Origin of the sequence: Streptomyces sp. NPDC059355 (assembly GCF_042752335.1) — a bacterium.
Lineage (GTDB): Bacteria > Actinomycetota > Actinomycetes > Streptomycetales > Streptomycetaceae > Streptomyces.
Map to the genome: position 1 here is coordinate 35,834 of NZ_JBHYXN010000042.1, position 41,080 is coordinate 76,913.

Annotated in this window: 30 protein-coding genes and 1 pseudogene; 18 read left to right on the forward strand and 13 right to left on the reverse strand. The window is 73.1% G+C overall.

Features of this window, described 5'->3' with window-relative positions; all coding sequences use genetic code 11:
* Positions 1-117 precede the first annotated feature (117 nt).
* The 4 genes from ACFXGI_RS30495 to cbiE all read right to left on the reverse strand — a co-directional run bounded on the left by ACFXGI_RS30495 (position 118) and on the right by cbiE (position 3,644).
* On the reverse strand, positions 118-786 hold the full coding sequence (locus tag ACFXGI_RS30495; RefSeq protein ID WP_384713508.1) for a hypothetical protein: 669 nt from the start codon (positions 784-786) through the stop codon (positions 118-120).
* A gap of 62 nt (positions 787-848) precedes the next feature.
* A complete protein-coding gene (locus ACFXGI_RS30500; RefSeq protein WP_384713511.1) occupies positions 849-1,616 on the reverse strand; it encodes a cobalt-precorrin-6A reductase in 768 nt (255 codons plus the stop codon).
* Positions 1,606-2,355, reverse strand: coding sequence for a precorrin-4 C(11)-methyltransferase (gene cobM, locus ACFXGI_RS30505; protein ID WP_384713514.1), 750 nt, complete (start codon positions 2,353-2,355; stop codon positions 1,606-1,608). Before cobM ends, ACFXGI_RS30500 begins: the two co-directional genes overlap by 11 nt.
* Entirely contained in the window at positions 2,352-3,644 is a 1,293-nt protein-coding gene (gene cbiE / locus ACFXGI_RS30510) for a precorrin-6y C5,15-methyltransferase (decarboxylating) subunit CbiE (RefSeq protein WP_384713517.1), read from the reverse strand. The genes cobM and cbiE overlap by 4 nt, the downstream gene beginning before the upstream one ends.
* Before the next feature lie 199 nt (positions 3,645-3,843).
* On the opposite strand from cbiE, the gene ACFXGI_RS30515 reads away from it, so the two are divergent.
* Both ACFXGI_RS30515 and ACFXGI_RS30520 read left to right on the forward strand, forming a co-directional pair.
* On the forward strand, positions 3,844-4,776 hold the full coding sequence (locus tag ACFXGI_RS30515; protein ID WP_384713520.1) for an oxidoreductase: 933 nt from the start codon (positions 3,844-3,846) through the stop codon (positions 4,774-4,776).
* 127 nt (positions 4,777-4,903) lie between these two features.
* The gene (locus ACFXGI_RS30520; protein WP_384713523.1) at positions 4,904-6,319 is read left to right on the forward strand and encodes an NAD(P)/FAD-dependent oxidoreductase; all 1,416 of its coding nucleotides are present in this window, start codon (positions 4,904-4,906) and stop codon (positions 6,317-6,319) included.
* A gap of 2 nt (positions 6,320-6,321) precedes the next feature.
* On the opposite strand, the gene ACFXGI_RS30525 is transcribed toward ACFXGI_RS30520, so the two are convergent.
* On the reverse strand, positions 6,322-7,305 hold the full coding sequence (locus ACFXGI_RS30525; protein ID WP_384713526.1) for a trypsin-like serine peptidase: 984 nt from the start codon (positions 7,303-7,305) through the stop codon (positions 6,322-6,324).
* 233 nt (positions 7,306-7,538) lie between these two features.
* Between ACFXGI_RS30525 and ACFXGI_RS30530 the strand changes: the two genes are divergently transcribed.
* The 10 genes from ACFXGI_RS30530 (at position 7,539) to ACFXGI_RS30575 (ending at position 19,294) form a co-directional block, all read left to right on the forward strand.
* Complete coding sequence (locus ACFXGI_RS30530) at positions 7,539-8,600, forward strand: phosphatidylinositol-specific phospholipase C domain-containing protein (protein WP_384713529.1); 1,062 nt, start codon at positions 7,539-7,541, stop codon at positions 8,598-8,600.
* A 48-nt stretch (positions 8,601-8,648) separates the two neighbouring features.
* Positions 8,649-9,713 carry a tRNA (adenosine(37)-N6)-threonylcarbamoyltransferase complex transferase subunit TsaD gene (gene tsaD / locus ACFXGI_RS30535; RefSeq protein ID WP_384713532.1) on the forward strand — a complete coding sequence of 355 codons (1,065 nt, stop codon included), beginning with the start codon at positions 8,649-8,651 and terminating at the stop codon, positions 9,711-9,713.
* A gap of 111 nt (positions 9,714-9,824) precedes the next feature.
* Positions 9,825-10,481, forward strand: coding sequence for an O-methyltransferase (locus ACFXGI_RS30540; RefSeq protein WP_384713598.1), 657 nt, complete (start codon positions 9,825-9,827; stop codon positions 10,479-10,481).
* Positions 10,482-10,530: 49 nt separating this feature from the next.
* Positions 10,531-11,292, forward strand: a complete 762-nt coding sequence (locus tag ACFXGI_RS30545) for a tyrosine-protein phosphatase (RefSeq protein WP_384713535.1) — start codon at positions 10,531-10,533, stop codon at positions 11,290-11,292.
* 129 nt (positions 11,293-11,421) lie between these two features.
* A complete protein-coding gene (locus ACFXGI_RS30550; RefSeq protein ID WP_384713538.1) occupies positions 11,422-12,258 on the forward strand; it encodes a serine protease in 837 nt (278 codons plus the stop codon).
* 106 nt (positions 12,259-12,364) lie between these two features.
* A complete protein-coding gene (locus tag ACFXGI_RS30555) occupies positions 12,365-12,697 on the forward strand; it encodes a DUF6968 family protein (RefSeq protein WP_384713541.1) in 333 nt (110 codons plus the stop codon).
* Positions 12,698-12,731: 34 nt separating this feature from the next.
* Positions 12,732-13,322: a DUF421 domain-containing protein gene (locus ACFXGI_RS30560; RefSeq protein ID WP_384713544.1), complete on the forward strand. Its 591-nt coding sequence runs from the start codon at positions 12,732-12,734 to the stop codon at positions 13,320-13,322.
* Positions 13,323-14,906: 1,584 nt separating this feature from the next.
* Entirely contained in the window at positions 14,907-15,788 is an 882-nt protein-coding gene (locus ACFXGI_RS30565) for a hypothetical protein (RefSeq protein WP_384713547.1), read from the forward strand.
* Positions 15,785-16,867, forward strand: coding sequence for a hypothetical protein (locus tag ACFXGI_RS30570; protein WP_384713550.1), 1,083 nt, complete (start codon positions 15,785-15,787; stop codon positions 16,865-16,867). Before ACFXGI_RS30565 ends, ACFXGI_RS30570 begins: the two co-directional genes overlap by 4 nt.
* Positions 16,868-16,936: 69 nt before the next feature.
* A complete protein-coding gene (locus tag ACFXGI_RS30575) occupies positions 16,937-19,294 on the forward strand; it encodes a hypothetical protein (RefSeq protein WP_384713553.1) in 2,358 nt (785 codons plus the stop codon).
* Here the strand turns inward: ACFXGI_RS30575 and ACFXGI_RS30580 are convergent.
* The 3 genes from ACFXGI_RS30580 to fxsA form a co-directional block, all read right to left on the reverse strand.
* Complete coding sequence (locus ACFXGI_RS30580) at positions 19,275-20,297, reverse strand: hypothetical protein (RefSeq protein WP_384713556.1); 1,023 nt, start codon at positions 20,295-20,297, stop codon at positions 19,275-19,277. The genes ACFXGI_RS30575 and ACFXGI_RS30580 overlap by 20 nt on opposite strands.
* Positions 20,298-20,379: 82 nt before the next feature.
* Positions 20,380-24,066, reverse strand: a complete 3,687-nt coding sequence (gene fxsT / locus ACFXGI_RS30585; RefSeq protein WP_384713560.1) for an FxSxx-COOH system tetratricopeptide repeat protein — start codon at positions 24,064-24,066, stop codon at positions 20,380-20,382.
* Between the two features lie 163 nt (positions 24,067-24,229).
* Positions 24,230-24,424 carry an FxSxx-COOH cyclophane-containing RiPP peptide gene (fxsA, locus tag ACFXGI_RS30590; protein WP_384713563.1) on the reverse strand — a complete coding sequence of 65 codons (195 nt, stop codon included), beginning with the start codon at positions 24,422-24,424 and terminating at the stop codon, positions 24,230-24,232.
* A 240-nt stretch (positions 24,425-24,664) separates the two neighbouring features.
* Between fxsA and ACFXGI_RS30595 the strand changes: the two genes are divergently transcribed.
* The 5 genes from ACFXGI_RS30595 to ACFXGI_RS30615 all read left to right on the forward strand — a co-directional run bounded on the left by ACFXGI_RS30595 (position 24,665) and on the right by ACFXGI_RS30615 (position 33,825).
* Positions 24,665-25,912 (forward strand): FxsB family cyclophane-forming radical SAM/SPASM peptide maturase, encoded by a 1,248-nt coding sequence (locus tag ACFXGI_RS30595; protein ID WP_384713566.1) that lies wholly within the window; start codon positions 24,665-24,667, stop codon positions 25,910-25,912.
* The gene (locus ACFXGI_RS30600; RefSeq protein WP_384713569.1) at positions 25,909-27,099 is read left to right on the forward strand and encodes an aKG-HExxH-type peptide beta-hydroxylase; all 1,191 of its coding nucleotides are present in this window, start codon (positions 25,909-25,911) and stop codon (positions 27,097-27,099) included. The genes ACFXGI_RS30595 and ACFXGI_RS30600 overlap by 4 nt, the downstream gene beginning before the upstream one ends.
* A complete protein-coding gene (locus ACFXGI_RS30605) occupies positions 27,096-27,296 on the forward strand; it encodes a hypothetical protein (protein ID WP_384713572.1) in 201 nt (66 codons plus the stop codon). Before ACFXGI_RS30600 ends, ACFXGI_RS30605 begins: the two co-directional genes overlap by 4 nt.
* 104 nt (positions 27,297-27,400) lie before the next feature.
* Positions 27,401-32,074, forward strand: coding sequence for a HEAT repeat domain-containing protein (locus tag ACFXGI_RS30610; RefSeq protein ID WP_384713575.1), 4,674 nt, complete (start codon positions 27,401-27,403; stop codon positions 32,072-32,074).
* Between the two features lie 107 nt (positions 32,075-32,181).
* On the forward strand, positions 32,182-33,825 hold the full coding sequence (locus ACFXGI_RS30615; protein WP_384713578.1) for a serine/threonine-protein kinase: 1,644 nt from the start codon (positions 32,182-32,184) through the stop codon (positions 33,823-33,825).
* A 233-nt stretch (positions 33,826-34,058) separates the two neighbouring features.
* Here the strand turns inward: ACFXGI_RS30615 and ACFXGI_RS30620 are convergent, their stop codons facing one another.
* The 5 genes and pseudogenes from ACFXGI_RS30620 to ACFXGI_RS30640 form a co-directional block, all read right to left on the reverse strand.
* Positions 34,059-35,147: a hypothetical protein gene (locus tag ACFXGI_RS30620; RefSeq protein ID WP_384713581.1), complete on the reverse strand. Its 1,089-nt coding sequence runs from the start codon at positions 35,145-35,147 to the stop codon at positions 34,059-34,061.
* Between the two features lie 348 nt (positions 35,148-35,495).
* A pseudogene (locus tag ACFXGI_RS30625) lies at positions 35,496-35,681 on the reverse strand (CorA family divalent cation transporter); the annotation flags it as partial.
* Positions 35,682-36,151: 470 nt separating this feature from the next.
* On the reverse strand, positions 36,152-37,345 hold the full coding sequence (locus tag ACFXGI_RS30630) for a type II toxin-antitoxin system HipA family toxin (RefSeq protein ID WP_384713583.1): 1,194 nt from the start codon (positions 37,343-37,345) through the stop codon (positions 36,152-36,154).
* The gene (locus ACFXGI_RS30635; RefSeq protein ID WP_384713586.1) at positions 37,335-38,984 is read right to left on the reverse strand and encodes a DUF262 domain-containing protein; all 1,650 of its coding nucleotides are present in this window, start codon (positions 38,982-38,984) and stop codon (positions 37,335-37,337) included. The genes ACFXGI_RS30630 and ACFXGI_RS30635 overlap by 11 nt, the downstream gene beginning before the upstream one ends.
* Positions 38,985-39,039: 55 nt before the next feature.
* A complete protein-coding gene (locus tag ACFXGI_RS30640) occupies positions 39,040-39,444 on the reverse strand; it encodes a hypothetical protein (protein ID WP_384713589.1) in 405 nt (134 codons plus the stop codon).
* 690 nt (positions 39,445-40,134) lie between these two features.
* Between ACFXGI_RS30640 and ACFXGI_RS30645 the strand changes: the two genes are divergently transcribed.
* A complete protein-coding gene (locus ACFXGI_RS30645; RefSeq protein ID WP_384713592.1) occupies positions 40,135-40,986 on the forward strand; it encodes a Crp/Fnr family transcriptional regulator in 852 nt (283 codons plus the stop codon).
* Positions 40,987-41,080: the final 94 nt, after the last annotated feature.

Genomic DNA, 41,080 nt, shown 5'->3' on the forward strand with positions numbered 1-41,080 from the left:
CCCCCCCCCCCCCCCGGGGGGGCCCCCCGGGGGGGCCCCCCGCCCCCCGGGGGGGCCCCCCCCCCGGGGCGCGACCACGCGCCCGCGGGCGGCGCCCGGCCGGCTTTGGCGGGGGGCTCAGCACTGCCAGAGGAACGCCGCCCGGCCGCAGGGCTCGCAGACGTGCGCATAGGCGCTGCCGGAGCCGAAGTTGGGGGCGGTGAGGGGGTCCGGACCCTCGTCCAGCCGGGCGACGAACTCCATGGGGCGGCCGCAGCCCGTGCAGTCGGGCGTCTCGTCGTGCTGAAGCCAGTCGGCGGTGCCGCCGAGCCGGCCGAGCGCCTCGTTCGCCGGGCGCCCGCTCCGCTCGGACCAGGCCTTGCGCGCGAGCCGGTACTCCGGCTCGGCCACCGTGACGCGCTCGACGGTACGGACCGCCCCCAGCTGCCGAACGTCCTCGTCCTCGTCGTCTTCTTCGTCGTCGTCTTCGTCCCCGTCCTCGGCGGCGGGGAGGGCGGGCAGCGGCATCGGCACGAGCCCGGCCGACGGGAAGAGGTACGCCCTGTTGCCGCCGGACGTCGCGCTCCATTCCCCGCAACTGCCGGGGTCGTTGGCGCACATGAAGACGGCGAGGACCCCGCGCCCGCCGTCGAGGACGATCTGCGCGATGAAGCAGAGCGGCCCGGAGCAGGTCGTACAGGTGGGCCACCGCGTGCCGGAGGGCGCGAGCGGAAGGCCGCCGATGCGGGTGACCGGGGCGTCGGGTGCGGCGGAGCCGTCGTGGATCAGCAGGGTGGTGGTGCTCATGCCGACGAGCGTAGAAGACCCCTCTGACAAGGCCCGGGCCCGGGTGGGCCGGGCCGTCTCCGTCAGGCTCCCGCGAGCCACTCCAGGGCCGCCTCCGGATGCTCCGCCTCCGCGACGCCCTCCGGGACCGGCGGCCGGCGGACCACCAGGACCGGGATGCCGGCCTCGCGGGCCGCGGCGAGCTTGGGGGCGGTCGCCGAGCCGCCGCTGTCCTTGGTCACCAGGACGTCGATCCGGTACCGCGCGAGCAGCTCCCGTTCCTCTTCGAGGGTGAACGGGCCCCGGGCGAGCAGGACTTCGAGCCGCGGCGGCACCGGTGCGTCCGGCGGGTCGACCGAGCGCACCAGGAACCAGGTGTCGGCCAGGTGGGCGAACGTGTGCAGGCCCATCCGGCCGGTGGTCAGGAAGGCCCGGCCGCCGAGTTCCGGCAGCCGTACGGCCGCCTGGGCGAGGGAGTCGGCGAAATGCCAGTCGTCCCCGGGGCCGGGGCGCCAGCCGGGGCGGCGCAGCGCGAGCAGCGGGACACCGGAAAGCGCCGCGCCCGCCGCCGCGTTGAAGCTCATCCGCTCCGCGAAGGGGTGCGTGGCGTCGACCAGGTGCGTGACCCGGTGCGCCGTGATCCAGGCGGCCAGGCCGCCCGGGCCGCCGAAGCCGCCGATCCGCACCTCGCCCGGCGGCAGCACGGGCGCGGACACCCGGCCGGCGAGCGAGGTGGTCACACGGTACGAGGGATCCCCGGCGAGCGCCTCCGCGAGGCGCCGGGCCTCCGTCGTACCGCCCAGGACCAGGACGTGGGCCCGAGCCCGAGCCCGGGTCCCGTCAGCAGACATGCCGGTCGCGCTCGGGGGAGTACAGGTGGCTGTCGCGGAACTGCTCGGCGCCGAGCGTACGGCCCACGATGATCACCGCGGTGCGGACCAGGCCCGCCTCCTTCACCTGGGCGGCGATGTCGGCCAGCGTGCCGCGCAGGATCAGCTCGTCGGGGCGGCTGGCCATCGCCACCACCGCCACCGGGCACTCGGCCCCGTAGTGCGGCAGCAGCTCCGAGACGACCCGGTCCACGTAGCGCGTGGCCAGGTGCAGCACGAGCAGCGCCCCGCTGCGGCCGAGCGTGGCCAGGTCCTCGCCGGGCGGCATCGGCGTGGCCTGCTGGGCGATCCGGGTCAGGATCACGGTCTGGCCGACCGTCGGCACCGTCAGCTCCCGCTTCAGCGCGGCCGCCGCTGCGGCGAACGCCGGGACGCCGGGCACCACCTCGTACGGGATGCCGGCCGCGTCGAGCCGCCGCATCTGCTCCGCGACCGCGCTGAAGACCGAAGGGTCGCCGGAGTGGAGCCGCGCCACGTCCTCGCCCGCCGCGTGGGCCCGTACGCACTCGGCGATGATCTCGTCGAGGTTCAGCTGCGAGGTGTCGACCAGGCGGGCGTCCGGCGGGCACTCGGCCAGCAGTTCGCGCGGGACCAGGCTGCCCGCGTACAGGCAGACCGGGGCGGCGGCGAGCCGCCGGGCACCGCGCACCGTGATCAGGTCGGCGGCGCCGGGGCCCGCGCCGATGAAGTACACGGTCATGTCGTATGGTCCTCTTCCTCGTTCTGGTCCTGCGCCGTGGGGTGGTCCGGCCAGGGCTTCGTCACCGACCACTGGGTGACCGGCATCGCCTGCCGCCAGCCCGTGAAACCGCCGACCGGCACCGCGTGCGCGACGGCCAGCTTGACCAGGTCGCCGCCGTGGCGCCGGTAGCGCTCGGTGAGGACCGCCTCCGACTCCAGCGTCACGGTGTTGACCACCAGCCGGCCGCCGGGGGCCAGCGCCGCCCAGGCCGCGTCCAGCAGGCCCGGCGCGGTCAGCCCGCCGCCGATGAACACCGCGTCGGGGACCGGCAGCCCGGCCAGCGCCTCGGGCGCGGCGCCGGTGACCACGCGCAGCCCCGGGACGCCGAGCGCGGCGGCGTTGCGGGTGATGCGGGCGGCCCGCTCCGGAACGCGCTCCACGGCCACCGCCCGGCAGGAGGGGTGCGTCCGCATCCACTCGATGCCGATGGAGCCGGAGCCGCCGCCGATGTCCCACAGCAGCTCTCCGGGGGCCGGGGCGAGGGCGCACAGGGTGGCGGCCCGGACGTGGCGCTTGGTGAGCTGGCCGTCGTGCTCGTACGCGGTGTCGGGCAGGCCGGGGGTCGCGCCGAGCCGGGGGACGGCGCTGTGCCCGTCCCGGCGGCAGTCCACGGCCACCACGTTGAGGGGGTCGCCGGGCGCGTGGTCCCAGCTCTCGGCCCGTCCCTCGTACGTGTCCTCGCGCTCGGAGCCGAGCTGTTCCAGCACCCGCATCCGGCTCGGCCCGAAGCCGCGCTCCCGAAGCAGAGCGGCGATCTCGCCCGGGGTCACCGCTCCGGCGCTGAGCACCAGCACCCGCCGGCCCTCGTACAGCGCGGCCGCGAGCCGGGCCACCGGGCGGCCGACCACCGTGACCACCTCGGTGTCCTCCACCGGCCAGCCCAGGCGGGCGCAGGCGTACGAGACCGAGGAGGGGTGCGGGTGGACCCGCAGGGCGTCCGGCCCGAGCTCCTCGGCCAGCGCCCGGCCGATCCCGTAGAACATGGGGTCGCCGCTGGCCAGCACCGCGATCCGGCGGCCCGCGTACTCGGCCATCAGCTTCGGCACGGCGGGCCGCAGCGGGCTCGGCCAGGCCACCCGCTCGCCCGGGCAGTCGCCGGCCGGCAGCAGGTCCAGCTGGCGCGGCCCGCCGATCAGCACCTCGGCGCCGGTCAGCGCGGACCGCGCGGCGGCGGTGAGCCCGGCCCAGCCGTCGGCGCCGAGGCCGACGACCGACACGGGTCTGGGGAGCGGCGGTGCGGAGCTCACTGCGCGGTACCTCGGGAACGGGAAGGGGAGCGGGCGGGTGGACCCGCAGCCTACTGGCCGGGGTACCGGCCCCCGGCTCCACCCCCGCGAAGGGGGAGGTCTACCCTCGGTAACCCCACGGTGACCGAGACCGTGGCCCCACGGCTCGACCGTCTTGACCGTCTTGACCGTCTTGACCCCACGTCGCGAGGGAGCTCACATGACTGGCTGGAACGCCGAGAACATCCCCGACCAGAGCGGCCGCACCGCCGTCGTCACGGGTGCCAACAGCGGCATCGGCTACGTGGCCGCCCGCGAGCTCGCCCGGCGCGGCGCCGACGTGGTGCTGGCCTGCCGCAGCTCGGCGCGCGGCCGGGCCGCGGTGGTCCGGCTGCGCTCCGAAGTCCCGGGCGCCGAGGTGGAGTTCATTCCGCTGGATCTGGCCGACCTGGCCTCCGTACGGGAGTTCGCGCACGTCCACGGGCAGCACCGCACCTCCCTCGACCTGCTCGTGAACAACGCCGGCGTGATGGCGCTGCCGTACGGGCGGACCGCCGACGGGTTCGAGACCCAGTTCGGGGTCAACCACCTCGGCCACTTCGCGCTGACCGGACTGCTCCTGCCCCAGCTGCTGGCCGCGGCCCCCGGGGCCCGGATCGTCACCGTCTCCAGCGGCTTCCACGCGCTCGGCGACGTCGACCTCGACGATCCGAACGGCGAGCACGGCTACCGGCGCTGGATCGCGTACGGCCGCTCCAAGACCGCCAACCTCCTCTTCACGCACGAGCTGGCCCGGCGCCTCGAAGCCTGCGGCTCCGAAGTCGTCGCCGCCGCCGCGCACCCCGGCTACGCCTCGACCAACCTGCACGCCGGGGCCTCGCGGCAGGAGGGCCACCGGCCCATGTCGCGGCTGATGGGCCTCGGCGCCGCCGTCCTCGCCCAGTCCGCCGCGTCCGGCGCGCTGCCCACGCTGTACGCGGCCACCGCGCCGGGGGTGCGGCCCGACGACTTCTACGGACCGCGGCTCGGCTGGCGCGGGGCGCCGGCCCGCTCCTGGCGGGCGAAGTGGACCCTGGACGACGCGTCCGGGGAACGGCTCTGGGCGCTCTCGCAGAAGCTGACCTCGGTCCCGTACGGGATCCCCGCGCGCTGAGCGGGCGGCGGTACGGGTCCCCGGCGGGGGCGCCCCGGCGTGAGCCCCCCGTCCGCCCCCGGGGTGCCTCGGGGCGCCCCGGGCGGGACCTGATCCGCCGCGCCGCCGGCGCGGGAGACTCGGCGCCATGGACGACGACACGGACAACCACCCAGAAGCCCACGAAGCCCACGATCACGCGGTGGTCCTCGGCGCAGGCCTGGCGGGGCTGCTGGCGGCGCGGGCGCTCGCCCAGCGGTTCGCGCGCGTGACCGTGGTGGAACGGGACGAACTGCCGGACACCGGACCGGCCTTCCGGCCCGGCGTGCCGCAGTCCCGGCACGTGCACGTGCTGTGGTCGCGCGGCCTGGAGCTGATGGAGGGGCTGCTGCCCGGGGTCACCCGCGAGCTGCTGGCGGCCGGGGCGGCGCTGATGGAGACGCCGCGGGACTTCCTGTGGCTGAGCCCGGCCGACTGGTTCCACCCGGTTCCCGGCTCCCGGATCCTGATCGGCAGCCGGGAGCTGATCGACTGGACGGTCCGCCGCGAGGTGCTGCGGGACGAGCGCATCCGGGTCCGCTCCGGATCGATGGCGACCGGGCTCGTCGCCGGACCCGACGGCCGCTCCGTCGCCGGCGTGCGGCTGCGCGAGGGCGACCCGCTGCCCGCCCGCTTCGTGGTGGACGCGACCGGGCGGACCTCCCGCGCCCCGGCCTGGCTCGCCGCCCTCGGCCACCCGGCCCCCGCGACCACCCGCTACGACTCCCACCTCGGCTACTCCAGCCGCTACTACGAGATTCCGCCGGATCCGGCCCGCCGCTGGCAGGGGATCTACGTCCAGGGCCGCCCCGAGAATCCGCGCGGCGGCGTGCTGGTGCCCCTCGACGACGGCCGCTGGCTCGTGACGCTGACCGGCAACGGCGAACACGCCCCGCCGACCGGGGACGAGGAGTTCCTCGACTTCACCCGGACCCTGCGCACCCCGGTGCTGTACGACGCGCTACGGGACGCCAAACCGCTCTCGACGCCGACCGGCTACCGCAACACCGCGAACGAATGGCGGCATTTCGAGCGCCTCGACCGCTGGCCGGCCGGATTCGTCGTCCTCGGCGACGCCGTCTGCCGGGTCAACCCCGTGTACGGGCAGGGGATGACGGTGGCCGCCCTCGCGGCGGACGCGCTGGCCGGCGCCATCCGGGGGCTGGCGCCCCGGGAGATCGCCGTGGCCTCCCGGCGGATCCAGCGGCGCACGGCCGCCGCCTCCGACGTGGCCTGGCAGATCGCCACCAGCGAGGACATGCGGTACCCGGAGACCGAGGGGCCGCCGCCCGACCGGGCGACCAAGGTCCTGCAGGCCTACATGTCCCGGGTGATCGTGGGCGCCAACGCCGACCCGGAGATCTCCCGGCCCTTCTTCGGCGTGCTGTCGCTGGCGCTCGCGCCGAACGTACTGCTGAGCCCGGGCACGGTGATACGGGTCCTGTCCAAGTGGCGCCTGCCGACGGCCCCGGAGACCGCCGACTACCCGCCGCACCACGACGCCCCGGCGGACGCGGGGCCGTAGCGTCAGCCGATCCGGCGGGCCGCCACCGCGCGCTCGTACACGGCCCGCACCCCGTCGCCGAACAGGCTGCTGTACGAGGTCGTCTCGTCGCCGCCCCCGTCGCGGCCGCCGACCACCCCGATCAGGGTGTGCGCGTCGGTCAGCACCGGACCACCGCTCGTGCCGTCGGGTACGTCCGCGCAATCCAGCCGCAGCTGCGTGGGCCCCTCGGCACGGGCGGTGTTGAAGCACTCCACCGGGTACTCGGTGGCGTTCGGATAGCCCACGACCCGGGCGGGCGCGGGCAGCCGGGGCCCGAACCGGATCGTCTGGGCCCCGGTGGAGTCCTCCAGCCGCTCGCCGGGGTGCCCCGGCCGGCGCATGCGCAGGAAGGCCACGTCGTAGTCGGGGTCCTGGTCCTCGATCCAGCGGGGGTCCACGTCGATCCGCGTGGGTACCCAGACCCCGTACGGAGCGGTGCCGTCCCGGTAGCCGGGGGCGAAGGCCAGGTTCGTACGGAAGCCGAGAATGCCGCGGTACACGCAGTGGGCGGCGGTGGCGACGAGGTCGCCGCCGGGGGAGTGGACCACGCTCGCCGAGCAGTGGTGGTCCTGGTCCGCGTCCTCGCCGGGGGAGAACAGCGCCCCGATCGCGGGCTCCGCCGCGGCGGGCCGTGCGACCAGCGGGTCGGAGGGCTGCCAGCCGCCGGACCGCCAGTGCGCGCCGGCCGAGGGGCCGCCCGTGCCGCCCGTGCCGCCCGTGCCCTGCGCGGCCCGCGGCGCCTGGGGCGGGACCTCCCGCGCCGGGCCGTCCAGTACGGCCGCCGCCGCGCGGTCGGCCTGCTCGGGGTCCTGCGCGTAGCTCCCCTCCGCCGGATCCCCGTCCGCCACGTACGCCGCCATGCCGTGCAGCTTCCACAGGAGTCCGGCGCACCCCATCAGCACGCCGCAGCCGATGCCGACGAGCAGGCAGGCCCGTACGGCCCGCCCGCGAACCTTGGTGAACATGTGGCACTCCCGCCCGGAAACGCTGATCGGCGTCCCGATCGGCGTCCCGACCGGCTCCCTGTTCGACGGACGGCGCGACGGCGGCAGTTCCGGACCGGAACGTGTCCGTCCTCACAGCTTGGGGCGCCCGGCCCTCCCCGTCATCCGGCGTCCTTCCGCCCGTCACCCAACTCGCCTACCCTCCGGGCGGGTTGAACCATGGCGCACCGACTGGGCGGACAGGAGCCGAAAGCATGAGATTGCGGAACCGGATGGCGGGCGCGGTGACGGCGGGCCTGGCGGCACTGGCCTTCGTACTCGGTACGGCCCCGGCGGGGGCGGCCGGGGCCAAGGCGGCCGGGGCCGCCGCCGACCTCCCGTACGCGGGATCGACCGGCGTCGGCGTGCACAACGCGTACGAGAAGGCCAAGTACCCGTACTTCGCGGACGCCCTCGATTCGGGCGCGGCGATGCTGGAACTCGACGTGTGGACCAACTTCTTCGGCAGCTCCTGGCGGGTCTCGCACGACAACCCCTTCGGCAACGACAACAACTGCGAGAACGCCACCAGCCCCGCCCAGCTGCGCACCAAGTCCCGCAACCAGAACCTCGCGGGCTGCCTCTCCGACATCCGCAGCTGGCACGACGCGCACCCCGGCCACCGCCCGGTCGTCCTCAAACTGGAGCTCAAGGACGGCTTCGCCGCCAACCTCGGGCGCGGTCCGGGCGAACTCGACGCGCTGCTGAACTCGAAGCTCGGCGACGCCGTCTACCGCCCCGGCCAGCTCGCCGCCGGCCACCCCGACCTGGACACCGCCGCCCGGGCCGGTGCCTGGCCGAGCCGTGCCGCGATGGCCGGGAAGTTCCTGGTGGAGCTGATCCCCGGCACGCTGGAGGAGGGCAACGCGAACGACACGCTGTGGACCGACCGGGAGTACGGCCAGTACCTGCGCTCCCTCGCCGCCGCGGGCCGGCTCGGCCAGGCTGCCGCCTTCCCCGCCGTGCACCGGGCCGAGGCCGGCGACCCACGCACCCGGTACGCGGACGCGACGCTCCGCCCGTGGTTCGTGGTCTTCGACGGGGACGCGAGCGCGTACGCGGGCGGCTCGATCGACACCGCCTGGTACGACCGCAACCACTACCTGCTGATCGCCACCGACGCCCAGGGCGTGGCGCCCGCCATCGACGGGGTGCACCCGACCGAGGCCCAGGCCCGGGAGCGGGTCGGCCTGATGGCCGCGCACCACGCGTCCATCGCCTCGGCGGACTGGTACCCCCTGCCGTCCGTACTGGCCGCAGTGGTCCCCCGCGGCTAGTACCCTTATTGCGAACTATTCGCAATAAGGGTCGGGTGTGCGGGTCTGATGGCTGCTTCTCCGGTGGTGCTCGGCATCGAGTCCTCCTGCGACGAGACGGGCGCGGGCATCGTGCAGGGCGGCCGGCTCCTCGCGCACGTCGTCGCGTCGAGCATGGACGAGCACGCCCGCTTCGGCGGGGTCGTCCCCGAGATCGCGGCCCGTGCCCACCTGCACTCCTTCAACCCGGTGGTCCGCCAGGCCCTCGACCGGGCCGGACTGCGGGCCGACCAGCTCGACGCGGTGGCCGTCACCACCGGCCCCGGCCTCTCCGGCGCGCTCCAGGTCGGACTGGCCGGGGCCAAGACCCTCGCGTACACGCTGGGCGTACCGCTGTACGGAGTCCACCACCTGGCCGGGCACGTCGCCGCAGACACCCTGGAGCACGGGCCGCTGCCCCGGCCGTGCGTGGTGCTGATCGTCTCCGGCGGCCACACCTCGCTGCTGCTCGTACGGGACCTCGTGCGCGAGCCGATCCTGCACCTCGGGGACACCCTGGACGACGCGGCGGGGGAGTGCTTCGACAAGGTGGCCCGGGTGTTCGGCCTGCCGTACCCGGGCGGGCCGGCCATCGACAGGGCGGCGCGCGGCGGCGACCCGAAGGCGGTCCCGTTCCCGCGTCCGCTGACCGGCGGGCCGCGCGGGGAGGACCCGTACGCGTACTCCTTCTCCTTCTCGGGGCTGAAGACGGCCGCGGCCCGCTGGGCGGAGGGCCACCGGCAGCGCGGGGAGCGGCTGCCGGTCGCCGACGGGGCGGCCTCGCTCCAGGAGGCGGTGGCCGACGTGCTGACCCGCAAGGCGGTCGCGGCCTGCACGGCCCACGACGTGAAGACGCTGGTGGTGGTCGGCGGGGTGGCGGCCAACTCGCGCGTCCGGGCCCTGGCGGAGCGGCGCTGCGCCTCGGCGGGGATCGAACTGAGGGTGCCGCCGATGACGTTGTGCACGGACAACGGCGCGATGATCGCGGCGATCGGCGACCTCCTGGTCCGTGCGGACGCACCGCCCGCCCCGCTCACCCTCACGATCGACCCGTCGGCCCCCCTGGAGTACGCGGCGCTCCACCCGGTGGCCTGACGGCCCGGCCCGGCCCGGGGGCGGCCGTTGCCGCTCCGGGGCGCCGTCGTTGGGCAGTCCCGAAGGCGCGCACACGGGACTCGTGAAGGGACGTACGACGTGGACAGGGACATCGACGAAGTGAAGACGGTGCACCTCACCGACGAGGTGTACGCGTACCTGGTCGCCCAGGCCGAGCCGCGGAGCCGCGTGCAGGAGGAGCTCGTCGAGCGGACCCGCGCGCTCGGCCGCGAGGCGCAGATGCAGGTCCCGCACGAGCAGGGCGTCCTCCTCACCCTGCTGGGCAAGATGCTCGGCGCCCGCCGGATCGTCGAGGTCGGCACCTTCACCGGCTACTCCACGCTGGCCCTGGCGGAGGGTCTGGTCCCGGGTGGGCGGGTCCTGACCTGCGACGTCTCCGAGGAGTGGACGTCGATCGCCCAGGAGGCCTGGAAGGCGGCCGGGGTCGGCGACCGGATCGAGCTCGCGATCGCCCCGGCGGTGGAGACGCTGCGCGCGCTCCCGCACGAGCCGGTGATCGACCTGGTGTTCCTGGACGCCGACAAGACCGGCTACCGCGCGTACTGGGACGAGCTCGTGCCGCGCCTGCGGCCCGGCGGGCTGATCGCCGCCGACAACGTCCTGTACGGGGGAGAGGCGGTGGACGCGGGGGCCCGGGGGAACGCCCTGGCCATCCGGGAGTTCAACGCGCACGTGCGCGCCGACGAGCGCATGGAGTCGGTGATGCTCCCGATCGCGGACGGCCTCACGCTCGCACGCAAGCGCTGAGGCGCGTCGGGCATCCTGGGGCACTCGACCGTACTTCGAGGAGCCCCAGTTGTCCGATCCGAACGTGCCCGCGCACCACCGCCACATCGGCTTCGACCGCCTGCACAACTTCCGCGACCTGGGCGGCTACCGCTCCGCCGACGGCCGTACCGTCGCCTGGGGCGCGCTGTACCGGTCCGACTCGCTCGGAAAGCTGGCGGGGGCCGGAGCCCGGGCCGACCGGGACCGCTTCCTCGGCCTCGGCATACGTACGGTCATCGACCTGCGCTACCCCTGGGAGATCGAGGCCAAGGGCCGGGTCCCCGAGCCCGAGCGGTTCACGTACGCCAACCTCAGCATCGAGCACCGTCCGTACGACCAGGCCGCGATCGACCCCGACACCGACCCCTGGCGGTACCTGGCCGACCGGTTCGCCGAGGTGACCGAGGACGGCGTCGACGAGATCCGCCGGACCGTCGAGCTCATCGCCGCCGGTCCCGGTCCGGCGGTCTTCCACTGCACCTCCGGCAAGGACCGCACCGGCCTGATCGCCGCGTTCGTCCTGACCCTCCTCGACGTGTCCGAGGAGGAGATCCTGGCCGATTTCGCGCTCACCGAGCTGGCCACCGCCCGCCTCACGGCCGACTGGCACGCCGCCAACCCGGGCCGCACGATGCGCTGGCCCTCGTACGGCCGCGCCCCGGCGCAGATCCTGTCCCTCGTCCTCGCCGACCTGACCACGCGCTACGGCTCCCCGGCCGAGTACCTCGCCACGCGCGTCGGGATCACGCCGGCGACGGCGGCCCGGCTCCGCGACCGCCTCCTGCGCTGACGGGCGCCTTCCGAAACCTGGAACCCGCCAACTCTGGCCACATCCTTGCCTGTTGATGCGCACATCCCAACAATGCACATGACAACCGGAGGGTCTTCGGTTGCATCGTCATCAGAGGGGAACCCCCACATGCGCAAGCCTCTCGTCGGCGCCGTGCTGTCGCTGCTCCTGATAGGAGCGGCGGCGGCACCGGCCGTGGCCTCGACACCCCGGGACAAGGCGGCGCCGGCCGTCACCGTGAACTACGCGGGCACGGTCGCGCTCAGCAACTGCTCCGGCTCCGTCGTACGCGCCCCCGGCTCCCAGCCGAACGACCCGGCGCTCGTGCTCTCCAACGGGCACTGCATCGAATCCGGCTTCCCGGGGCCGGGCGAGGTCGTCAAGGACCAGTCGTCCAGCCGCTCGTTCTCGTTGCTCAACGCGTCGGGCTCGCGCGTGGCGACGCTTCGGGCGAGCAAGATCGCGTACGCGACGATGACCGACACGGACATCTCGATCTACCAGCTGACCAAGACGTACGCACAGATCCAGAGCCAGTACGGCATCGCCGCGCTCACCCTGAACGACGCCCGCCCGGTGCAGGGCACGGCGATCAAGGTCGTGTCGGGGTACTGGAAGCGGATCTACAGCTGCAACGTGGACGGCTTCGCGTACCGCCTCAAGGAGGGCGAGTGGACCTGGAAGAACTCGGTCCGCTACACCTCGTCCTGCAACACGATCGGCGGCACCTCGGGCTCACCGGTGATCGACACGACGACGGGCAAGGTCGTCGCGGTCAACAACACGGGCAATGAGGACGGGCAGCGCTGTACGGAGAACAACCCGTGCGAGGTGGACGAGACCGGCAAGGTCACCGTCCGCCAGGGCATCAACTACGCCCAGGAGACGTACATCATCGTCCCGTGCATCGGCGCGGGCAACAAGATCGACCTGACCCGCGCGGGCTGCACCCTGCCGAAGCCGTAGTGCACGAGGCCGCCCGCCCCCCGGCGGGTCGGGCGGCCGCCCATACGCGGAACCGACGCATACCAGGTCAGACTGGCCCCACCGAAGTCGACCGAAGGCCGAACGCATGAAGAACCACCCGGTGATCGCCACCCGCCGCCTGGAAGCAGTGACACCGGACGGCGAGACCTTCCCGGTCACCCTCCAGCTGGGCGCCCCGTACCCCGATCCGGACCCGGCCGGCGACTGGATCTGCCCGTGCCGGCTCGAGGGCCTGTCCGAGAGCACGTACGAGATCCACGGGGTGGACGGGATCCAGGCCCTGGCCCTGGCCGCGGAGGTCCTCGGCAGCGGGCTGGCCGAGGCCGCGCAGGAGCGCGGCCTCACCTTCACCTGGGGCGGGGAGAGCGGACTGACCGCGGCCGAGGTCCTGCTCCACTCGAACACGGCGGGTCGCTGACACCGGCCGCGGCGGATGTGCCAGCGTGGACGGGGTGCAAGCCGCCCAAGACGCCCTCACGCCGTTCCTGCACAGCGACATCCCGTACCTGGAGAAGGCGCTCCGCACCATCGGGGTCTACGTACTGATCCTTCTGCTGCTCCGGATCGTAGGCAAGCGCCAGCTCGCGCAACTCAGCACGTTCGACCTGGTGGTCATGCTGCTGCTGGCCAACGTGGTGCAGAACGCCGTGATCGGCCCGGACAACTCGGTCCTCGGGGCGGCCTTCGGGGCGGCCGTGCTGCTCGCGGCCAACAACGTGGTCGTCCGGGCGGCCGCCCGCTACGAATGGCTGGGGCGCCTCCTGGAGGGCACCCCCACCACCCTGGCCCGCGACGGACACTGGCTCACCCCGGTGATCCGCCGCAACGGCCTGCGCCGGGCGGACCTGGACGCGGCGGTCCGCCACCAGGGCGGCGACGACGTCACGGAGACCACGGAGGTCACCCTGGAACCGGGTGGCGCCCTGGTGGTCCAGCTGGCGGAACCCGAACAGTCGGCGGACAAGGCCGACATCGCGGCCCTCAGAGCCGCCCTGGCCGCCCTTGACGAAAAAGTGGACGCTCTGCGTGCCCGGTCCCGGTAGCCGGTGTTCGGCGGCAGCCCGGACCGGGCATCTTCCTGGCACGACCGCGCAGAAGCGGTCGAGGCGCGCCATTTTGCGTCGTCCATTCGGGTCGAACAGTCAACTCCCGTACAGGAGACGGTAGTCCGGCTTTCGATTCGACGCCCGCGCCCCCTACGATTTACCTGGCTCCGCGGCGCCGACGCATGGGGGTGCAGGGCGACGTCCGCGGGCCGGGAGGGGGAGGGGCTGTGACGAGAGGTGGACGTGTCCGGCCATGGCGGCTGCCGGAATCGATCCCGGCGGTCGTGGCCGGCGGGATCGGCGCACTGCTGGTCGGCGTGACGATCGGGCTGTTCACGGAGCCGGCGGCGCTGCTCGGCAGCGGCGGCTACCTCTACGGCACGGGACTCCTGCTCGCCGTCGGCCTGTACGGGTCCACGTACTCGATCGATCTCGGGGCCCTGCGCTCGGACCTGTCCGCAGTGGTGGCGGCCGTGACGCTCGGCGTCGTCCTGAAGGCGTCCCTCATCGCGGGCGTGATGGTGCTGGCGTTCGACCGGCCCGAGTACCTGGTGCTCGGCATCGCGGTGGCCCAGATCGATCCGCTGTCCGTCGCGGCCCTCGCCAAGGGCGAGCGCATGTCGCCGCGCGCCCGGTCGCTGCTCACGGCGTGGGCCTCGTTCGACGATCCGATGACGGTGCTGCTGACGCTGTACGTCGCGGTCTACGCCTACACGGCCGCGGGCCACGAGGGCGCGCCGGCCGTCGCGGGCGGCGGGGCCGGCGGCTATGTGAGGGGCCTGGGTCTCAACGCCGCGCTGCTCGCCGGAGTGCTGCTGCTGTGGTGGGCCGGGCGCAGGGCGCTGCGGGCGCTCGCGGGTTCGGGGGCGGCGGCCACGGCGCTCGCGGGCACGCCACGGGGCCGGCGCGCCGGGGCGGTCCTCACGGGAGCTCTGGTGGTCGCGATGCTCGCGGTCGCCGCGTCCGGCATGCTGATGCCCGCGGTGGCGCTGGCCGGTCTGGTCGTCCGTACGGGGGCGTTCGACAAGGTCGTCGACCGGGCCGTCGCCGTGGCCTATCCGGCCGCCTTCCTGGCACTCGGTCTGTTCCTGGCCCAAGGTGTGGCGCTCCTGCCCGGACTGCTCCTCGGCGTGGCCGCGTTCGGCGCGCAAGCGGTGGTCGCCCTGGGCGTGATGCCCCTGTTCGTACGGGGACTGGAGCGGCGGGACCGGATCGGGCTCGGGCTGGGGCAGCAGAACGGCATCACGGCCGTCCTCATCGCCCTCGCCCTGGAGCGCGACTTCCCCGGCACGGTCTCGATCGTCGGCCCCGCCGTACTGGTCGTCAACCTGCTCCACGGCACGTCACAGGCGCTGCTGGCCCATCCGCCGTGGCCGTTGCGGCGGCGGGGCGGGCCGGAACCCGACGCGGATGAGGAGCGTCCCCCCCGAGTGGGCGGCGCGGGAGCCGCTGGCCAAGGGGAGGTCGCCCGCCTGACGGCCGCCGAGGCGGTGGCGGCGACCCTGCGGGGCCCGGGGGAACGAGCCCGGGGGAACGAGTCGATGAACCGGCACGGGGCGTGGCCGGAGGGGGAGGGTGCGCATGAGGCGGAGAACGCGTCACGGCCGGACGGTGCTCGGGACGGCCGCCGTGCTCCTCGTGCTGCCGGCGGCCGCCCCGGCGTTCGCCGCGCCCGCCGGATCCAAGGAGCGCGACGTCCAGCTCGTGTACTGCCTCGACGCCTCGCACCGGGCGGAGCTCTTCGCGGCCGCCGCACGCCTGGGCCTCCTGCGGCCCGCGGCGTCGGCCCCGGTTTCCGTCATGGCCACGGACTCCGTGATGCCCACGGCCTCCGTCGGGCGCATGACGCCGCAGGTGTGGTCCGTGCGCCGTCAGGACGACTTCGCCCGGGCCTGTTCGGCGCTGATGGGGGCCGCGTCCGATGCGCCGGGGGCCGCAGCCGAGGAGAAGAAGGTGGAGGACGGCTGGTTCAAGACTTTCCTGACCTCGCTCCCCCTCCTCGCGGTGGGCGCCCTGCTCACGCTCGGCGGACAGTCCTGGGAGCGTGTCTCCGCCGAACACCGGCTGCTGCAAAAGCAGTTGGAGAGCGGGAGAACGTCCTTCCGGGCGGCGGCCCGGGAGTACCTCAGGAACTACGAGGACGATCCGGCGGCGGACCACACGGCGGTGCTGACCGCGCGCGAGGCGCTGGGCGCGGCTCTCGCCCAGGTCTCCGCGCCCGGCGCGCGGCGGGCGCGGGCCCATCGGCTGGCGGACGAACTGCCGCTGGCCCGGCCGCTGCCCGAGTTCGACGGCGACCGGCGGCTCGGAACCGACGCGCGCGCCCGGCGGGCGCAGGAGGTACGGCAGTCGGTGGACCATGAGCTGGGCGCCGTGTCGGACATCAACAGGCGCAGGCTCCACTGGAGATGGCGTACCGCACGCGAGCGCCTGGCTCGCACGACCCCGGGAGCGGCCGCATGACGGTGCCTCCGCAGCACAATCCGTACAGCGTGCGCGTACCGAAGAAGAGGCAGGCCCTGCGCAACGCCGAGTCCCCGCCCCGGGTCGACTACCCGCTGGTGCCCTGGAGCGAGACGAGCCACTGCGAGCAGTGGGTGGACGTCGATCATGCCAAGGCGCAGGTGGACACCTTCCGGACGTGGCTGGAGAGGCTTCCGGACGTGGTCGACGGCGGGGTGGACTACGGCTCTCTGGTGGTGGTGACCGGCCCGATCGGCATGGGCAAGACGACCCTCATCCACCGGTGCGTCCACGAGGCGCAGAAGCACATCGAACGGATGGACCCGGATCCGCCCCTGAAGCAGGTCGTCGCGATGACGGCCGGCTACGACAACATCGGCGACGTCATCAGCCTCGACGACAACGGCCGGTTCGCCACCGCTCCGGCCATCAACGCCGGCATCGTGAAGCAGGTCGTCGGCGAACTGCGCACGAAGCTCGCCCATGTCGACACGGGCATCTCCAAATGGCCCCCGGGCGAAGCGTTCGAAGCCATCAGCGAGCTCCTGGAACAGCAGGACGCGCTGCTCTTCGTCATCGTGCCGCACATCGCCTGGAAGGACCCGGGCGTGCGCAGCGAGTTCCTCCTGACCTGTCTGAAGCATGCGCGGAGCCGGATCGTCCTCTTCGTCGAGATCAGCCACGGAGCGACCGACCGGGCCAAGGAGGTGGTCAAGGAGGTGGGCAGGCATCCCGCGGTCACGCACCTGGAACTCGGCCACCTGAAGGGGGAGGACAGGGTGGCGTTCGGCCAGGCCGCCCGTTCCGGCCACCCCGACCCGGACGCGACGCTCCTGACCGGGTGGGAGCCCGCCGACGTGAGGGAGTTGCGGCTGGTCTACCACGCCGCGGCCGAACACCAGATACGCGCGGGCGAACCGGTCCGGATCACGGCGCAGGAGCTGAGCCACCACGCGGAGCGCCTCAGACGCGAGGCCAGGGAGAGCCTGCTCGGTGCGCTCGCCCACGACTCTCCGCCCCACGACTCCCCGCCCGACGATGCGCCGCCAGGCGGCTCCGCCCCGCCGGCGAGCCCCTGACTCCGCTCCCACGCCCCCGTCCGCCCGCCGCTCGGATCGCCGTCACCGGAAACACGAGGAGTGCCCGCCGTGGCCCCAGACAGTGGAGACATCTGGCACAGCAACCCCTTCCCCCTGAGTCCGGTCGTGCGCCTCGGCCCGGCGGCCGACCTCGGAAACGTGCCGGTCGAGGCGGCGGACTCGGGCAACGCGACGATCGGGACGCCGACCACCGTCGAGCTCACCCGGCTGGTCGACGACTACCTCGGCAGCCGGCCGACCGGCGGCCGGCGCGGCAGGGTGATCGCCCTGGTGGGTGAGTTCGGTCTCGGCAAGAGCCATGCACTGCGCAAGGTGTACGCCGATCTGAGCCGGCTGCCGGACCCCCTGGCCATGTGGATCATGGACGAGCCGGTGCAGGACATGGGGCGGATGTACCGGGACCGGTTGCGCGGCCCCGGTGACACCCCCCAGGGGAAGCGCGCCTTCGAGGAACTGGTCCGCAACTACTACGCGTACGCGACGGCCAACCGCGTCGACACACAGGGCAGCGACGCGCGACTGGGCGCGCTCGGCGAGATCGCGGCGGGGCTGCGGGGCGGCAGTCTCGACCCGGACAAGGTGGTGTCGGCACTGCGCTACGACCCCGAGGTGATCCACGCGGACCTGCGCCGCACACTGGGCGAGGTCACCGAGCACCGCCGCTTCGCCACCGCGCTGGCACTGCTCCAGGATCCGTCGTTCAACAGGATGGTGTGGGAGTGGCTGAACGGCGGCGAGCCCGCCGAGCCGCTGCGGGAGCGCGGCATCACCGAGGCCATCGGGCCCGCGGCGGGGCAGGGCGGCCACGAGGACCCCGCGGGCATCGACCGGGTGTTCGACACGCTGGCGGTGCAGGCCGTCCTGCACGGCCGGGTCGGCAAGCCGTACGCGCTCCTGATCGACTCCCTGGAGAAGGTGCTCGAGTGGCGCGACGAGCACCGGCGCACGTTCATGGACGCCTTCGAACGGCTCGTCAACATCTACGCGAGCCGCGGCGGCCTGCTGGTCTTCTGCGTCTCTCCGAGCGGGCTGGCGGAGCTGCGGCAGAGCGTGCACGAGCGGCTGGTGCAGCTGTGGCCGAGCGGATTCGACGAAAGGCTCACCGGCGAGCTGGTCGCCGCATACGTCCACGCCGGCCGGGGCGACAGCGGCGCGCCCCGCGGCGTGGCGCCCGACGGGTCGGCAGGCCCGTTCGACGCGGAGGCCCTGCGGCTGCTGCACGAGCTGACGGACGGGGTGCCCCGCGAGGTCCTCAAGACCTGCCGACAGGCCTGGCAGCTCGTCGAGGACAAGGACCGGCTCGGGGGCGGCGGGGGTGCGGTACGGGACGTGCCGGCCGCCAGGGTGCTGCAGGCGGTGCGCGATCTGCACGAGGGGGTCGCCCGGCGCCAGGTCGAGACGGACGTGCGCAAGGCCCTGGACATCGGCCAGTGGCGGATCGCCTCGCGCGATCCGGTCCCGGCCCGGCTGTCGGCCCCGCCGGGAGGCCGTGAGGAGGTGCTGCACTGGCTCTCTCCCGTGCCGAACGCCTACCTGGCGGTGATCCTCACCCGCTCCGTCCTCGTCGCCGACGACGCCGAACGGATCGCCGCCCAGGTGCACAGCCTGCGCAGTGCGGTGCGTCCGGGGCGGTGCGAGGTGCTGCTCGTGGTCAACGGCCATGTCTCGCAGGCCATGCAGGACCGTCTGGGGCGCTCTATCGGGTCCCGGCCGCTGGTGTACCGGCAGGGCGGCTTCGCGGAGAGGGCGGACAAGGCGCTGCGGAAGCTGGACGGGCGGCTCGCGGACGGGCGCCGCGAGGAGGGCCTGGTCCAGCTCGGCGAGCGGATGCGCCGCGACCTGGAGCAGCAGACCGCCGAGCTCGCCGAGCTGCGCCGGACGATGGCCTCGTGGGCGCCGGAGCCCCGGCCGCGTGCCGTTCCGGCCCCCGCCGACGAGCGGCGCGCCCCGTCGCCGGGAGCGGCGGCGTCGGCGCTCGCCGAGAGCCCGCCCGAGCCGCGGCCGGCCGCCCCGGATCTGCCGGGACCGGTACGGCGCCGGTTCCAGGAGGTGCTCACGGTCCTCGACACGGTCACCCGGCGCGTCGCCGGCACGGCCGTGAAACGCCGTACCACGGCGACGTCGGCGGAGCTCGGCGTGCTCGGCTGCGCCACGCTGGTCCGCGCGCTGACCGAGAACTTCCGCGGCTCGGTGGCCGCCTGGCACCGGGCCGCCGTGCCCGGTGCGCCGACCGAGCGCCAGTGGGGCGAACTGCGCAGGATCTGCCGGGAGTACGAGAGCGCGGTCGAGATCCTTCCCGTGCACCTGCTGGGCAACCCCGGCCCCCCTCACCCGCTGACGGCGGCCCGTACGGTCGAGGTGCTCGCGGAGGAGGTGTGGGGCACGCTCAGCGGGGCGGCGACGTGACCCCCCGTACCGCGCCCGCGAGCCGCTGCAGCTGTGCGTCGGCGTTGGCGACCTGGGTCTGGTCGAGGGTGACACCGACGAGGAACTCGCGCGACGAGGTCCAGACGAGGTAGATCGCGCCCTCCTGCACGTCCAGGACCAGCCGCTCCACGGCCGGACGGCCCGCCTGCACCGGGGTGACGAGCCTCAGCGCGTCGGCGAGGCGTATCAGGTGGCCGGGCAGGCTCCTGGAGAGCTCGCGGTAGGCGGTGCGCCGCGTGCGGACGCTGACGCTCAGGAACTTCGGTCCGAGGTCGTCCGATTCGAAGACGTCGCCCGCGCACACCAGGGTCCAGTCGCGGTAGTAGGCGGCGTACTGCAGGTCGGTGGTGTTCACATGGCCGAGCCACAGGGCGCGCAGCCGCTCCTCGTAGGCGGGCTCGGGCGTGGCGGCCGTACCGAAGTCGACGCGCAGCGGCATGCGTCCGCCGTCGACGGCGGAGAGCCCGGGCTTGGCCGTCGGGTCTCCGCCGGGCAGTTCGTCGGAGAGCCGGTGCACCTCCGTACGGATCCGGGTGACCAGGGCGTTCATGGACGTGTCCATGGCGTCGGCGCCGTCGGCCGTGTCGGTGACCGCGGCCAGGTACTCGCCGGGCTTGACGCGCCCGCCCCACAGGCAACCCTCCCTGTTGGCGACGACGGTGCGCCTCAGCTCTCCGGTGCCGAGCGGCTGCAGGAGCACGCCGATGTCCTGGGTGGAGAGCAGCAGGCGGCTTCCGGGCAGCGACTCCTCGTCCCGTTCGTCGCCGAGGTCGCCGAGGTCGCCGATCACGGCGCCGAGCGGGCGCCGGTCGGTGCGGCAGACGACGAAGTCGAGGATGCCGTTGCCGAAGTGGGACAGCGACCTGATCCCGGGGGTCGAGGCGACCGCCTCGTCGCACAACGAGGTTATCCGGCCGTGCCGTTCGGGAGCCCAGTGGTGCTCCGTCAGCGTCTGGGTGCCATGCGGTGCGGGGGCTGCCACGAGCACGTCGCCTTTCGGTGGATGGCTGGGGGCCTCGGGGTCCTACTGGTTCCTACAGGTTGCTACAGCTCCCGTCGAAGTCCTACAGACCCGGCAGCTCCAGATCGATGTCGAAGCCCGACTGCGGGACCGGGCGCGGGGCGCCCGACGCGGTCAGACGGGCGTGGTGCGCCTTCACGCGCCGGCCGTCCGGGCGGTGGGCGACGCCCAGGTCGCCGAGCCGGGTCAGGGCGCTGCCGGCGAGTTCGGCGGCCTCTTCCGCATGGCCGGCCGCGGCGAGGGTGGCGGCGAGGGAGTTCTCGGCGGCCGCGACCCACGGGTGCGCCTGACCGAGCTTGAAGGCGAGTCGGGTGAGGGCATGACGGCCGGTCGCCTCCGCGGACGCCAGGTCGCCCGTCGCCCGCAGGTAGACGCCGTGGCGGACGTCGCTGAGCGCCGTGTACGGGTGCGTCACGCCGAACCGTTCCGCCAGCGAGGCACCGCACAGCCGCGCCTGGAGTTCCGCCTCGTCCGCCTTGCCGAGGGCGTGCAGGTCGGCCGCGTAGCTGAACTGGCAGCGCAGGGTGTCGATCCGGTCGGCGCCGAACCGGCTGACGTACAGCTTCAAGGCGCGCAGATCGCGCTCATGGGCCATCTCGTACCCGTAGCGGGGGTCCTTGACGGCGGGGAAGCCGTCGGCGAGGCGGCGCTCGCTGACGGCGAGGCCGACCTCCGTCCTCAGCCGCGCCCCGTCCCAGACGTCGCCGTGCCGACGCAGCCGCTGCCGCAGCAGGTCCCGGGCCTCGCCGTCACGCCCCATCGCCCGGTACAGGTAGGCGAGCAGGTCCGCCTCGGCCCAGGCGGCCGGGTCGCCCTTGCCCTTGACGGCCTGCTGGTAGCGGAAGCGCTCCTGGACCCGGCCGAGGGCGGCGGCGACCCGCCCCGTGAGCGCCTCGTTGAGGGCCAGGTTGTGCTCGACCTGGATGGTGGCGGGGTGCTGCCGCCCGAGCAGCAGGGTGAGGCCCTCCACGGAGGGCCTGAGCTCCGTCAGGGCGTCCTGGAACCGGCCGAGTGCCCGCAGGGTCGCGGCGTGCGAGTCGGCCGAGAGCAGGGTGCGGGGGTGGACGAGGCCGAGGAGCCTGCGGTGGCCGCGCAGGGCCTCCCGGGAGAGCATGCGGGACGTGTCGTACGCACCGGCGAGACGGTGGGCGCGGGCGGTGAGGTTGAGCAGGCGCAGATACTCGGGCGGGGGCTCGTCGTCCTCGACCCGCCACGCCTCGCGGGCCTTGCCGGCGATGTCGAGGAGGCGGGCGAGGTCGGTGCTCTCGGCGCGTGCACCGAGCGCCTGCAGGTGCCGGAGAAGTGAGCGGCGTACGCGGGGCCGGTCGTCCTCCCACAGCCTGAGCGAGTACACCTCGCGCGCCCAGTCGGGGGGCAGGTCCTCGTCCTGCCGTACGTACTCGGCCAGTACGCCGCGCAGGACGGACTCGATGCGCTCCCGGGCCTGCGCCTGCATGCCGTCGCGGATCAGGTCGCGCAGCGCGTGGTGCTGCGTGAGGGGCTGGTCCCTGCGGTCGAACTCGACGTTGAGCAGGCCGACCTGGGCGAGCGCCCACAGGGCCACGCTCACCATGTGCTCGTCGGGCAGCTGGACCTGGTCGGGGTGACGGACGCCGCCGTCGCCCTCGGGGGCCACCGGTCCGGAGGAGTCGTCGCGGGCCAGCTCGGACAGGATGCGGCGCGAGCGCAGCAGCTCCAGGCCCATGCCGCGCCCCGTGAGCAGGGACGCGGCCTGGAGCAGCCAGTCCAGTGCGTCGTCGGCGGGACGCTCGGTACGCCAGGCGGCGGCGCCCGGCGTGAACCGGGCGAACTGCCGGGCGACGCGCACCATGACGGCGAGGGAGGACACCGCTCCGGTCGCGCTCTCGCCGAGGAGTCCGGTCTTGCTGGCCCGGTACTCGGCGAGGAGGTCCGCGACGGCCGCGCGGGCGGCCGCTTCCGGCGCCATGTGGTCCTCGCGGCGGTGGGAGGCGGCGCGCTCGGCGAGGCAGCTGGCGGCCAGCTGCAGGGGGAGCGGGATGAAGTCGACGACGCCGGCGACCTGTTGGGCCTGGTCGGCGGTGAGCTCCGGCAGCCGTTCGCCCAGCAGGTCGCCGCTCTCCGCCCGGGTCATGGCCCGCATGGCGCAGGACGCCAGGAACGGCGGGCGCGTGTCCCCGGGGTCCTCCTGCGCCGGGGAGACGCGACTGGTGATCAGGACATGGCCCCGCTCGTGCGGGATCGGGAGCAGCCCGTTCAGTTCGGCGGGGTCCGTCGCCCCGTCGTAGACGATCAGCCAGCTGGTCTCGGTGTCGGGGCGCGAGAGGCGGTTGAGGAGCGGGGAGATGTCTCCTTCGGCGGCCACGGCCGCGAGCCGGTCCTCGGCCGTGCCGAGGCGTCCCGCGAGCCGCACCAGGCTCCTGCGCAGGCGTTGCGGGTCCCAGGAGCGCACCCACCACACCACGTCGTAGCCGGGACCGTGGCGGTGGCACAGCTCGCGGGCGGTCTCGCTCTTGCCCCAGCCGCTGGGGCCGTGCAGCACCAGGGCCGCGCCGTCGCGGCCGGCCTCCCGCAGCTGCTCGTCCAGGGAGGTGAGCAGGTCGTCGCGGTCGGTGAAGCCGCCCCTGCGCGCGGCGACGTTGGTGATCTCGGGAAGCCGGGGGAAGCGGGCGCCGGCGGCGCCGTCGCGGGGCTGCCCGGCGCCCAGGCCGAGGCCGGAGTAGAGGATCCGCAGCGCCTCGTCCTCGGTGGTGTCGCGCAGGTCGATGCGCTCGTGGTGCGCGGCCTCGGCGTTCGGGAAGGGCTCGTCGACCAGGACGATGCGCACGTCGGTGTGGGAGAGCGCGCCGATCTGGGCGAGGAGGGCGTCGTCGGCGTCGCCCGGGGACAGGAAGAGCAGCGCCGTGCCGGTCTCGGGACGCTCTCCCGTGTAGGTGTCGATCCTGCGCAGTTCGGTGCGGACGCCGCGTTCGCCGAGCCGGTCCCGCAGCCAGGCCGCCCAGGCGACGTGCCGCCCGGAGTGGACGACGGTGGCCTCGGTGAGGCGGGCCTCTCGGCGGGCGCGGAGCCAGTCGGCGAGCTGCGCGTAGGACGGGCGCAGGCCCGCGACACTGCCCGCGTCCTCCGTCTCGACGGCGAGGCTGCGGGTGTCCAGGTACAGGGGGTTGTACGGGATCTCCAGGAAGGGGTACTCGCCCGCGCCGCGGGCCTGGGCGAGCGCCGAGAACTTGCGGCGCACCCGCTCGCGCCCTTCGCGCAGCCGGTCGTGCACCCCGATGTCGCTCTTGAGTCCGAGGGTGAGCAGCCCTACGGGCCGGTCCGCGCGGCGACCGACGAGCTCCTCGGCGAGGGCGGCGGCGCCGTCGATGGACCAGGCCGTGAGGGCGAAGCACATCACGAGCGCGTCGGCGAACTCCACCAGCCTGCCCGGTGCCTCGTCGCCCGGAGCCGCCGGGACGGGCGCCTCGATCAGCACGTGGTCGTAGCGCGTCGCGACGGGGTCGTCGAAGAGGGCGCTGAGTTCGCGCGGGGCGGCCCGCCCCACCGCGGCGACCTGCCCGGCCTCCGGTTCGGGCACCGGGGCCCCGTCCCCCGGGGCGCCGGGGCGGCCGTCCACGAGCAGCACACTGCGATTGCCCTCGGCGAGGATGTCCGCCGCGTTGCGCAGGGTGGTGCTCAGTCCGAGGTTCTCGGACGTGGTGTAGAAGACGGCGAACGAACCCGCGTGGAGCTGGGGGTTGGCGTCTGGCATGACCTCTCCACTCGGCGAGGTGACAGCGAATGACGATGGACATAACGGGCATGCAGGGGTGCAAGTATAGGGGCCGTCCCCCCTCGTTCCGCTCCCGGCGCCCGTGGCGTCCGGAGGACCCGCAAGCTCCGGAACGCGCTCGGCCGCACCCGGCCGCGACCGGTCACAGGCTCTCCGTGAACCCGGTGACGAAGGGATCGCCCGCCGTGTCCTGCACCCGGCGCAGAAGAGCGCCCAGTACCGAGTCGGGGAGGGCGGAGACTTCCTCGGGCGAGAGCCCGGCGATGTCCAGGACGACGGACTCCGCATCGGGTCCCGCGGGGGCCGCCGGGACGGCGCCCTCGGCGTCATCGGTCACGATGTCCACTCCCGGAGGTCGCTGCGGACCGGCGAACCGGTGTCCTTCCCAGGGTAGCGCCGCCCCTCGCCCCCGCGGCAACCGCCGAACGCGCCGGAACTGCGCCAACTCCGCCCCCAGTGCCACCCGTTGGCTCGTTCGTGATGTTGACGGTCGGCGCACCCCAACCAAATACTGGACGAACGGAGTGCGCACGTACCGATGCGCGACCGATCGGCGCACGCTTTCGGGGGGGAGCGGATGAGTCGACCGTCACTGCGCCCGGGCCGGCCGCCCTGGCCGGGCGCCGCCGACGTGCTGGCCCGTGAGGCGGCCGGCTGGGTTCCGCGCCCGTTCCACTCCTTCGTCCTCAAGGTGCACAGCCGCTGCGACCTCGCCTGTGACTACTGCTACATGTACCGCTCGCAAGACCAGAGTTGGCGTGAGCAGCCGCGTGCCATGGCGCCGGCCACCGTCACGCGTACGGCCGAGCGGATCGCCGAGCACCTGGCCGCGCACGGACTGACGGAGGCCGGCGTCGTCCTGCACGGCGGTGAACCCCTCCTCGCCGGAGACGAGGCGCTCGCCCGCACCGCCGGGGTGCTGCGCGCCACGGTCGGCGCGGGCGTGCGGCTCCACCTGGCCCTGCAGACCAACGGCGTGCGGCTGACCAGGGAACGGCTCGACCTCTGCGCCGAGTTGGGCATCCGGATCGGGGTGAGCACCGACGGCGGGCGCGCCGCCCACGACCGGCACCGCCGGAGCGCCGACGGCCGCGGCAGCCACGCCCGGGTCCAGGCCGCGCTGGGCCTGCTCGACACCGACCGCTACCGGCCGCTGTTCGCCGCACTGCTGTGCACGATCGACCTGCGCAACGACCCCGTGCGGACGTACGAGGAACTGCTCGTCCACCACCCGCCCGCCGTCGACTTCCTGCTGCCGCTGGGCAATTGGCACACCCCGCCGCCCGGAGTGGATCCCGCCGGACGCCGTACCCCGTACGCGGACTGGCTGTGGTCCGTCTTCGAGCGCTGGTACGACGCCCCGGTGCGCGAGACCGGCGTCCGCCTCCTGGACGACCTCATGGCCCTCCTGCTCGGCGCCGCCCCGCAGACGGAGGCCCTCGGGCTCGCCCCGGTGCGCTACGCGGTGGTGGAGACGGACGGCTCCCTCGCCCAGGACGACACCCTGCGCACCGCGTACCAGGGAGCGGCGCGCACCGGGCTCGACGTGTGGCGCCACTCCCTGGACGAGCTGCTGCCCCATCCCGGGGTCGCGGCCCGACAGTGGGGCGCCGACGGGCTGTGCGCCGCGTGCCGCGCCTGCCCGCTGCACACCGTGTGCGGCGGCGGCCACTACGCGAACCGCTACCGCCACGACACCGGATTCGCCAACCCCAGCGTGTACTGCGCCGACCTCACGGCGCTGATCGGGCGGGTACGAGGACGGCTGGCCGGGGACGTGCGGAGCCTGACCTCCGCCCGGCCGGTGCCGGCGGAGGCGGTATGACCCCGTCGCCGCACCGTCTGCCCGGCGAACTGTTCGACGCGATCGCCGCGGGCGGCGGCGGAGCGGAGGCGATGCGCCTGCTCGCCCGCGCCGAGCACAGCCGGCGTCTCGCCTGCCTGTACGCGATCCGCACCGCCGCCCGGGAGGCCGGCGGTGCGGTCGCCCAGAGGGTGCAGAGCGCCTGGGAGTTGCTGGAGACGGTCCACCGGGCGGACCCCGACGCCGCGAGGGCCGTCCTGACGCACCCGGCGGCGGGTCCCGCGCTCGTCGGCCTGCTCGCCCACCTGACGCGGCGGCCCGGGGGAGCCGATGCCCCCGTGCACCTGCTCACGGCGCTCGCCGCCGCGGCGGCGGTGCGCGCCCGGGTCCCCGCCCGCGCGCGATGGCCGCTGGCGGGGCCGGGCCCCTGGGTGCCACTGCCCTCGCTCGGCCGGGCCCACTTCCCCGGCGCCCGTTCCGGGGACCACGTCGAGCTGCGCGTGGGCAGCGAAGGCCGGGCCTCGATCGCGGTCCCGGACGCCCCGGTCCCGCAGGCTCCGGTGCCGGTGGCGGGCGATCCGTACCGCGGCGGCGGCGGCGACCGCTGGCGGGGGGCGCGGTTGCTGGCCGCCTTCGACACGGGCGCCGCTCTCGCCCTCGACTCCCTCGATCCGCCGTCCTTCCCGGCGGCCGCGGGGCGCGCGGCCCACCCCGACGCCGACGAGGCGCACCGCTGGGCGGCGCGGGCGAAGGCGGCCTGCGCGCTGCTGCGCGCCGACCATCCGCAGGCCTACGCCGAACTGGCCGCCGGGCCCTGGCTCCTGGTGCCCTTGCGCGCCCCGGCCCGGGGCATCGTCAGCGGCAGCAGCGCGGAGACCTTCGGCTCCATGGCGCTGTCGCTGCCGCCGAGCGGCACCGTCCTCGCGGTGACGATGGCGCACGAGATGCAGCACAACAAGTTCGCGGCGCTGCTGCACCTCTTCGACCTGTTCGAGGAGGGACCGCAAGGCCGCCAGGAGCGGTACTACGCGCCGTGGCGTCCCGACCCCCGCCCGCTGCTCGGCCTCTTCCACGGGGCGTACGCGCACCTGGCGGTCGCCCAGTTCTGGGGCAGGCGGGGGAGACGGAACCGGACCCGGCACTGCGGGCCCTCGCGCACACCCGCTTCGCCCGCTGGCGCTCCGGGGCCCGGGAGGCGACGGCCGTGATCCTGGACTCCGGCCGACTCACCCCGCTCGGCCTGCGGTTCGCCGGCCGCATGCTGGACACCCTCGACGGCATGTGCCGCGTCCCCCTGCCGGCGTCGGCGATACGGAGCGCCGAGACGGCGGCACGGGAACACCTGGCGGCATGGCACGACGCGGCGGGAGGCACACCGGCGCCCGCGGCCGGCCGTGCGTCGTGAAGACGGCATACGGGATCGTGCACACGCCGGCGCAGCCACGGATGCGGGGCGCACCGGGAGGATCTCGCTGGTGGGGCGGGGGACGGCCCCGTTAGCATCCGACGATGATCACGCCGGCGGACGAACCGTTCCACGACGCGCTGCGGCGGGCCGACGTCGACCGGCTGGCCGGCCATCCGGACGCGCGGCACTGCCCGCCGGCCGTCTTCCGGCTCCTCGTCCGCCACGACGATCCCCGCCTGCGGTACCTGGGGCTGGTCCTTCTGAACGAGCGCGTCACCTCGGGCCGGCCGGGCGACGAGCAGGAGACGGCCGAGCTCGCGGGGCTGCTGCCGACAGCGGTGGAGGGACCGCCGGAGGCGGCGCTCGTCCTGGCGCGGCTCCATGAACGACTGGGCCCGTATCGCCGCGGGCTCCGCCGGCCGTCATGGCGTACGGCCGAGCTGCCGGTACGGGTGCGGATCGCCTGGCTGCGCGCCGAGCTCCTGAACGAGCCGACGGTGATCCGCAAGGAGCCCGCGGGTGAACTGCTGTACCAGGCCGTGCGGGAACTGACCGTCACCTGTGCGCACCGGCCCGAGCAGCTCGTGAACGAGCTGGTGGACAGCGGTGATCCGGTGCTGCAGGCAGCGGCGCTGCGGCTGGCCCGGCAGGGGCTGCACGCCGGGCTGCTCGCTCCCGCGCGGGTTCGCGGGTACGCGATCAGGCTGCTCGGCGCCGACAGCGCGGACCTCGCCGCCGCCGTACTGGGTGAACTCGCCGAACCGTGGGCCGCGTCGGAACCCCTGCCGCCGGGGCGTCTCTCTCCCTTCCTCACCGCCGATGCGGTGACCACAAGGCCCGAGGTGGCCGATGCCGCCATCGCGGCTGCCGCCCGTCACGGGCACCGCGGCCTGCTGCGCCAGGTCGTCGACGGTCCGGATCTGCCGCCGCGTCTTCGCCGGCGCGGGATGGAACTGCTCGGTGACCTGGCGGACCGCGGTGACATCGGCGCATTGACGGCCGTCGCCGCACGGGACCCTCTGCTGTTCGGCGGGCCGGCGGTGGCCTGCCTGCGCGGGCTCCACCGGCGCGGGCACTTCCCCGACGCACCACACGTCCCGGCCCTCATCGGCCTGGCGCTGGCCGATCACTCGATCCCGCCCCACGAGATCGCCACGATCCTTTTCACCTGCCGGCAGGCGATGTTCCGCGTACTGCTCGATGCGGACGCCGACGATCCGAGCTGGCCGCGGCGGCTCGCTCTGCTGGTCGCCCTCGCCGGGCAGGGGACGGGGGAGCTGCCGATCGGCGACGCGATCACACGGGCTCTTCCCTCGGCCCCCGCGCCGGGGCCGTTCCTCGACGCGATCCGCGCATTGCGCCACGTGGAGGCCGAAGACGCCGTGATCGCTCTCCTGCCGTCCGCCCCCGCAGCGGCCCTGGAGGCACTGGAGGCCATCGGAGGACACCGGACCACGGCGGCGTTGAGGGAGGGGCTCGGTCTCGCCGGGGCAGAGAGCGTGGGCGTGATCGCGCCGCATCTGCGCGCGGTGCGCAGCCGCGCCCTCGAGGTGCTGTGGCATCTGACCGACGATCCGTCACGGCGGCGTGCCCTCCTCGTCCGTCTCGATCCCGCCGATCTGCCGGCCCGCATCGCGACGGATCTCGGTGGCCCGGACGAGCGGGAACTGGCCCTCCTGAGTTCCCACCTGGACCCGGACGAACCGGCGGCGGCACTGTGCAGACTGGCCGCGCACGGCAGCGCCGGCACGGTGCCGGCCATCACGGACCTGCTCCTGCGCGTCGTGGCCGAGCTGGCGCAGGCCCGGGAGACGGGCGGAGCCTCCCCGCGACGCGCCGGCGGCCGGCCGGCCGGGGAGCCCGTCGTACCCCAGGAGATCCTGGACGCCCTCCAGGGCCTGGGCCGCCGCCTCCACGAGCGGGGACGGATCAGGCCGTCCTGCCTGCTCGACGCGGCGACCGCCCCGGAGGCGGGCCACGCACTGGTCGCGACCGTGGCCCTGGATCTGCTGGACCGGCCCGGACTGTCGGGCGCCGAGCAGACGATCCTGCTCGAGCTCCTGCTCCGAGCCCCCTACGCGGGTACCCGCGCGCGGGCGCACCGCCTGCTGCGCCACCGCGACCGGCACGTGCGCAAGCACGTGATCGCGTTGCTCGCCCGCGACGCCACCGGGGACGACGCGCAGGCGCTGTCGGCGACGTTGATCGCGCTGACCGCCGCCCAGGACGTCCAGACGGTCCGGCAGGCGCTGCTCGCACTCGGCCACGCGCGGGCCCGCTGGGCCTCCACCGCGATCGCCGCATGTCTCGACCATCCGAACATGAACATCAAGAAGACCGCCGCCGAGGTGCTGGTCCGAGTGGGCACGCCCGCAGTGGTACCGGCACTGCTCCGCCGGCTCGGGAGCCACGACAACCCGGGCCTGCGGGGTTCGCTCATCGAGGCGCTGCGCGCCGTCCTCGGCGACGCGTACCAGGCGACCGTCCTCGCCGCCGCCGAACACGGCGAGGACGGCCGGGCCCGCGAACTGCTGCTGTCGGGCCTCGACCGCACGCTGGCGGCGCGCTCGGTCCTCGCACTGGACGACCAGGCGTCGCGGGTCGCACCGACCCTGCTCGCCCTGGTGGCGGCCGGCCGGGTCGGCCTCGCCTCCGGGACGGTCGAGGAGCTGGCGCCGGCCATGGCCCGGCACGGGATCACCCCGCCGACCGCGCCGGAGCCGGCGCCGGACTTCGGAGCGGACCCGGACGTCAGGTCGCTGACGGTGCGGGGCTGGAACCCGTCGGTCGCGCTGCGCGTGGCCGAACGGCACGAGCGGACGCACCCCGCCCGGCTGCGGGTGCTGCGGCCCATGCTGGCGGACTGGCTCCGCCTGGCCGGCTCCGAACCCGCCGTACGAGGCCGCGTACTGCGCCTCGTCCTGCGGCTCTGCCCCGCACCGTGGACGACCGGGGAGCTGACGGCCTTCGCCCGGTCCAACGCGGTCCTGCTAGACGGGCTCGCCGGCCTCGACGTGCTCGACGAGGCCTCGGCGGCAGAGCGGCACGACCTCATCGCGGTACTCGCAGCGGCTGCGCCTGCCGTCCCGGAGGCTCTGAAGCCGGCTGTCGCCGAGGCGGTACGCGCGCTGCCCCCCCCCGCCCCCGGGAGCGGGTCCGTACCGACGCTGCTCCGCGGCCTCGGCGCGGTGCCGGTCCGCGCCGACCTCGAGCGGGCGCTCGCTTCGGCCCGGCTGGGCGCCGACCCCTGGCAGGCCGAGACCGCCGTACTGCGGGAGGCGTTCGGCGCCCCGCGACCCCCTGCCGCCACCCGGGCGGCCGATGCCGGGGCCGATGCCGGAGCCGCGGCCGACGCGTGGCGAGCCGCGCTGGAGGCGGCCGTGCGCGCGCCGAGCGCCCCGGAGCGGCTGCGCCGACTCCGTATGACCCACGAGGGCGTTCCGGGCTCCCGGGAGCGCCTGAGCGCACTGATCGACGTATACACCTCGGCCGGCCCCGAGGTCCGCCCCGCCCTCGTCGACTGGATGACGGACATCCAGCCGCTCGACGCACCACCCTGGACCATCGCCGAGGCCGCGCACGCGACGGCGCACGCGACGGCGCCGCGACCGCGGGCGGTGCGCGCCGACGACCTCGACCAGCCCCGTTCGACCGCACTGCGGGAGCGCCTGCTGGCCATGCTGCGGGCATCCGCGCCGGATCACCGCCGCACCGCGGCCCTGGCCCTCCTGGAGTGGCCCGAGCCCGAGACCGGGCTGGCCGTGCTCCGAGCGTTTCTGCACGGCCGCATCGACATACCCGTCGGCGCCGACCTGGCCCGCACGCTGAACGCCATCGGCGAGGCGGAACTCCGCGCGGACGGCGTCCTGCACGACAGGGTCGCCCTCGTGGCGAGCAGGCTCGACCCGTGGGACCTGGAACCGCTGGTCCCCCTCCTGCTCGACTGGTGGGAGCACGACCCGCCGTCCAGCAGCTCCGCAGCCGGGCGGGCGCTGCGCCAAGTCCCCCCCGACGCGCTGGCGGAGCACCTCGGCGGCCGGCTCGACGCCGGCGCCTGGGGGTTCCTCGACCTGCTCCGCGGTCGTCCCCTGCTGTGCACCCCCGCGCTGACGCGGACCTGCCGGCGGCTGCGTGCCGAAGGACGCGACGACCTCGCCGACGGACTGCTCCTCGTCGACGGTCCGCTGCGCCGCCCGGACGCCGCACGGCAGGACGCCGCCGCGCTGGCGGCGCTCCGTGACCGCGCCCCGGCCGCGTCGACGGAAGCGTCACGACCCCCGTCCCGGCGCCAACTGCTGGACCAGGCCCGTACCGGCGACCCGACGCGGATACGCCGGGCACTCGCGCGACTGGCCGAGGGACACGGCGGCCCTGAACCCGACCAGGACCCCGGCCTGCGCGACCTGATCGGTGAGCTGCTGCGCCACCCCAGGCCCAGCGTCCGCCTCCACGCCCACCGGACCTCGCGGGCCATGCTGGACCGGCACACCCATCTGCACCACACGTCGATCTTGCTGGACGATCCGCAGCCGGACCTGGTGCGCACGGCGATCCGGACCCTCTCCCACGCGAGTTGGGCACCCGCGGTCCCCGCCCTGACCGGGCTGCTGGAACACCCCCACCCCACCGTCCGCAAGGCCGCGGCCGAGGGGCTCACCGCCATGGGACCCTCCTCGATCCCCGCGCTCAGACACGCCGCCGCCCACGCCCGCCCCGACAGACGCTCCCTGTACACCGACCTCCTCGAACAAATCACGACCGCCGACCCCGAGTAGCGCCCTCCCGCGCCGGCGGCCGGGCCGCTTTCCCCGGACGATCATGCCTTTACGCTTGGGTCCCGTCAGGCCGTCGACGGACGGCCGGTGAGGAAACGGAGCGTGCGGTGCCGGTGCCATCAGGGCAAGCGAAGGGCGGCTACCTGGTCGGCAAGGTACTCGGGGGGCGCTACCGGGTGACCGAGTTGGTCGGCCGCGGTGGCATGGGAGTGGTCGCGCGGGCGGTCGACGAGGCGCTGGGCCGGGAGGTCGCCGTCAAGGTGCTGCGGGTCTACACCGACGCGAGCCCCGCCGAACTGGCCGACATGCGCAGCCGGATGCAGCGCGAGGCGCAGGCCGCCGCGCGCATCCGGCACGGCGGCGTGGTCACGGTGTACGACGTGACCGAGGAGCAGGGGCTGCCGGTCATCGTGATGGAGCTCGTCGACGGGCCCTCGCTCGACGAGGTGCTGACCGAGCGCGGCGCACTGGACCCGTACGAGGCCGCCGCGATCGGCGCGAAGCTGATGGGCGCGCTCAACGCCGCGCACAGGGCCGGCATCCTGCACCGGGACGTGAAGCCGGGCAACGTGCTGGTGGAGCGGGGCGGCCGGGTCGTGCTGACCGACTTCGGCATCGCCACCATGCATGCTTCCGGCGACGAGGAGATGGCGAAGCTGACCCGCAGCGGCCAGCTCGTCGGCTCGCTCGACTACCTGCCGCCGGAGCGCGCGCAGGGCAGGGAGCCCGGCCCGGCCTCGGACATCTGGTCGCTCGGGATGACCCTGTACGCGGCGGTGGAGGGCGTCTCGCCGTTCCGCCGCACCTCCGTGTGGTCCACGCTGGCCGCGATCGTCGCCGAACCGCTGCCCGCGCCCCGGCGGGCGGGACCGCTCGGGCCCGTGCTGCTGGCGCTGATGGCGAAGGAGCCGGAGCGCCGGCCCACCGCCGACCAGGCCCGCGCGCTGCTGGAGGCGGTGGCGGCCGGCGCGGCGGCCCCTGCGGCGGCCCCCGCGGCGCAGTCTCCGGCAGCGCCGCCCGCGGCTCAGGCTCCGGCCCCGCAGGCTCCTGCGGCGGCGGCCCCCACCGTCCCGCCGACCCCGATCGGGCCGACCCCGACCGCTCCGTCCGTGCAGGCGCCGTCCGTGCTCGCGCCGTCCGTGCTCGCGCCCGCCGCCCCGGCTCCCGGCTTCGGACCCCCGCCTCCGTTCGGCGGTGAATCGTTCCCGCACCCCCACGCACCGGCCTACCCGCCGGCTCAACCGCTCACGGCCGCGCGGGCCGGCTCGGCCGCCGCGGACCGGGCCGGGCGGCGCGGCCGCGTCGCTCTGGCCGCCGCGGCCGTCGCCGTACTCGCCGCCGGCGGTGTCACCTACGCCGTGACCTCGGGCGGCGAAGCCCGGGTGCGGGCCGCTGCCCCGACGCCGCCGTCCGAGGGACAGCGGGGCGCGGCCTCGCCTTCCACGGGGTCCTCGCCCGCCCCGGCGCAGCCGAGCCCCGTACCGACGGGCTGCGCCGGCTGGACCCACAGCGACCCGAAGCCGGGCTCCTACGGCTACATCTCCGGCGACCACCACTTGCTGACCGCGCCGTACCAGCCGTGCCCCGCCGGCGCCCTGGTCAAGAACGGCACGAAGCTCTGGTACGAGTGCTACGTCGTCAACTCGTACGGAAACCAGTGGACGTTCGTGCGCGTGGACGGAACGAACACGACCGGCTGGCTGTACAACCGCGACCTCACCCGCCAGAAGGGCTCGTCCCCACCCTGCTGACTCCCGCACCTCTCCCCACACCGCGGGTACGGCGTCCCGAGCCCGATCCAGGCATCGCGGCGGGCTGCGCTACGCAGTGGAAGCGAGTCGGAGCAGCGGTGGCGTTCGCTTTCGTAGGCGAAGCCCACTCCGAGGGCGCGCCGGCCCAGTTCCGGCGCGGCAGCGGAGGTGTGCACCAGAAGGTGACCTGCCGTCCGCGAGGTGCTGGGACGGGCTCCGATCGCCGGCGATGGTCACCCCTTCGGAAGAGTGGAGCCGGTCGATGTCCACACGCCTGCCACCGGCCGGAACGGAAGGTGGAGCGGAGGGACACGCCCCTGGTCATGGCGTACCGGGCGGTTGGGGTGGGGCTTTGCCGTACCGGTGCCGGGAAGGGCCTGCACGCGTCCGACGGCGTTGCCGAAGAGTTCGGTGAACCACAGATTGTGGTCGGGGCCGACCGTGATCTGGAAGGGCAGCCTGTTCGCTCCGTCCGGCACGGGAAACTCGGTGATCTTTCCGGATGGCGTGGCCCGCCCGATCCGGCCGGACTGCTCGGCGAACCAGAGGTGTCCGTCCGGGCCCTTGGTGATCCCGTCCGGGCCGCCGTCCGGAGTCGGCAGCGGGAACTCTCTGATCTGCCCTGCGAAGGTGATCCGCCCGATCGCGTTGGCCCCGGGCGCGGTGAACCACATCCCACCGGGACCGGCGGTGATCCCGAAGGGGAAGTCGAAGTCGCTCGGCAGCGGGAACTCGGTGATGCGGCCGGACAGGCCGATCCGCCCGATCTTTCCGCTGATCTCCTCGGTGAACCACAGGTTGCCGTCCTGTCCGGCGGCGATGTGGTACGGGAAGCTGTCCGCCGTGGGCACCGGGTACTCGGTCACCCTGCCCCTGGTGGTGATCCGCCCGATCTTGTTGCCGCTGCCTTCGGTGAACCACAGAGCGCCGTCACGCCCCAGCGCGATCCCGGTCGGGAAGCTGTTCGCCGTCGGCAGCGGGAACTCGGTGATGTTCCCGCTGGTGGTGATCCGCCCGATCTTGTTGCCGGTGCCTTCGGTGAACCACAGCGCTCGGTCGGGGCCCGTCGTGATATCGAACGGAAAACTGTTGCCGGTCGGAATGGGGAAGTCGGTGACGGACCCGCCGGTCGTCATCCGCCCGATCTTGTTGGAGTTCGACTCTGCGAACCACAGGGCCCGGTCGGGCCCTGTGGTGATCCCGGCGGGGAAGGTGTCGGCGGCGGTGGTGATCGGGTACTCGGTCACGTCCCCCACATCGGCGCGGGCGGGGCTGGTCACCAGGGTGACGCCGACCAGGCCGCCGAGGAGCGCGGCAATCAACCGGCGAGGACGCCACCGGGGCGGCAGGCTGTGGGACATCGACGCAAGGCCCTCTCGGTGGACACGAACCGACATGGGGGGATTCTGGCGAATTACTCGGATTCAGGCCAGGACGTGCCCAGTGTCCCGCGAGCCGCCTGGGCCAATTGACTGACCGGCCGTCACGGGAGTCTCTGGTGCGCTCGCGTATCCAACCGTCACAAGTAGGGCTTGGCCGGGTTGGTGCCGGTGTGGGCACGTCGCGGCGACAGGGAGGACGAGTGCAGGCCCAAACCGCGAGGGGCGGTACGCCGTGCTCGATGCGCCGGCGGTGCTGTGCCGGCCGCACGACACCGACCGCAGCTGGGTCTAGAGCCAGTCCCGGCGTTTGAAAATCAGGTACAGACTGAGGCAAACCGCCGCCATGAGGGCCACGGCGAAGGGGTACCCCGCCGCCCAGTGCAATTCCGGCATGACCTCGAAGTTCATGCCGTAGATCGCGCCCACCAGTGTGGGGGCGAAGAGGATGGCGGCCCACGAGGAGATCTTCTTGAAGTCGTCACCCTCACAGCGCTGACCTGCGGGAATCGCCCGAACGGACGGTCCGACCTGCGACGATCGGCCTTTCCGACCCTTTCACCGTGCTGCCCGTTTGTACGGCCGATCCTCCCCAGCCGCTCCCCAACGGGCCTCCGTTCTCCCCAGATTCTCCCCAGTCGCGGCTTCCTCCGAAGGTAAGTTGCCGGTGGTGGGGAGCCCGATCCAGGCAGCGGGTCGGCTGCGCGACGTAGTGGATGCGCGGTGTTCGGGCGCTGACCGTTGTCGCAGGCAGGTCCTGTCGTACGGAACTCCAGGAGCCCCCGAGGAGCTGGAGATCGGATTGATTGACACCGATGGGCTACACGAACTCGCCTACGTCTACACCTAACAGGCCCCAGTAACACAGTGCCCGACGGGCGGTGGCAACAAGGCCTGGAACAAGGGCATCGACCTTCGGCGCCGCTCGGCTTCATAGTTCATCCATGTCAGGGGCGCATCAGGGGCAGCACCGCAAGGCGTTCGTCGATTGCCTCGCTGACCATGCCAGGAACGGGGCAATCCCGCTTGACTTGAGGCCAGGCGGTGGCCAGGGCTTCGATGGTTTCCTGTACCGTCGAGGCGATCTGTTCCGCGGGAAGCCTGAGTGACTGCGACATGGCGCGAAAGCTGTCGAGTGTAATGAGGTCGGAACTTGTGGTTCCGCCCAAGGGGAAGGCCAGCTTCTGATCAGCCCTCGGGTATGCGGCGATGCAGACCAGGTCGTATGCCGGTGAGAGCCGGGCCTGCCTGCCGCCTGGGTATCGCAATGTCCAGTTCTTTAGGTGTGCGTCCGCATTGCCCATTGCAATCATGGCGACGAGCCGCCGCACATACTCGACGACGTCCTCGGTCGGGCAGACTGCGCTGACGACACGGCCGAGTCCCTCGTAATTGGCCCGGTCGTACTTGGAGTCGGTGGCTACCTCGCGCACCTGCGCGAAGTCTTCCTGATGGACTCGGCCCTCGCCTGTCCGATCGAAGCGGCGAACTGCGAGCACGGGCTCCGAGGGATCGGCCAACCCATCGGGCAGATTGTTGACCTTTGAGCCGGGCACAAGGGAAGCCTCAGGCACATCAATGCCTGACAGAGCCGCCCAGTGCAGCATGGCGAATTCATTGGCAGGGACGGACGGGAAGCGCTCGTCAGGGAGTTTCACGATCCAGTCTCCGCCACTACCGGTAGTGGGAAGCACTAGGGCCTTGCCCTCGAAACGCATCGAGAACTTGGGCTGCACGCCGGCCAGCGAGAAGCGCAGCGCATGGTCATGGCTGCACCTCTCGGGCTGATCGTGTTCGGGGAGGCCGTCTAGCGGCGTGTCCGGCACTACGCGTACCGCTCCGGGCAGATCCTCGCCGAAATGGTTCAGCAGTACGAAGTCGTGAATTCGCTGCTTCCCCAGCTCGGTGGCCACCAGCCGACGGAGCCCGCTGCCCTGTTCTGGGAGCAGGTTCGCGAACCATTCCGGCACGCTGCCACTCGCTGTCCGGCGTTTGCGTGGATCGCGTTCGAAGCCTTGTCCGAAGACCGGGTGAACGGCTGTCAGGTCCGTGTACTCGAACCACGTGTTGCCCTTGTGGTAGCCCAGCACGCCGATGCGGCGGTCTCCCAGGAAGACCGTTGCGGTCACATCACGCTGCATCAGTGGTGTCTCCCCACAGGTTCTCGTCGAACAGGGCCTCGGCCGCGGGCCCGTCGGAAAATCCGAACAGGGCCATGCGCTGCACGTGATCGGAGATGATCCCGACGGTGATCGCTGCGCGGCGTGCCAGGAACCCGTCGACATCTTCCAAGTCGAGCAGTTCTGCACACCGTTCGTCCATGCAATGCGACCGAAGGACTGATTCGTCCCAAGCCTCGGAGAGGAAGTCGAACCCCGTCTTGTTCGCCGGATGCAGCAGCTTGCCTGCCATGGTCCGGTCACCGGATACGAGGGACTGCAGTGGTGAGCCCCCGCTATTGAGCATGTCCGTCAGCAGGCGGGAGTCGTCGAGCCGAGTGCCCACTGGGTAGTGGTTGCCGTCGGAATCTACGGCCTGCGCCAGGAGGACAGGATGAGCTGACAGGAGACCAAGTACGTTGATCTTCGCCTGGGCTCTGTTCAGGGCTGTCTGCGTCAGATCCGGTTTCCAGAGCTCTCCACCTACCGGCAGTAGTTTCAGTATCCGCGTGGCACTGGCGACAGGGTCGTCATGGACAGCGCTGGCGTTGCGCCGCAAGGCCACAGTGTTCCCCTGCGGGGCCGCGCCGACCACGGCGCCCCGCCAGACCCATCTGCGCAAGAGCTCTCCGCCTCGTCCGTCCGGGCGCCCGAACAGGGCGGCGTAGCGGGTGAGCACGGGCACGTAGAGGGCGTAGGGGAGTAGGCGCAGGTGCGGAATTCCGGCCTCGTTGCGCAGCCAGTCGACCACAAGGCGCAGAGCCTTCTCGGTCCAGCCGAAGGCCTGCTGCCGGTCCTCGTCGTCCTTGAACTCCTGCCGGAAGTCCCGGTCCACCTGCCCTCCACGCACTGCCATGACACTTTGCATGAGCATCTGGGGGCTGAAGTCTCCGAAGTCGAGGGCTGTGACGCGATCACGCAGTGCGTCGAGGTCGGACGGCTGCACGTCGAGTGGAGTGGAATGTAGCGCCTGGAAGATCTCGGCTCTCTTCAGGGTTTTGCCGAAGGTGTTCATCCGGTCGAAGATCTCTCGCAGCGCCTGCTCGTCGTCACCTTCGATCTCATACATGGGGATCTCGTACGTACGGATGGCAGTGGCCACTGAATCGCAGAGGTCGTACTCCTCGCTGGTTAGCCACGGCCGTTCACGCTGCCAGGCGATTAGTCGCCGGTTGTCGCCGGCGACCCAGACCGGGAGCCAGTGATCACGCGGGTTCTGGGAGTGCGGCGCCGACAGGAACCGCTTGCGGGCGTCGCTCTCCCGCAGGTCGTAGAAGATCCGGAACCGACGGTCCACCGTATGTTCGGATGCCGTGAGCGCTCCGATGAGCGTGGTCAGCCGCTGCTGTCCATCGACCACCCACAACGCGTCGGATCGTTCGGGGGCGTCGAACCGGAGCTCCCCCAAGGTGATCTCGGCGGCGGGGGCGGGCTTGCGCCACATCAGCAGGTTGCCGATGGGGTAGCCGCGCAGGATGCTGTCGAAGAGTCGTTCGGAGTCGGAGGCCTCCCAGCGGTACGAACGCTGGAAGCGCGGGATTCGGATGCGCCCGCTCTGGGCCCATTCGACCAGCTCCAGCGGAGCTACGCGACCGACCTTCGGCTTGGTTACGCCTGACATGATCCACCTCCGGTAGTCGTGACATCGTAGGTCCGGGGAACCGCGCTGCGCGTGCTCATCGCAGGTCCCTCAACAGGATGCCGTCCTCGGTGGTGAAGGCTGTCCAGCCGTTCTGGGAGTTGCCTGCGAGTGCAGTCGCCGCGCCCGAGGGGGTGCCGTGCACGGAACCGTCCTCGAGCTGGAGCGCCCCGCTCGCGAGCACTTCCACGTAGTGCACCTGGTTGAGGTTGCGCCGCCGCCAGACCAGCCGCTGCCCGGGGCGAAGTCGCCGGTCCGTCAGAAGAGGGCGAAGCGCGGCCTCTGGTGATGGGGACTCCGTGGTTGTGCTCCCGGATTGCGTCGCTCTCTCTGGGAGGCCGAGGACCCGGCGCAGGGTGCTGTTCGGAGTGTCGACGAAGGGCTTCGCCCGGTTCTGCAGCTCTTCGTAGACCTCGTCGTCCACCCGGATCGTGGGGCTCATTGCCACTTTACCTTTCCCCTGGCGAGACTGTGACAGTGGAAAGCTAGCAAGGCTGGAATCGCGCGCACAGCAGATTCGGGTGGTTGTCTGTCGGCGAAAGCCCGCTGGGAGGTGGATGGATACCGGGGATCCGTTCCGATTAGCGGGGCCCGGTACGGGTCTCCGACCAGGTGTTCACCTTCCTCCTCGCTACCTCAGAGAACATAGCGACCACTTGCATGTGGGCCGTCAATGAACTCGCGACCGACTCGGACCTCGACGGGCAGGTCTGTGGTGAGGTCGACCGTATCCTCGGCGGCCGGCCGGATACTGTCGAACGTCCGTCTGACCTGCACCTCATCGGACGGGTGGTGAGCGAGGCGCGCTGCGTTTGCACGCGGTGTCGATGCTCGCGGGCCAGGTCTCCCATCCGGGACGTGTCCGTACTCCACGCGGCGCACAAGTCCCGTACTCCCCATATGCACTGCACCGAGATCCCAGGCTGTTCCCGGACCCAACCGCCCCGACCCGGGCCGGAGGTCACCGGAGGGCGCCCAGTCCATCTCCCGCCACGTCTGCCCGCCGTTCGGCGCTCGCGAGACTGTCCCACATGTGTGCAGGGCATGCTGCGAACCGATATCTGTCGCCGTTTCTCTGCTGTGTTCGGCCACCATCGCCGACGTAGTGGCGAAAGCTTCGCGTCCTCTTCGGGTGCTTGGCCGAATCGCCAAAGGCTACGACGAGCCACTGCCCATCTTCACCAAGGGCAGGGGCCAGCGCTCGCGGCTAGGCAGCGAGCTGCGCCGGACCGCCACGATCGCTTTCGGCCAACGTCCCCTGATCGTCGATGCCGCCTGCAACATCGGCGTACAACTCGTGGGTCCGATGTGCACCAGTGCGGGCGTGATGGGAAGGCGACGCGTGCTGTCCGATGAAGTCTGGCGTGACCTGCGCAGTCAAGGCGTGACCAGGATGTACTCCGAGCGCAGCGTGATGCTGCGGCAGGGATCCCCGGGGACGCACCTCCTCGCTCTCACCTCCGGGTTGGCCAAGGTGGTTTGCCGGGAACCGAATGGCGCCAGGACGTGGCTCGCGTTTCGAGGGCCGGGGGACCTCCTCGGGGAAGTCTCGGTCTTCAACGGGACCTCGCGGACGGCGGACGTCGTTGCCCTGACGCCTTGCGCTGCAGTCGTTCTGGACGCACAGCGCTTCGTCCAGTTCGTCGAGGAGCGCGGACTGGTCATGCATCTGATGCGCCAGGCGCTCGCCAGGATGCGCGAGTCCGACATCCACCGAGCCGAACTGCAGACCTTGCCCTTGGTCGTGCGACTGGCGCGAACGCTGCTGAGGCTGGCCGTGCTCACTGATCAGATGCCCGGGAGCAGCCCCGTCCGGCTGACGGGGTTGAACCAGGAAGAGGTCGCGCAGGCGATCGGCGTGACACGCAATGCGGTCATCAGCGGGTTGGGGCAGCTGCGGGCCGCCGGGTTGGTCGAAACGGCGCGGCGGGTGATCGTCATCAGCGACGTGGAAGCCCTGCAGCGCTGGGCGACGGCCCACTAAGAGGTCCTAACAGAAGCTGTTGATCATGTGACTTTCGGTCCGGGTGGTCGTTGGTCTGGGCGTGGGGAAACGTCAGTCGCGGCCATGGATCGTG

Coding starts and splice junctions, on each gene's coding strand:
- ACFXGI_RS30595 (WP_384713566.1), top strand. CDS start 24,665: ATGAGTCGACCGTCACTGCGCCCGGGCCGGCCGCCCTGGCCGGGCGCC.
- ACFXGI_RS30570 (WP_384713550.1), top strand. CDS start 15,785: ATGACGGTGCCTCCGCAGCACAATCCGTACAGCGTGCGCGTACCGAAG.
- ACFXGI_RS30630 (WP_384713583.1), bottom strand. CDS start 37,345: ATGCAGCGTGATGTGACCGCAACGGTCTTCCTGGGAGACCGCCGCATC.
- ACFXGI_RS30600 (WP_384713569.1), top strand. CDS start 25,909: ATGACCCCGTCGCCGCACCGTCTGCCCGGCGAACTGTTCGACGCGATC.
- ACFXGI_RS30520 (WP_384713523.1), top strand. CDS start 4,904: ATGGACGACGACACGGACAACCACCCAGAAGCCCACGAAGCCCACGAT.
- tsaD (WP_384713532.1), top strand. CDS start 8,649: ATGGCTGCTTCTCCGGTGGTGCTCGGCATCGAGTCCTCCTGCGACGAG.
- ACFXGI_RS30530 (WP_384713529.1), top strand. CDS start 7,539: ATGAGATTGCGGAACCGGATGGCGGGCGCGGTGACGGCGGGCCTGGCG.
- ACFXGI_RS30635 (WP_384713586.1), bottom strand. CDS start 38,984: ATGTCAGGCGTAACCAAGCCGAAGGTCGGTCGCGTAGCTCCGCTGGAG.
- cobM (WP_384713514.1), bottom strand. CDS start 2,355: ATGACCGTGTACTTCATCGGCGCGGGCCCCGGCGCCGCCGACCTGATC.
- ACFXGI_RS30495 (WP_384713508.1), bottom strand. CDS start 786: ATGAGCACCACCACCCTGCTGATCCACGACGGCTCCGCCGCACCCGAC.
- ACFXGI_RS30555 (WP_384713541.1), top strand. CDS start 12,365: ATGAAGAACCACCCGGTGATCGCCACCCGCCGCCTGGAAGCAGTGACA.
- ACFXGI_RS30525 (WP_384713526.1), bottom strand. CDS start 7,305: ATGTTCACCAAGGTTCGCGGGCGGGCCGTACGGGCCTGCCTGCTCGTC.
- ACFXGI_RS30610 (WP_384713575.1), top strand. CDS start 27,401: ATGATCACGCCGGCGGACGAACCGTTCCACGACGCGCTGCGGCGGGCC.
- ACFXGI_RS30550 (WP_384713538.1), top strand. CDS start 11,422: ATGCGCAAGCCTCTCGTCGGCGCCGTGCTGTCGCTGCTCCTGATAGGA.
- ACFXGI_RS30640 (WP_384713589.1), bottom strand. CDS start 39,444: ATGAGCCCCACGATCCGGGTGGACGACGAGGTCTACGAAGAGCTGCAG.
- ACFXGI_RS30500 (WP_384713511.1), bottom strand. CDS start 1,616: ATGTCTGCTGACGGGACCCGGGCTCGGGCTCGGGCCCACGTCCTGGTC.
- fxsT (WP_384713560.1), bottom strand. CDS start 24,066: ATGCCAGACGCCAACCCCCAGCTCCACGCGGGTTCGTTCGCCGTCTTC.
- ACFXGI_RS30515 (WP_384713520.1), top strand. CDS start 3,844: ATGACTGGCTGGAACGCCGAGAACATCCCCGACCAGAGCGGCCGCACC.
- ACFXGI_RS30565 (WP_384713547.1), top strand. CDS start 14,907: ATGAGGCGGAGAACGCGTCACGGCCGGACGGTGCTCGGGACGGCCGCC.